56 protein-coding genes (1 of these 56 cut by a window edge) are annotated in these 55990 nt (G+C 63.7%); 20 read left to right on the top strand and 36 right to left on the bottom strand.

Going from position 1 to position 55990, the window contains the following annotated elements; all coding sequences use genetic code 11:
* On the top strand, positions 1-253 hold the final stretch of the coding sequence (locus tag NKH28_RS00280) for a diguanylate cyclase domain-containing protein (protein ID WP_352977484.1). It extends 848 nt beyond the left edge of the window; 253 of the gene's 1101 nt are visible here — the last part of the coding sequence; its start codon lies off the left edge, out of view; it ends in the stop codon at positions 251-253.
* Here NKH28_RS00280 and NKH28_RS00275 read toward each other — a convergent pair.
* Positions 243-1274, bottom strand: a complete 1032-nt coding sequence (locus NKH28_RS00275; protein WP_352539948.1) for a 2-dehydropantoate 2-reductase — start codon at positions 1272-1274, stop codon at positions 243-245. The genes NKH28_RS00280 and NKH28_RS00275 overlap by 11 nt on opposite strands.
* Positions 1275-1404: 130 nt before the next feature.
* Between NKH28_RS00275 and dapE the strand changes: the two genes are divergently transcribed.
* Together dapE and NKH28_RS00265 are read left to right on the top strand one after the other, a co-directional pair.
* Entirely contained in the window at positions 1405-2604 is a 1200-nt protein-coding gene (gene dapE / locus NKH28_RS00270) for a succinyl-diaminopimelate desuccinylase (protein ID WP_352472355.1), read from the top strand.
* A gap of 2 nt (positions 2605-2606) precedes the next feature.
* The gene (locus NKH28_RS00265; protein WP_352455970.1) at positions 2607-3215 is read left to right on the top strand and encodes a transporter; all 609 of its coding nucleotides are present in this window, start codon (positions 2607-2609) and stop codon (positions 3213-3215) included.
* Here NKH28_RS00265 and truA read toward each other — a convergent pair.
* From truA to def, 4 genes are read right to left on the bottom strand one after another with little or no spacing between them, the layout of a single operon-like run.
* Positions 3197-3952, bottom strand: coding sequence for a tRNA pseudouridine(38-40) synthase TruA (gene truA, locus NKH28_RS00260; protein WP_352977482.1), 756 nt, complete (start codon positions 3950-3952; stop codon positions 3197-3199). The two genes, NKH28_RS00265 and truA, sit on opposite strands and share 19 nt — an antisense overlap.
* Before the next feature lie 18 nt (positions 3953-3970).
* Entirely contained in the window at positions 3971-4480 is a 510-nt protein-coding gene (locus NKH28_RS00255) for a GNAT family N-acetyltransferase (protein ID WP_352919951.1), read from the bottom strand.
* Positions 4477-5406 (bottom strand): methionyl-tRNA formyltransferase, encoded by a 930-nt coding sequence (gene fmt / locus NKH28_RS00250; protein ID WP_352814130.1) that lies wholly within the window; start codon positions 5404-5406, stop codon positions 4477-4479. Before fmt ends, NKH28_RS00255 begins: the two co-directional genes overlap by 4 nt.
* 16 nt (positions 5407-5422) lie before the next feature.
* Positions 5423-5953, bottom strand: coding sequence for a peptide deformylase (def, locus tag NKH28_RS00245; RefSeq protein WP_352539945.1), 531 nt, complete (start codon positions 5951-5953; stop codon positions 5423-5425).
* 103 nt (positions 5954-6056) lie between these two features.
* Between def and NKH28_RS00240 the strand changes: the two genes are divergently transcribed.
* On the top strand, positions 6057-7319 hold the full coding sequence (locus tag NKH28_RS00240) for a DNA recombination protein RmuC (protein ID WP_352769475.1): 1263 nt from the start codon (positions 6057-6059) through the stop codon (positions 7317-7319).
* Positions 7320-7358: 39 nt separating this feature from the next.
* On the opposite strand, the gene NKH28_RS00235 is transcribed toward NKH28_RS00240, so the two are convergent.
* From NKH28_RS00235 to NKH28_RS00225, 3 genes are all read right to left on the bottom strand, one after another.
* On the bottom strand, positions 7359-7763 hold the full coding sequence (locus NKH28_RS00235; RefSeq protein ID WP_352769472.1) for a GFA family protein: 405 nt from the start codon (positions 7761-7763) through the stop codon (positions 7359-7361).
* Between the two features lie 67 nt (positions 7764-7830).
* Positions 7831-8793, bottom strand: a complete 963-nt coding sequence (locus NKH28_RS00230) for a cation diffusion facilitator family transporter (protein ID WP_352977479.1) — start codon at positions 8791-8793, stop codon at positions 7831-7833.
* Between the two features lie 122 nt (positions 8794-8915).
* A complete protein-coding gene (locus NKH28_RS00225; protein WP_352501143.1) occupies positions 8916-9725 on the bottom strand; it encodes a transglutaminase-like domain-containing protein in 810 nt (269 codons plus the stop codon).
* A gap of 215 nt (positions 9726-9940) precedes the next feature.
* Between NKH28_RS00225 and NKH28_RS00220 the strand changes: the two genes are divergently transcribed.
* Both NKH28_RS00220 and NKH28_RS00215 read left to right on the top strand, forming a co-directional pair.
* Positions 9941-10066 (top strand): hypothetical protein, encoded by a 126-nt coding sequence (locus tag NKH28_RS00220; RefSeq protein WP_013528464.1) that lies wholly within the window; start codon positions 9941-9943, stop codon positions 10064-10066.
* Between the two features lie 148 nt (positions 10067-10214).
* On the top strand, positions 10215-10520 hold the full coding sequence (locus NKH28_RS00215) for a DMT family transporter (RefSeq protein WP_352977477.1): 306 nt from the start codon (positions 10215-10217) through the stop codon (positions 10518-10520).
* 82 nt (positions 10521-10602) lie between these two features.
* Here NKH28_RS00215 and NKH28_RS00210 read toward each other — a convergent pair whose 3' ends face one another.
* Positions 10603-11031, bottom strand: coding sequence for a DUF6481 family protein (locus NKH28_RS00210; RefSeq protein WP_023718183.1), 429 nt, complete (start codon positions 11029-11031; stop codon positions 10603-10605).
* Between the two features lie 230 nt (positions 11032-11261).
* Between NKH28_RS00210 and NKH28_RS00205 the strand changes: the two genes are divergently transcribed.
* The 3 genes from NKH28_RS00205 to NKH28_RS00195 all read left to right on the top strand — a co-directional run bounded on the left by NKH28_RS00205 (position 11262) and on the right by NKH28_RS00195 (position 14776).
* Positions 11262-12323 (top strand): LLM class flavin-dependent oxidoreductase, encoded by a 1062-nt coding sequence (locus tag NKH28_RS00205; RefSeq protein ID WP_352977475.1) that lies wholly within the window; start codon positions 11262-11264, stop codon positions 12321-12323.
* Between the two features lie 133 nt (positions 12324-12456).
* The gene (locus NKH28_RS00200) at positions 12457-13617 is read left to right on the top strand and encodes an AI-2E family transporter (protein ID WP_352977473.1); all 1161 of its coding nucleotides are present in this window, start codon (positions 12457-12459) and stop codon (positions 13615-13617) included.
* Between the two features lie 157 nt (positions 13618-13774).
* On the top strand, positions 13775-14776 hold the full coding sequence (locus NKH28_RS00195) for an LLM class flavin-dependent oxidoreductase (RefSeq protein ID WP_352977471.1): 1002 nt from the start codon (positions 13775-13777) through the stop codon (positions 14774-14776).
* Between the two features lie 156 nt (positions 14777-14932).
* On the opposite strand, the gene NKH28_RS00190 is transcribed toward NKH28_RS00195, so the two are convergent.
* Together NKH28_RS00190 and NKH28_RS00185 are read right to left on the bottom strand one after the other, a co-directional pair.
* Positions 14933-15556: a L,D-transpeptidase gene (locus NKH28_RS00190; RefSeq protein WP_352977469.1), complete on the bottom strand. Its 624-nt coding sequence runs from the start codon at positions 15554-15556 to the stop codon at positions 14933-14935.
* A 254-nt stretch (positions 15557-15810) separates the two neighbouring features.
* Entirely contained in the window at positions 15811-16830 is a 1020-nt protein-coding gene (locus tag NKH28_RS00185; RefSeq protein WP_352977467.1) for a LacI family DNA-binding transcriptional regulator, read from the bottom strand.
* 217 nt (positions 16831-17047) lie between these two features.
* Between NKH28_RS00185 and NKH28_RS00180 the strand changes: the two genes are divergently transcribed.
* From NKH28_RS00180 to NKH28_RS00170, 3 genes are read left to right on the top strand one after another with little or no spacing between them, the layout of a single operon-like run.
* Complete coding sequence (locus NKH28_RS00180) at positions 17048-18631, top strand: sugar ABC transporter ATP-binding protein (protein ID WP_352977465.1); 1584 nt, start codon at positions 17048-17050, stop codon at positions 18629-18631.
* Positions 18628-19941, top strand: a complete 1314-nt coding sequence (locus NKH28_RS00175) for an ABC transporter permease (RefSeq protein WP_352977462.1) — start codon at positions 18628-18630, stop codon at positions 19939-19941. Before NKH28_RS00180 ends, NKH28_RS00175 begins: the two co-directional genes overlap by 4 nt.
* A complete protein-coding gene (locus NKH28_RS00170; RefSeq protein WP_352615043.1) occupies positions 19938-20903 on the top strand; it encodes a substrate-binding domain-containing protein in 966 nt (321 codons plus the stop codon). The genes NKH28_RS00175 and NKH28_RS00170 overlap by 4 nt, the downstream gene beginning before the upstream one ends.
* Before the next feature lie 68 nt (positions 20904-20971).
* Here NKH28_RS00170 and NKH28_RS00165 read toward each other — a convergent pair whose 3' ends face one another.
* From NKH28_RS00165 to NKH28_RS00140, 6 genes are read right to left on the bottom strand one after another with little or no spacing between them, the layout of a single operon-like run.
* Entirely contained in the window at positions 20972-21433 is a 462-nt protein-coding gene (locus NKH28_RS00165; protein WP_352977760.1) for a MarR family winged helix-turn-helix transcriptional regulator, read from the bottom strand.
* The gene (locus tag NKH28_RS00160) at positions 21430-22014 is read right to left on the bottom strand and encodes an amino acid synthesis family protein (protein WP_352506039.1); all 585 of its coding nucleotides are present in this window, start codon (positions 22012-22014) and stop codon (positions 21430-21432) included. Before NKH28_RS00160 ends, NKH28_RS00165 begins: the two co-directional genes overlap by 4 nt.
* Entirely contained in the window at positions 22007-22882 is an 876-nt protein-coding gene (locus tag NKH28_RS00155; protein ID WP_352977460.1) for a UPF0280 family protein, read from the bottom strand. Before NKH28_RS00155 ends, NKH28_RS00160 begins: the two co-directional genes overlap by 8 nt.
* The gene (locus NKH28_RS00150; protein WP_352769453.1) at positions 22879-24423 is read right to left on the bottom strand and encodes a 6-hydroxynicotinate reductase; all 1545 of its coding nucleotides are present in this window, start codon (positions 24421-24423) and stop codon (positions 22879-22881) included. The genes NKH28_RS00155 and NKH28_RS00150 overlap by 4 nt, the downstream gene beginning before the upstream one ends.
* The gene (locus tag NKH28_RS00145) at positions 24420-27176 is read right to left on the bottom strand and encodes a molybdopterin-dependent oxidoreductase (RefSeq protein ID WP_352977458.1); all 2757 of its coding nucleotides are present in this window, start codon (positions 27174-27176) and stop codon (positions 24420-24422) included. The genes NKH28_RS00150 and NKH28_RS00145 overlap by 4 nt, the downstream gene beginning before the upstream one ends.
* A complete protein-coding gene (locus NKH28_RS00140; RefSeq protein ID WP_352977456.1) occupies positions 27176-28036 on the bottom strand; it encodes an FAD binding domain-containing protein in 861 nt (286 codons plus the stop codon). Before NKH28_RS00140 ends, NKH28_RS00145 begins: the two co-directional genes overlap by 1 nt.
* Before the next feature lie 272 nt (positions 28037-28308).
* Here NKH28_RS00140 and pncA point away from each other — a divergent pair, with 272 nt between their 5' ends.
* Entirely contained in the window at positions 28309-28908 is a 600-nt protein-coding gene (gene pncA / locus NKH28_RS00135; protein ID WP_352697255.1) for a bifunctional nicotinamidase/pyrazinamidase, read from the top strand.
* Between the two features lie 142 nt (positions 28909-29050).
* Positions 29051-30376 carry a sodium:proton antiporter gene (locus NKH28_RS00130; RefSeq protein ID WP_502906576.1) on the top strand — a complete coding sequence of 442 codons (1326 nt, stop codon included), beginning with the start codon at positions 29051-29053 and terminating at the stop codon, positions 30374-30376.
* Here the strand turns inward: NKH28_RS00130 and NKH28_RS00125 are convergent, their stop codons facing one another.
* From NKH28_RS00125 to gcvA (NKH28_RS00090), 8 genes are all read right to left on the bottom strand, one after another.
* Positions 30377-31096, bottom strand: coding sequence for an ABC transporter ATP-binding protein (locus NKH28_RS00125; protein WP_352701831.1), 720 nt, complete (start codon positions 31094-31096; stop codon positions 30377-30379).
* A complete protein-coding gene (locus tag NKH28_RS00120) occupies positions 31089-31817 on the bottom strand; it encodes an ABC transporter ATP-binding protein (protein ID WP_352977451.1) in 729 nt (242 codons plus the stop codon). The genes NKH28_RS00125 and NKH28_RS00120 overlap by 8 nt, the downstream gene beginning before the upstream one ends.
* Positions 31814-32776, bottom strand: a complete 963-nt coding sequence (locus tag NKH28_RS00115) for a branched-chain amino acid ABC transporter permease (protein ID WP_352970211.1) — start codon at positions 32774-32776, stop codon at positions 31814-31816. The genes NKH28_RS00120 and NKH28_RS00115 overlap by 4 nt, the downstream gene beginning before the upstream one ends.
* Positions 32773-33654, bottom strand: coding sequence for a branched-chain amino acid ABC transporter permease (locus NKH28_RS00110; protein ID WP_352455934.1), 882 nt, complete (start codon positions 33652-33654; stop codon positions 32773-32775). Before NKH28_RS00110 ends, NKH28_RS00115 begins: the two co-directional genes overlap by 4 nt.
* A gap of 86 nt (positions 33655-33740) precedes the next feature.
* The gene (locus NKH28_RS00105; protein WP_352472378.1) at positions 33741-35045 is read right to left on the bottom strand and encodes an ABC transporter substrate-binding protein; all 1305 of its coding nucleotides are present in this window, start codon (positions 35043-35045) and stop codon (positions 33741-33743) included.
* A 162-nt stretch (positions 35046-35207) separates the two neighbouring features.
* Positions 35208-36647 (bottom strand): hypothetical protein, encoded by a 1440-nt coding sequence (locus NKH28_RS00100; protein WP_352769572.1) that lies wholly within the window; start codon positions 36645-36647, stop codon positions 35208-35210.
* 163 nt (positions 36648-36810) lie between these two features.
* Positions 36811-38115 (bottom strand): nicotinate phosphoribosyltransferase, encoded by a 1305-nt coding sequence (gene pncB, locus NKH28_RS00095; protein ID WP_352472380.1) that lies wholly within the window; start codon positions 38113-38115, stop codon positions 36811-36813.
* Positions 38116-38307: 192 nt separating this feature from the next.
* Positions 38308-39282 carry a transcriptional regulator GcvA gene (gene gcvA / locus NKH28_RS00090; RefSeq protein ID WP_352977448.1) on the bottom strand — a complete coding sequence of 325 codons (975 nt, stop codon included), beginning with the start codon at positions 39280-39282 and terminating at the stop codon, positions 38308-38310.
* 183 nt (positions 39283-39465) lie between these two features.
* Here gcvA (NKH28_RS00090) and speB point away from each other — a divergent pair, with 183 nt between their 5' ends.
* From speB to NKH28_RS00070, 4 genes are all read left to right on the top strand, one after another.
* Complete coding sequence (speB, locus tag NKH28_RS00085) at positions 39466-40527, top strand: agmatinase (protein WP_352977446.1); 1062 nt, start codon at positions 39466-39468, stop codon at positions 40525-40527.
* 136 nt (positions 40528-40663) lie between these two features.
* Complete coding sequence (locus tag NKH28_RS00080) at positions 40664-41473, top strand: transporter substrate-binding domain-containing protein (RefSeq protein ID WP_352472382.1); 810 nt, start codon at positions 40664-40666, stop codon at positions 41471-41473.
* 6 nt (positions 41474-41479) lie between these two features.
* Entirely contained in the window at positions 41480-42148 is a 669-nt protein-coding gene (locus tag NKH28_RS00075) for an amino acid ABC transporter permease (RefSeq protein ID WP_352819616.1), read from the top strand.
* A complete protein-coding gene (locus NKH28_RS00070) occupies positions 42145-42792 on the top strand; it encodes an amino acid ABC transporter permease (protein WP_352977444.1) in 648 nt (215 codons plus the stop codon). Before NKH28_RS00075 ends, NKH28_RS00070 begins: the two co-directional genes overlap by 4 nt.
* Positions 42793-42808: 16 nt before the next feature.
* On the opposite strand, the gene NKH28_RS00065 is transcribed toward NKH28_RS00070, so the two are convergent.
* Positions 42809-44212 carry an MATE family efflux transporter gene (locus NKH28_RS00065; RefSeq protein WP_352615069.1) on the bottom strand — a complete coding sequence of 468 codons (1404 nt, stop codon included), beginning with the start codon at positions 44210-44212 and terminating at the stop codon, positions 42809-42811.
* Between the two features lie 232 nt (positions 44213-44444).
* Between NKH28_RS00065 and NKH28_RS00060 the strand changes: the two genes are divergently transcribed.
* Entirely contained in the window at positions 44445-45026 is a 582-nt protein-coding gene (locus tag NKH28_RS00060; protein WP_352615148.1) for a histidine phosphatase family protein, read from the top strand.
* A gap of 13 nt (positions 45027-45039) precedes the next feature.
* Here NKH28_RS00060 and NKH28_RS00055 read toward each other — a convergent pair whose 3' ends face one another.
* The 9 genes from NKH28_RS00055 to gcvA (NKH28_RS00015) form a co-directional block, all read right to left on the bottom strand.
* Entirely contained in the window at positions 45040-46626 is a 1587-nt protein-coding gene (locus NKH28_RS00055) for an FGGY-family carbohydrate kinase (RefSeq protein WP_352977442.1), read from the bottom strand.
* On the bottom strand, positions 46623-47306 hold the full coding sequence (locus NKH28_RS00050; protein ID WP_352588650.1) for an HAD family hydrolase: 684 nt from the start codon (positions 47304-47306) through the stop codon (positions 46623-46625). The genes NKH28_RS00055 and NKH28_RS00050 overlap by 4 nt, the downstream gene beginning before the upstream one ends.
* A 15-nt stretch (positions 47307-47321) precedes the next feature.
* Positions 47322-48800 (bottom strand): mannitol dehydrogenase family protein, encoded by a 1479-nt coding sequence (locus NKH28_RS00045; protein ID WP_352977441.1) that lies wholly within the window; start codon positions 48798-48800, stop codon positions 47322-47324.
* Between the two features lie 71 nt (positions 48801-48871).
* Positions 48872-49642, bottom strand: coding sequence for an L-iditol 2-dehydrogenase (locus NKH28_RS00040; protein ID WP_352449477.1), 771 nt, complete (start codon positions 49640-49642; stop codon positions 48872-48874).
* Entirely contained in the window at positions 49639-50643 is a 1005-nt protein-coding gene (locus NKH28_RS00035) for an ABC transporter ATP-binding protein (protein WP_023676991.1), read from the bottom strand. Before NKH28_RS00035 ends, NKH28_RS00040 begins: the two co-directional genes overlap by 4 nt.
* Positions 50644-50694: 51 nt before the next feature.
* Complete coding sequence (locus tag NKH28_RS00030) at positions 50695-51519, bottom strand: carbohydrate ABC transporter permease (RefSeq protein ID WP_023676992.1); 825 nt, start codon at positions 51517-51519, stop codon at positions 50695-50697.
* A gap of 11 nt (positions 51520-51530) precedes the next feature.
* A complete protein-coding gene (locus tag NKH28_RS00025) occupies positions 51531-52403 on the bottom strand; it encodes a carbohydrate ABC transporter permease (protein WP_031195183.1) in 873 nt (290 codons plus the stop codon).
* Between the two features lie 114 nt (positions 52404-52517).
* On the bottom strand, positions 52518-53828 hold the full coding sequence (locus NKH28_RS00020; protein WP_352977439.1) for an ABC transporter substrate-binding protein: 1311 nt from the start codon (positions 53826-53828) through the stop codon (positions 52518-52520).
* 212 nt (positions 53829-54040) lie between these two features.
* Positions 54041-54952, bottom strand: coding sequence for a transcriptional regulator GcvA (gene gcvA / locus NKH28_RS00015; RefSeq protein ID WP_352977437.1), 912 nt, complete (start codon positions 54950-54952; stop codon positions 54041-54043).
* Positions 54953-55062: 110 nt separating this feature from the next.
* Here gcvA (NKH28_RS00015) and NKH28_RS00010 point away from each other — a divergent pair, with 110 nt between their 5' ends.
* The gene (locus NKH28_RS00010) at positions 55063-55248 is read left to right on the top strand and encodes a hypothetical protein (RefSeq protein ID WP_023676996.1); all 186 of its coding nucleotides are present in this window, start codon (positions 55063-55065) and stop codon (positions 55246-55248) included.
* Positions 55249-55323: 75 nt separating this feature from the next.
* Here the strand turns inward: NKH28_RS00010 and NKH28_RS00005 are convergent.
* On the bottom strand, positions 55324-55990 hold a 667-nt coding region (locus NKH28_RS00005), incomplete at its 5' end, for a sugar-binding transcriptional regulator (protein ID WP_352977435.1).

The raw sequence follows: 55990 nt of genomic DNA, 5'->3' as shown, positions 1-55990 counted from the left end.
TGTCATCCTTTTGCCCGCAACCTCGGAGATCGAGGCCACCTACCTGGCAAAGCGGGCCATCGAAAAGGTCTCGGTGCCTTTCGACCTCGGGGTCGGTTCCGCCATCCATGTCGGCTTGAGCGTCGGCAGCGCCTTCGCACCCGCCGACGGCGGCGATCCGGAAATCCTGCTCACCTGTTCCGACCATGCGCTGTACGAAGCCAAGCGCACCGGCAAGGGCCGTTACTGGGCGCCTGTGCGGGCTACGATCTGACGGACGCGACAACGGCTTCCGGCGACAGGCAGGGCGATCCGCCTCTTTCCTGCTCGACCGCGCGCACCAATGCCGTCACGCGCTTCAGCAACGGCGCCGGCGTGCCGGCCTTTTCGGCCAAACGCAAGGCCGCGCCTTGCAGTTCGCCGATCTCCGAGGGCCGGCGGCGCTGAAGGTCATCCCACATCGACGAACGCGCGGCCGGATCGATGGCAAGCATCCGACGCGCCAAGAACTTGAACAGCCAGTCGGGCAGGCGAAGCACTTTCGGCAGCAGCGCGGGACGCAGGCCGGCGATGCGAGCGGGTTCGATGCCTGTCGCCATCATTGCCGCCAATGCTTCGTCGATCTGGCCGGCCAGGATCAGCCGCCAGCGGCGATCGGCAAGCTCTGCCGCCAGCGGCAGGCCGGAAAGCGCCACCAGCGCGTTGTTGAGGTTGAGCAGCAGCTTGCCCCATAGCACCGCTTCGATGTCACCATGTGTGGCGACGGCAAAGCCCTCGACGTCGAGCAGTTCGTCAAGGCCTGTCGCGCCCTGTTCGATCATCACCTTGCCGCCGCTGGCGCGGTGCAGGCGAAGCGGCAATTCGCCCTCCGGTGATTGGACCACGTTGAACGGCACCATGCCCGCGAGCACCCGCCGGGCGGTGAGATGGGCTCGCAACTTATCGGCATTGTCGACGCCGTTCTGCAGACTGAGTACCACCGCATCCGGTCGGGCATGGGCCGCAATAAGCCCGGCCATGTCTTGCGTCGCGCCGCTCTTGACCGTTAGCAGGATGACATCGGCACCGGGGAATGCCGCGGCCGGATCGGCGGTGACCGACAATGCCTCCGGCTTGACGGATCGGTCGCGGCCATCACGGTCGGTGATGCGCAATCCACCTTTTTGCAGCGCCTTCTCGATGCGAGGCCGCGCCAGCAGAACCACCTTTCGCCCGGCAAGTATCAGGCAGCCGCCGGCGTAGCACCCGATACTGCCGGCACCGGCGATTACGATCGTCCTGCCATGCGTGATCATGCGATGGCCCTGTCCTGGTTGAGAGGCCTTGCCGCAACTTATACGGCATGAAAACCATAATGTCGGCGGCATGGCTGGCCCTTATGTCTGGCCGTGACAGGCCTTGCGCTTTCGACTATCGCTTTTGCCCATGACGCTGCCTACCGATCCGACCAGAAATCTGGCTGCTCTCATCCGCTGCGCTTCCGTGACGCCCGCCGAAGGCGGTGCGCTGAGCGCGCTGGAAGAAATGTTGAAGCCGCTCGGCTTTGCCGTCGAGCGCCCGGTGTTTTCCGAATCCGGCACACCTGACATAGAGAACCTTTACGCGCGGCGTTCCGGCAACGGCCCGCATCTGATGTTTGCCGGCCATACCGATGTGGTGCCGGTGGGCGATGAAACAGCTTGGACGCACCCACCCTTTGGCGCCGAGATCGCCAATGGCGAGATGTTCGGCCGCGGCGCCGTCGACATGAAGGGCGGCATTGCTTGTTTCGTCGCGGCGGTAGCGCGACATATCGCGCAGAAGGGCGGCCCGAAGGGGTCGGTCTCGCTGCTGATCACCGGCGACGAGGAAGGGCCGGCGATCAACGGCACGACGAAACTGCTCGAATGGGCGGCTGCCAAGGGCGAGAAATGGCATGCTGCGATCGTCGGCGAGCCGACCAATCCCGATGCGCTCGGCGATATGATCAAGATCGGCCGGCGCGGCTCGCTCTCCGGCACGGTCGTCGTCAACGGCCGCCAGGGCCACGCCGCCTATCCGCAGCTAGCCGACAACCCGGTGCGCGGCCTTGTGACGCTGGTCGACGCCTTGCTTCACCCCGTCTTCGACAACGGAACAAGGGATTTCCAGCCGACCAATCTTGAGGTCACCTCCATCGACGTTGGCAACCCTGCCACCAACGTCATCCCGGCGAAGGCGGCGGCTACCTTCAATATTCGCTTCAACGACACATGGACCGCCGAGACGATCCAGGCCGAGATCCACAACCGCCTCGACCGGGCGGCGAAACGCAAGAAATACCGCGCCGGCAAGAAGACGCCGGTCGACTACGAGATAGTCTGGCGCGACGGACCGAGCCACGTTTTCCTGACACGCGACGACAGGTTGATCGAGACGCTTGGCGGCTCGATCAAGGCGGTGACCGGCAGGAAGCCGGCGCTCTCCACCTCCGGCGGCACCTCCGATGCCCGCTTCATCAAGGATTATTGTCCGGTGGTCGAATTCGGACTGGTCGGCAAGACCATGCACATGGTCGACGAACGCGTGGCGATTGCCGACCTCGAGACGCTGACGCAGATTTATCTGCGCTTCGTTGAAGACTGGTTTGCGCAGGACATATCCTAGTGATGCTTTCAGCGGATGAAACCTACGCTTCGCTTGCCGGTGCCTGGCGGCTGATGCTCGGCAAAGCCGACGGATTTCGCCTGCTCGACCTTTCGGCGGACGGTTTCTGGAACTCCTTTTTTGCCATTGTCGTCGCGGCGCCGGCACTGATCGTCGGCTGGGTCGGTATTGCCAACGAGATCGGCGATCCCAACGCATTCGTCGGCCGTTTCAGCATGTTGATCCGCCTGGCCACCGTCGATATCGGCGCCTGGGTGCTGCCGCTCATAGGCCTCGCCCTGGTGGCGCCGCGGGTCGGCGTCGGCGGCCGTTTCGTCCATTATGTCGTGGCCAGCAATTGGGCCTCGGCGATCATCGCCTGGATGATGCTGCCATCGGCGTTGATCCGGCTTTTCCTGACATCGGCCAACGAAGTCTCCGGACTGGTGTCGCTGCTGTTGTTCGCGCTGTCGATGGTCTTGACCTGGCGGATGACCAACGTTGCGATCGGCAGGGGTGCGGCCACCGGCAGCGCCGTTTTTGCCGGCATGTTCGTGGCGTCGCTGATCGTCCTGTTCGGCCTGCAGGCGCTGCTCGGGATCAGCGTTCCGGATCAGCCAGGCGTCGGATAATCGACGCCGACGAGAAACAGCCCGTCGGGCGGCGCCACCTGACCGCAGGCCGCACGGTCGCGCGCCTCAAGCGCCGCCTTGAGGTCGGCAACAGTCCAGCCGCCTTCGCCGACACGTTTGAGCGAGCCGACCATCGAGCGCACCTGGTTGTGCAGGAATGACCGCGCCGAAGCGCGGACCTCAATGAAATCGCCCGCCCGGCTGACATCCAGCCGGTCGAGCGTGCGGACGGGGCTGGTGGCTTGGCACTGGGTCGAGCGGAAGGTGGTGAAATCATGCCGGCCAAGCAGCACCTTTGCCGCCTCGTGCATGGCGCCGGCATCGAGCTGCTTTGGTACCCACCAGATCTTGCCCTTATCGAGCGCCGCCGGCGCGCGGCGGTTGACGATGCGGTAGAGGTAATGGCGGCCGATCGCCGAGAAACGCGCATCGAAGCCATCCGGCACGACGGCGGCCTTCAGGATGGCGATGCGCGCCTTGGCCGCTTGCAGATGCGCGTTGACGGCGTCGCGCACCTTGTCGCCGGGCCATGCTTTGATCAGATCGACATGCGCCACCTGAGCGGTCGCATGGACGCCGGCATCGGTGCGGCCGGCGGCGCGCAGCGAAACCTGCTCGCCACAGAACTTCTCGATCGCCCGCTCGATCGCCTCCTGCACCGAAGGCTGGTTGGCCTGGCGCTGCCAGCCGGCGAAGAGACTGCCGTCATATTCGATGTCGAGGCGAAAACGCGGCATTCCCGGATCGAGGCGAAATCAGGCGGCGAGGGCTGAGCCGAAGGCCGAGGCGTAGACCAGCCTGCCGGTCTCCGGCGCCTCGTCCCAGGCAAGCGCCTGCAGGGCTTCGCTTTGGTACTCGCTCTCGAACTTCGCTGCACGGGCGCGGCTGTAACCGAAACGTCCATAGTAAGCGGGATCGCCGAGCACCACGGCGAGCGTCTCGCCAGCAGCCTTCAGGCGGATATGCGCCTCGCGGACCAGCGCACCGCCGATGCCGGTGCCGTGGAACGACGGCTCGACCGCCAAAGGAGCCAAAGCCACCGCCGGGAAGCTCTTGCCGCCATTCTGCACGAAAAGCCGTGAAAACAGGATATGGCCGACCACTTGCCCGTCTTCGTCCGCCACCAGTTCGACGACGGCATCACCGCCGGTGACCAGCGCGTCGACCAGTCCGGCCTCCGTCTGCTGGCCGAATGCGTGTTCTTCGACAAGGCGGATCGCCTCGCGGTCCCGCGGCGTCGCCGCGCGTATGGACATCATGCTCATGACAATTTCATTCCTTTTTCGAGCTTGGCGCCGCGCAGAAACTCCTGCGCGGCAATGGGCCTTGCGCCCGCACGTTGAACTTCGACCGGCCTGATCGCGCCTGACCCGCAGGCGACTGTCAGCCGGTCATCGAGAATTCCTCCCGGTTCGCCGGCGCCTTGCGAGAGCGTCGAGCGAAGCAGTTTCAGCCGTTCCACGCGGCCGCCGATTTCGGCCTCGCACCATGCACCGGGAAAGGGCGACAGGCCGCGAATCTGGTTGTGCACGTCGCCGGCAGGTCGCAGCCAGTCTATGCGAGTCTCCGATTTATCGATTTTCTTGGCGTAGGTCACCCCCACCTCCGCCTGTGTGGTAAATGTCAGCGTATTCCGCTCCAGCCGTTCGAGCGCTTGCACTATCAGCGAAGCACCCAAGACCATCAGCCGATCGTGCAGATCGCCGGCCGTCATGTCGGGTCCAATGGGACATTTTTCAACCATTGCCACAGGGCCGGTGTCGAGGCCTTCCTCCATCCGCATCACCATCATGCCCGTTTCGGTATCGCCGGCCATGATGGCGCGCTGGATAGGGGCAGCGCCGCGCCAGCGCGGCAGCAGCGATGCGTGGCCGTTGAGGCAACCGAGCCGCGGCGCCTCGAGAATGGGTTTGGGGAGGAGCAGCCCGTAGGCGACGACCACGGCGACGTCGGCACCTAAGGCGCGGAACGCTTCCTGCTCCGCCTCGCCCTTCAGCGACACCGGCGACCGCACCTCGATGCCAAGCCGCTCCGCCTCGCGCTGCACCGGCGACGGCGTCAGTTCGAGCCCGCGCCGGCCGCCGGCGCGCGGCGGCTGCGTGTAGACGGCTGCCAACTCGTGCCCGGCCCCGGCAATCGCCCGCAGCGTCGGCACGGAGAATTCGGGCGTACCCATGAAGATGACACGCAGGGGCATTCGTCGACGCCTACCCCACCATCTTGCCCGGCGCCTTGTCCCTGGCGAGCTTCTTGAATTTCTTGACCACCATGTCACGCTTCAGCTTGGAGATGTAATCGATGAACAGCACGCCGTTGAGGTGGTCGATTTCATGCTGCAGGCAGGTCGCCATCAGCCCCTCGGCCTCGATCTCCTGCAGCTTGCCGTCGCGGTCGAGAAACTTCACCCGCACCGCCGCCGGACGCTCGACCTCGGCATAGTAATCCGGGATCGACAGGCAGCCTTCCTCGTAGACCGAACGCTGGTCGGAGCTTTCGAGGATTTCGGGATTGATGAAGACGTGCGGTGCCGGCGTCTCGTCCTCTTTGGCCAGGTCGATCACCAGCATGCGCAAGGGTTCGCCGACCTGGATCGCTGCGAGGCCGATGCCGGGCGCGTCATACATGGTGTCCAGCATGTCGCCGGCCAGTTTGCGCAAATCCCCGTCGACACGCTCGACCGGTTTTGAAACCTGACGCAGGACGGGATCGGGAAGGATGATAAGCGGCTTGATCGACATGGCGTCTCACCTAAGACCTCGCAGGAAAAGCGTCAACCGGGGCGCCTTCGGGTCGTTCACGTTTTGATCTGTGCTGGCAGACCGAATCATCTATGCTGTCGACATGAACGATCTGGCCACCATCCTGTCCGAACCTGTCGCCCGCCTAGGCGCCACCACGATCACGCTCGGCCATGCCCTGGGTTTCGGCGCAATGCTGTTCCTTGGACTGTTCGTGGCGCTCGTCGTTGCGCTCTGGCGATCGGCCAAGGCGCGTGCAGTGGCGGCCGCCGAAGCCGCCGACCACGCCCGCGACGCCGAGGTGCGGATGGCCGGCATCTTGGCAAGCCAGGCGGAAATGCAGGGCCGCATGGGCGCCATCGCCGAAGTGTTCGGGGCGCGCCAGGCGGAACTGACACAGTCGATCGGCCAGCGTCTCGATGCCATGACCGGCCGCCTGGGCCAGACCATGACCGAGCAGACGAGATCGACGCATGAGAGCCTCGCCAAGCTGCAGGAACGGCTGGCGGTCATCGATATCGCGCAAGGCAACATCCAGTCGCTGGCCGGCCAGGTCGTGCAATTGCAGGCGATCCTTTCCAACAAGCAGACGCGCGGCGCCTTCGGCCAGTCGCGTATGGAAGCCATCGTCGCCGACGGATTGCCGCACGGCGCCTATGAATTCCAGGCGACCTTGTCGAATGGCAGCCGGCCCGACTGCCTGGTGAAGATGCCGAACGGCGCACCGTCGCTTGCCATCGATGCAAAGTTTCCGCTCGAGGCCTGGAATGCCATCCGGGCCGCCGAAGGCGCCGAACTGCAGAAGACCGCCGCACAGGCTTTCCGCCGCGACATCGAGGTGCATGTCCGCGATATTTCCGAAAAATACCTGATCCAGGGCGAGACGCAGGACACCGCCTTCATGTTCGTGCCTTCGGAATCGGTGTTCGCCGAAATCCACGAGAATTTCGAGGCCGTTGTCCAGAAGGCGCATCGCTCACGGATCGTCATCGTCTCGCCATCGCTTTTGATGCTGTCGATCCAGGTCATCCAGGCGATCCTCAAGGATGCCCGCATGCGCGAGCAGGCACACCTGATCCAGGGCGAGGTTATCCGGCTGATGGAAGACGTCTCCCGGCTAGACGAGCGGGTGCGCAAATTGCAGACGCATTTCGGCCAATCGGCCAAGGACATCGAGGACATCCTGGTCTCGACATCGAAGGTGACCAGGCGCGGACAGAAGATCGAGGCGCTGGAGTTTGGCGTGCAGCCGGCGGAGGACACCCCCGGTTCGAATGGCAGCGGAGCAAAAGCGGAAAGCAGCCCGCGCGTCGCCGATTCGAAAACCGGGCAGTTGAGGCTAAGGGTCGTCGAAGGCGACGATTGAGAGCTGCGCCGGAACCGGAGGCTTCGCCCCGGTCTGGCGCTACTGCTCCTCGATGATGGTTGTGCCTTCGAATTCCGGCAGCCAATGCAGCGCCGAGCGGTGCCAGATCTGCTTTCTCGGCACCAGTTGCTCGCGCTGCCGTGCCGTGCCGACCCTGATACCGTAAACCTTCGGTCCCTCACCCGCCGAAGTGGCGTAGAGATGCGAGCCGCACTCACCGCAAAATGCCTGGGCGCGCTTGGCGCCGCTCGAACCGGTCTTGATGTAGATCTTCGGCGTGCCCTTGGTGATCCTGTAATTGTCCTCGGACGCCGGCACGGTGACGCGAAAGGCCGTTCCGGTTAGCTTCTGACAATCGATGCAGTGACAAATGGTGGTCTTTTCCGGATCGATCTCGGCCTCGTAAGTAATGGCGCCGCAATGACACCCGCCGTCGATTTTCATCTTCGTTCCTCCTGGAGCTTTTGCCCGCAATCATAACCGGGACTGCCCGATGGCGCAGCCATTTTCCTCAGGCTGGTTCCCCTCCGGACGCCGCCAAGGCCTTGCTCCGGCGTTCCCAGGTGCCGGTGGTCTGCGGTTTGACGAAGAGCCGCGTCACCTCCGGCATCTCCGCCTTCAGCCGCGTCTCCAGGCGCTCGACACAGGTCTCTATCTCCGGCGCCGACAAATGATCCTCGAACTCGATGCTCAAAGCGGCGACGATCTCCTGCGGACCCATATGCAGCGTCAGCGCGCCATTCGCCCGCTGCACCGCCGGGTCCTGCTGGACGATGGCCAGCACCTCTGTTTGCACCTCGGGCGAAGCCGGCTCGCCGAGCAGCAGGCTTTTGCTTTCGCGCGCCAGGAAGATCGCGGTCCCGCCCAGGATCAGCGCGATGCCGATCGATGCGGCGCCGTCGAGCTTCGGCATGTCCAGCAGTTCCGCCGCCGATATCCCGGCGAAGGCGACAACGAGGCCGAGAAGTGCCGCGCTGTCTTCGAACAGCACGGTGTAGACACTCGGGTCTTTGCTGAGCTGCACCGCCTCAAGCCAGCCGTGGCTGCCTTTTTGGTGGCGGAACTCCTTCAGCGCCACCAGCCAAGAGGTGCCTTCGAAGAGAAAGGAAAGGCCAAGGACAGCGTAGTTCACCTTGGCGTTGGCAATCGGCTCCGGCGTCATGATGTGCGTCACGCCTTCGTAGAACGATATGCCGGCGCCCAGTGCAAAGACGAGGAGCGCAACGATGAAGCTCCAGAAGTACAGCTCGCGGCCATGGCCGAGCGGATGCGTGCGGTCGGCCGGGCGCGCGGCACGGTGCATGCCGTAAAGCAGCAGGCTGCCATTGCCGGTATCGACGAGCGAGTGGACGCCTTCCGAGAGCATTGCCGAGCTGCCCGTGAACAAGGCAGCGGCGAATTTGGTCAGTGCGATCGCAAGATTTCCGGCGAGCGCCGCATAGATCACTTTTTTCGACCCGCCATGCGCCGCCATGGTGTGCTGCCTTGGGTGATGCACCGAGATTGGCGGAGCGCCCGCCCACGCTCCACAGTCCCCACAACGCCCGAAGTGCCCAGTTGTTCACAAGGTCAGTTGTTCAAAAGGGCGGCGCGGGGCTATTCGACGACCTCGTCCGTCCAGACCTTGAAGCCAGCCAGCGCGCCCGGCCCGAAAATGTGGGTCAGCGGCACATCGGCGGCATCGCGTCCGGAGGCAATCAGGATGCGGCCGATGCGCGGCGCGTTGTTGCGCGGGTCGAACGCGTGCCAGCGGCCGCCGAGATAGACTTCCATCCAGGCGGCGAAATCCATGTCCGACCACGGCTTTGGCAGGCCGATATCACTGATATAGCCGGTGCAGTAGCGGGTCGGAATGTTCAGGGCGCGGCAGAAGGCAACAGCGAGGTGAGCAAAGTCCCGGCATACACCACTCTGCTCGCGATAGGCCTCGGCGGCGGTGCGCGTCGGCCGCGCATTGAAATAGTTGAAGACGATGTGGTTATGGACGAAGTCGCAGACCGCCTGGACGCGCGGAATGCCGAGCGGGGTGCTGCCGAACAGCCGCCACGCTTCATTCGACAGCACGTCGCTCTCGCAATAGCGGCTGGGCAGCAGGAACAGCAGCGTCTCCGACGGCAGATCGCGCACCTCGTGCTGCCACGCCGTCAGCTCGCGCGTCTCGAAGGAGCCGGGGTCGCGGATCACCGCGTCCGTGCCGAACGCAAAGCGCCCGGCCGGCGCAACGAAACGGTTGCACCAATTGCCGAAACTGTCGCGGTAGCTCTCGATCGGCACCGGCGGGTTCGACGTCAGGAAGTCCGGCCGCTCAAGATCGGATGCGCGCGAATAATGGACATTTAGCATCGCGATCAGCGGTGTTTCCTGCGGGAAGTCGAAGCTCATCTGGCAACCGATGTGGATCCGCATTGTCGTCCTGACCGGCCTGCCTGATCATCAGCTGGCGAAACGCGAGGGCTGATGCTGCAGTGCGAAGAAGACCATGGCACGGACCGCTGCGGTTTACGAGGGAATTAGAAACCGGTTGACAGCCCATCGGCCAGGCGACTGCACGGCAGCGGCCTCTTGCAGTCGAACGTTTTCTCTTGTTTCACTTCGCCAGATATCAACTGGAGGAACGAATCATGGCTAAGGGTGCGATGAAGGCAGGCAAGGAGGCCCGCAAGCCGAAGAAGGACGCGAAGAAACCGGCTCCGGCGCCGGCCCTGAAGGCACCGCCGGTGAAGGCGATGAAGCTGAAGGACAAGTAGAGCCGCAGCTACCGGCTTATTTCGACCGGCCGCAAACGCGGCCGGTATGATTGTTCATTAAGCTCACGCGCATCCCCTTGGATGCGGCGAAGGTAATTTTTGCGCTTTTCAAGAAATCGGCCGAAAGCCATCGAAACGGAGCGTTCCGATGTCGTCGGTTTTCCTGTTCCTCGCCGGCCTGTTCGAGATCGGCTGGGCGATCGGCCTCAAATACACCGACGGATTCTCGAAGCCGCTGCCAACCGTCCTGACGGTTGCCTCGATGATCGTCAGCCTGACCTTGCTCGGCCTGGCGCTGAAGGCGTTGCGGGTCGGCACCGCTTACGCGGTGTGGACCGGCATCGGCACGGCGCTGTTGGGGATATGGCTGCTCGGCGAGCCAGCGACGGCGATCAGGCTGGCCTGCATCGCGCTAATCGTCTGCGGCATCATGGGACTGAAGCTCGCGGCTTAGCCGATTCTGACAGACGAACGCGTTCGGGGCCGCTGCAAGGCGGCCCTGATTCTTGAATTCGGCTGATCAGTGCCGGAAGGCGCTATCGCGCGGAGAAGCCGGGCGGCGTCCTGCCGGTGCGCTGCTTGCGCGCGGCATAGCGTGCGTCACGCTTGGCCTTGCGTTCGGCCTCGTCGGCAAGAAAACGGGCGATGCGCTCGTTCTCTTCAGCTTCCCGGATCTTCGCTTCGGCCTGTGCGGCTTCTTCCGCGGCGATGCGTGCCGCTTCGGCAGCTGCCTCGCGCTCGGCCTTTTCGGCCGCTTCGCGCGCCAGCTTTTCCTGCTTCAGCCTAGCCTTTTCGGCCTCGCGTATCGCGCGGGCCTCGAGGATCGCCTTGCGCTCGGCCTGTCGTGCCAGCACCGCTGGATCATCTGCCGCCGGCTTTGCCTTGAAGCGCTCCAGAAGCGCCTTCTTTGCCTCGTTTGCGGCATTGCGCCGCTCGAAAACGTCTTTTTCCCTATAGATAGCCAAGTCCACTTCCCTGAAGTCAATTTGCGAGGCTTACATACGCGCGAAAACCGAGAGTTCAAGCGCCAAAACGGTATGCCAGCCATGAAATTCTGATCTGTTGCAGCCGGGAGACGCCATTTCGATTAAATTCGGCTGAAAGGCACCCGCACTGTTCACCATCCAGGCATCTGGCGGGGCGGCGGACTGATCGCTACGTCTAGCGCCAAGACAAAACGCTGAGATGACACACTATGGAACTCGGTCTCTACACCTTCGCCGACGTCAGCCCGGAACCAGGTCCCGGTGCGATCGGTGCGCATGAGCGGTTGCGCAACCTGATCGAGGAGATCGAGCTCGCCGACCAGGTCGGGCTGGACGTCTTTGGTCTCGGCGAGCACCACCGTCCCGACTATGCTGCCTCGGCTCCGGCGGTGGCGCTGGCGGTGGCGGCCGAACGGACCAAGCGCATAAGGCTGACCAGCGCTGTCACCGTGCTGTCGTCCGACGATCCGGTGCGCGTCTTCCAGCAGTTTGCCACCCTCGATCTTCTGTCCGGCGGCCGTGCCGAGATCATGGCCGGGCGCGGCTCGTTCATCGAGTCCTTTCCGCTGTTCGGCTACAATCTCGAAGATTATGACGAGCTCTTCGCCGAAAAGCTCGACCTGCTGCTCGCCATCCGCGATCATGTCAAGGTGACCTGGTCGGGCAGTCTGCGCGCGCCGATCAACGACCGCGGCGTCTATCCGCGGCCCTTGCAGGACAAATTGCCGATCTGGATCGCCGTCGGTGGAACACCGCAATCCGTCGCCCGCGCGGGCGTGCTCGGGTTGCCGCTGGCACTGGCGATCATCGGTGGCGAGCCGGCGCGGTTCGCACCGCTGTTCGACATCTACAGGGATGCAGCCAGGCGCGCCGGCAACGATCCGGCAAGCCTTGCCACCAGTCTCAACGTGCACGGCTTCATTGCCGACAGCACGGACCAGGCAGCCGACGATTTTTACGGGCCGCAGGCCGAGGTGATGAACCGCATCGGCCGCGAGCGCGGCTGGGGGCCGACATCGCGGGCGCATTTCGACCAATCGCGCGGCCCAAACGGCGCGCTGTTCGTCGGCAATCCAGAACAGGTGGCCGAGAAGATCGTTGCCCAGCACAGGATATTCGGCAACGACCGCTTCCTGCTGCAAATGGCGATCGGCACCATGCCGCACGCCAAGGTGATGAAGGCCATCGAACTCTACGGCACCAAAGTGGCGCCGATCGTGCGCCGGGAAACTGCGAAGGCCGTTCCCGCCGTGGCGGCGCCGGTTGCCTGATTCCCAGTCACCTGATTCACCGGCAAGGCCGCGAGGCGGCCTGGCCGGTGACGCCGGCTAACGGAACCTTGAAGCGACAGAGGCGTTTTCGCCAACGGTCTGCACCAATCGCGGTGTGCCGCCGAGGGTCAGAATGAAAGCCGAACCCGACGCTTCGGGCGCAAGCGCTGCCGAAAGCCCGGATCCGCGCGTCGAGGCGCGGGCGGATGCGCATCTGATGCGTTCGCTGCTCGTCGGCATCTTCATCCTCATGGCGATCTACGCGCTTTACTTCGCCCGCGCCTTCTTCATGCCGGTCATTCTGGCTTTCCTGCTGGCGCTGACGCTGACGCCGATCGTTCGCTTCCTGCGCAAGCATGGCATGCCCGATGTCATTTCAGCGACACTGCTGGTGCTGCTTTCGTTCTGCCTCGTCGCCGTCGCGGGATATCTGCTCAGCGGCCCGGTCATCGATCTCATCAACAACACCTCGACGATCGGCCAGCAGCTTACCGAACGTCTGGCACAACTGCGCCGTCCGTTCGAAAGGATCGTGGAGGTTTCGCGTCAGATAGAGGGACTGACGCAGACATCCCAGGAGCCGGGCGTTCAGAGGGTGGCGATGGCGCCATCCGGTATTCTCTCGCAGGCCGCCGGCAATGTACTGTCGGCCGGCACCAGCGTCACCATCGTCTTCGTCCTGTCGCTGTTCCTGCTCGCCTCCGGCACGATGTTCTATGAAAAGATCGTCCAATCCTTCCCCAGTCTCAGCGAAAAGAAGCGGGCACTGCGTGTCGTCTACGACGTCGAACGTGAAATCTCGCACTATCTGCTTACCGTCACGATCATCAATACATGTCTCGGCGTGGTCATCGGGCTCGGCCTGTGGGCACTCGGCGTGCCAAACGCGCAGGTCTGGGGCGCGGCAGCGGCTCTGCTCAATTTCCTGCCCTATATCGGAGCGTTAATCACCATCACGCTGGTCACGATCATTGCGCTGATAAGCTTCGACACGATTTCCTACGCGCTGCTGGCGCCGGCCTTCGTCGTTCTATGCTACATCGTCGAAGGCCAGTTCGTGACGCCGACGGTGGTCGGCCGCCGTCTCGAAATCAACGCAGTGGCGATCCTCATCGCCATCGCCTTCTGGTCGTGGCTATGGGGTTTTGTCGGCGCGCTGCTGGCGGTGCCGCTGCTGGTCGTCATCAAGGTGTTCTGCGATCATTTCGACGGTCTCAGCCATGTCGGCAATTTCCTGGCGGCGCAGCATACGGCGGCGATCGAGGACGAAGAGATTCCCGAGGTGAAAAAGTAGCGGCTTAAAGGGTCAAAAAGCTTCCCCCCGATGGTGCAGATCACGACCTTGCATCGGTAGCACGTCCGTTGTGCCCTCAGCGCTCCATCAACATTTTGAATTTGCCGCCTCGGCAACGGCTTCCTACATCCCTTCGGCCCACAGGAAACCCGCGCCGATGACCGTTCTTTCCGTTCTCGACCTGTCGCCGATCGTCGAAGGCAGCAACGCTTCACAGTCACTCGCCAATTCGCTCGATCTCGCCCGTCATGCCGAGCGGCTGGATTACCGGCGCTATTGGCTGGCAGAGCACCACAATATGCCGGGCATCGCCAGCGCCGCCACCTCGGTGGTCATTGCCCATGTGGCCGGCGGCACCAATACGATACGCGTCGGCGCCGGCGGCATCATGCTGCCCAATCATTCGCCGCTGGTCATCGCCGAGCAGTTCGGTACGCTTAACGCTCTACATCCTGGCCGCATCGATCTCGGCCTCGGCCGGGCGCCCGGCACCGACATGGCCACGGCACGGGCGCTGCGCCGTAACCTCGACGCTGGCGCCGACAATTTCCCGCAGGACGTCGTCGAGCTGATGGGTTACTTGCAGCCGGCCGAAGACGGCCAACGCATCCGCGCGGTGCCCGGCGAAGGCGAAAAGGTGCCGATCTGGATTCTCGGTTCCAGCCTCTACGGCGCGCAGCTTGCCGCCATGCTCGGCCTGCCCTACGCCTTCGCTTCGCATTTTGCACCGGCCGAGCTCGACCATGCTCTGGAGATCTACCGCTCGCGTTTCCAGCCTTCGGAGCAGCTCGACAAGCCTTATGTGATGCTCGGCCTCAACGTCTTCGCCGCTCCTTCCGATGCCGAGGCGCGGCTGTTGTTCACCTCGCTGCAGCAGGCCTTCGTCAATCTGCGCACCGGCCGGCCCGGCCGATTGCCGCCGCCGGTCGAAGGATATGAGCGCGACCTCGATCCAATGGCCAAGACCATGCTCGGCCAAGCGCTTTCCTGCGCCGTCGTCGGCTCCCCGGAAACGGTCAGGCAAGGCATCGAGGCGTTTGTGCGCCGCACAGGGGCCGACGAGCTGATGGTCACAGCGCAGATTTTCGACCATGCGGCGCGGGTGCGCTCGTTCGAGATCCTGGCCGACGCTCACAAATCGCTATCGGAAGCTGCCTGAGAGTTGGTTCGCCACTTGCCACTGTTGCGGGCAAGGCCGGCCTTAGGCAGGGAACATCGCGAACAGGTGTGCGAAGACATAGCGAACATTTCGCGCGTTTTGCGCGAAGGTTTTCGATCTGTCATGCTCGTCCGTTAGCGGGAAACGCGGCGTCCACTAAATGACGATCACCTTGGTGCCGATTGTGGCGCGGTCATAGAGATCGATGATGTCTTGGTTCATGAGGCGAATGCAGCCCGCCGACACAGCTTTGCCGATGGACCACCATTCAGGGCTACCGTGCAGGCGATATCCAGTGTCACCTTCCTCGTTAAAGAGATAGAGCGCCCGCGCCCCGAGCGGGTTCATGAGTCCGCCCTCCATATGGGCCGGTATGATGCGGCCTCGCTTCTGCTCGCGCACGATCATCGCAGACGGCGCGCTCCAATCCGGCCATTCGCGCTTCCTCGCAACGTGAGCAGTGCCATGCCACTCGAAGCCCGCCTTGCCGACGCCGATTCCGTAGCGCAGCGCCTGACCGTCTCCCAACACGTAGTAGAGGAACTTCGCTCCTGTATCGACAATGATGGTGCCCGGCGCCTCTTCAGTCGCATAAGGCACTGTCTGCCGATGGAACTTTTGGTCAACCTTGTAGATCGGAACCGGCGGAACGCGAAAACCGGCGTCGGTGAGGCCGCCATAGGCCTGGGGAAAGGTCTGTAACGCTCCGCCGGTGGTGCAGCCGGAGAATGCGGCCATCCCAGCAAGTACCAGCCCGATTAGGATCGATTTCACGCGCATGACTCAAGCCGGCGCCCGTGTGAACGATCTGTCGCATCTCGTCATATTCCTAATCCGACATGCTTCGATTGCCAAGATTTTCCTGACTGTCGGCTGGCTGATTGTTGGCCACTTGGCCCGATCGGCGCCGCGTCCTTCAATTGCTCGGTTTTTGAACGACGAACCCCCGTAGTGGCTGCGCAGACCCGGGGTCGGCAGGACAGAAGGAGCGCTGTCCGTCCGGCATTGCAAAGTTTCTGAACAGAGCCCACGCGCTACGCGCTGACGCTCTGCGCAGTCGCACCTAGCGGACGGCATGAATTGCGGATCATCAAGCGTCCCTTGAGCGTCAGCTTGCGCGGCGGCGCATCCCTGTTTCCGGCGAGCCGGTCGAGCAGCAGATTGGCCGCCTGTTCGCCGATCGCCTGCACGGGCTGTGCGACCGTGGTCAATTGCGGCCGGAACACATCCGACCACGGAAAATCGTCGAAGCAAGCGACGGAAATATCCTCCGGACAGGACAGGCCGATATCGCGAATGGCCTTCATGGTGCCGATCACCATCGGGTTGTTGGCCGAAAAGATGGCGCTCGGCCGGTCGTGCAGCGAAAGCAGCTGCATGGTGGCGTTGTAGCCATCGACTTCGTGGAAATTGCCGAAGCGGACGAGCTCGGGTTCGGCCGGCAGGCCGGCGGCCTGGAGGGCGTCGCGGTATCCCGCCATGCGGTCATGCATCGGCGAGATATCGAACGAGCCGGAGATGTAGCCGATGCGCCGATGGCCGAGATCGATCAGATAAGTGATGGCGTCGAACACCGCGCGCTGATTGTCGAGAACGACGGCATCGGTGTCGACACCCTGGCAAACACGGTCGAGCAGCACGACCGGCACATTGGCGTCGTCGACAATCCGTTTGAGGATCGCGCCGTCACCGACACGCGCGACGATCAGTCCGTCGACCATGCGGTCGAGCAGCAGCCTGATCTGGTCGTCCTGCGTGTTCAGGTGCTCGTCGGTGCAGCACAGCATGACGGCGTAGCCGGCCCTGTCGAAAGCCTGCTGGATGACCGAAACCACGTCGGTAAAGAACGGATTGGTGATGTGTGGGACGGTGAGCCCGATGGTGCGTGTGGTGCCCATCTTCAGGCTGCGGGCAATGGCGTTGCGCTTGTAGCCGATGTCGCGGATCGCCTGTTCGATGCGCTGGCTGAGCTCGGGGCTGACGGTCGCGGTGCCATTGATCAGCGCCGATACGGTGGCCACGGAAACACGCGCGGCCTCGGCCACATGAAGCATAGTCGGGGCAGTGAATTTGCGCTGCTTTTTTCGTCCTGACGCTGTCATTTTCGAAACGTTTCACCACTCCACGGTAGCAATACGTACGGAATCTTATGATTTTGCGCAAGAATTGAAATGGAACAATCTCAGGCTCCAGATATTGCCTTGACATGATCGAAACGTTTAGATTAGCGTTTGAGGTGTTCGGTGACGACGGAGGGAGGCCGTCCTTGTCATGCAGCACGGCAATTCCATCCCTGCGCAAGGCGCTACGGCGGACGGCTCGGCTATCGTGCTGAGGGCCGAGCACATCTCCAAATCCTTCGGCGGCATCGCAGCACTCGTCGATGTCGGCTTCGAGCTGCGGCGCGGCGAAGTCCATGCGTTGATGGGCGAGAACGGCGCCGGCAAGTCGACGCTGATGAAGATCCTGTCCGGCGTCTACACGGATTATATCGGAACGGTCAGTATCGATGGCCACCCGGTGCGCTTTACCGGCGTCCGCGAGGCCGAGCGCGCCGGCATCGCCATCATCCACCAGGAGCTGAACCTCGTCCCCGAACTCAGCGTCGCCGACAACATTTTTCTCGGCCGCGAGAAGCTGATCGCCGGGCTGATCGTCGACCGCAAGGCGAGCAGCCGCGCTGCCGGCGCGCTCTTGCAAAGGCTCGGCATCGAGCTCGACCCGGATGCGCGGGTCGGTGCCTTGCGCGTCGGCGAACAGCAGCTGGTCGAGATCGCCAAGGCGCTGTCGATGTCGGCGCGCATTCTGATCATGGACGAGCCGACCTCGGCGCTTTCGCCGGCCGAATGCCAGCGGCTGTTCCGCATCATCCGCCAGCTCGCCGACAGCGGCGTGGCGATCGTCTACATTTCGCACCGCATCGACGAGGTCATGCATCTGGCCAGCCGCGTCACCGTGTTTCGCGATGGACGCCACGTCCTGACGCGGGCGATGGACAAGCTCGACGAAGACGCCATAATTTCGGCGATGGTCGGGCGAAACCTGCTTGCTTCCTCCCAGGAGCACCGCATCCCCGGTGGCAACACGGTCCTGTCCGTAAGCGAGCTGTCGCTGTCGAAGCCCAATCGCAATGGTTGGCGCACCGTGCTCGATGGCGTCAGCTTCGATCTTGCCGCAGGAGAAATCCTCGGTATCGGCGGGCTGCTGGGCTCGGGCCGTACCGAAATCCTGGAAACCATCTTCGGGTCCAGCGGCGGACGTGCCGGCGGTGAGATCAGGCTCGATGGCGAGGCAGTAGAAATCCGTTCGCCGCGCGATGCGCGCCGGCTCGGCATCGCCCTGGTCACGGAAGACCGCAAGACGCAGGGCCTGCATCTCGAGGCCTCAATCACCGACAATGTCGCGCTGCCGCTGGTCGGCGCGCTGGCGCGGTTCGGCGTGCGCTCGCTGGCCGGTGAGCAAGGGCTGGCACGGGACGCCGTCAAGGCGCTCGGCATTCGCTGCGAGACTGTCGAGCAGCCGGCCGGCACGCTGTCCGGCGGCAACCAGCAGAAGGTCGTCATCGGCAAATGGCTGGCGACGAGGCCGCGGGTGCTGCTGCTCGACGAGCCGACACGCGGCATCGATGTCGGTGCCAAGCGGGAAATCTACGATCTCATCTTCAAGCTGGCGCGAGACGGGCTGGCGATCGCCGTCATCAGCTCGGAATTGCCGGAGCTGCTGCATCTTTCCGACCGTATCCTGGTCATGGCCGACGGCCGCCAGACGGGAATCCTGTCCCGCGCGCAAGCCAGCGAGGAGGCCATCATGCGGCTTGCGGCGCCGCGACGGACGATGACGAGGCCTGCCGCATGAGCATTTTGCATATCCTGTCCCGGACGAAGCTCTATTGGGGCCTGATCGCCATCTTCCTGATCGGCGTGCTCGGCTCGCCGATCAGCTCCAAGGGCAACAACATCTTCCTGTCCTACGGCAACCTGCTCGATGTGCTGCGCCAGGTGTCGACCACCGGGCTGATTGCCACCGGCATGACTGCGGTGATCATCACCGGCGGTATCGACCTTTCCGTCGGCTCGCTGATGGCTATCTGCACGGTCGTCTGTGCCATGCTGCTGACGGTCCCCGGCGTGACGCCGGCGGTGGTGCTGGGGGTGCCGACAGTTGCCCTGGCAGCCCTTTGCCTCGGCATTCTCGTCACTCGTTTCATCCTGCTGAACATCGAAAAATCCCGCGCCGGCGCGCAGGCCATGCACGACATCAGGTTGGACAGCGTTCGCGGGCTGGTGACGCCCGGCATTGTCGGGGTGATCCTGTGCAGTCTGGTGCTGTGGTTCCTGCTGCCGCAGGTGGGCTCAAAATTCGGCGTGCTCGGCGTGTTGCTGGTGGCGCCTTGCGTCGGCCTGCTGTTCGGTGCGCTCAACGGCTTCATCATCGTCGCCGGGCGGCTGCAGCCCTTCATCGTCACGCTGGCGATGATGGTCACGGCGCTCGGCATCGCCCGGTTGACCGCCGGCCAGAACAATGCGGTGCTGCCGGTCTATACCGGCTCGAACGCCACGGCCGATTTCGAAATGCTGCGCTCGCTGGTGTTCGGCGTGATCCCGATGCCGGGTCTGTTCTTCCTCGGCGCTATCCTGATCTACGGCGCCGTGCTGCGCTTCACGCCGTTTGGCCGCTATGTCTATGCGATCGGCGGCAATGAGGAGGCGGCGCGGCTGTCGGGCATCGCCGCCGGCCGCGTCAAGATTGCCACCTATGCCGTGTCAGGGCTGCTGGCCGGCATCGCGGCGGTGCTCTATGTCGCGCAATACCGGCAAGGCAAGCCTGATGCCGGCGCCGGGCTGGAGCTCGACGCGATCGCCGCCGTGGTCATCGGCGGCACCAGCCTGATGGGCGGACGCGGCAGCCTCACCGGGACGTTCTGCGGCGTGCTGATCTTCGGGCTGCTCTCCAACATCCTGCAGCTGCACAACATCAATTCGAACCTTCAGCTGGTGCTGAAGGGGATGATCATCATCGGTACCGTGCTCGTACAGGAGCGCAATGCCGGTGATCTTCTCTTCTATTTGCGACTGCCCGGCGGGCAAGCGCACAAGGAAACGGCCGCGGCAAAGCGGCCGTCGCAAGAGACCGCGTCTCTGAATATTGGAGGAAACAAGAAATGAAACGACGTGAATTGTTGAAGCTCGCCGGGCTGACAGCGGCACTCCTGACCACGACCGCCATGCTTGCCGGCGGCGCCCATGCGCAGGACAAGAAGTGGAAGATCGGCTTCTCGCAGGTGACGACCATCGAACCCTGGCGCGCCCAGTTCAACAAGGACATCCTGGCCGAAGCGGCCAAGCATCCGGAAGTCGAGCTGATCATCACCGACGGCGAGGACAAGACCGAGAAGCAGGTCGCCGATGTCGAAAACCTTATCCGTCAGGAGGTCGATGCGCTCTTGGTATCACCGAAAGAATCCGCTGGCCTGACCGGTGTCGTGCAGCAGGCGATCGATGCCAAGATCCCGGTCTTCGTGCTCGACCGCAACGTCGAAACCAACGACTACACGCAGTTCGTCGGCGGCGACAACAAGCTGATCGGCCGAGCTGCCGGTGAATATGCCGTCGAGCTGCTTGGCGGCAAGGGCAAGGCCGTCGGCAACGTCGTCGAGATCTGGGGCGGCATGGGCACCCAGCCGGCACACGACCGCCATGACGGCTTCCATGAATTCACCGACAAGGAGCCGGGCATAAAATACCTGCTCGACCAGCAGTCGGGCGACTGGAAGCAGGACCAGGCCTACAACATCATGGCGACGGCGTTGCGCAACAACGAGAAAATCGATCTTGTCTACGGCCACAATGATCCGATGGCCTATGGCGCCTATCTTGCCGCCAAGGACGTCGGACGTGAGAAGGACATCAAGTTCATCGGCATCGACGGCCTGCCCAATGAAGGCGTGCAGCTGGTCGCCAATGGCGAGCTGACGGCGACGTTCACTTATGTGACGCCGGGCGCCGAAGGGCTGCGGCAGGCGATCAAGTTCCTGAACGGGGAGAAAGTGGAAAAGACCATCACCCTGCCGACGGAGAAGATCACCAAGGAAAATGCCGCCCAGATCCTGAAGGACAACGGCCTCTGAGACGAGGCTTTCCTGCCGGGCGTTCAGCGCCCGGCAGGAACAACAACCAAGCGCCGGCAGGCAGCAGATTAAGCCAGCCTGGCCAGCAGCTTCATGAAAATGGCCGCTTCCTTGGCAGAAAGCGGCGCCAGCGTTTCCTGCGTAATCTCACGGGCAAGCGGGATCAGCCGCTCGATCGCGTCGCGCCCCTCGGCGGTCAGATTGACCAGCAGGCGCCGTTTGTCGACTTCGTGTTTGCTAAGTTCGACAAAGCCACGCGCTCTCAGCCGGTCGATGACGCCCTTCACGGTCGCCGCATCCATGGCGATCAGGCTGCCAAGCTGGTTCTGCGAGGTCTCGCCGACGTCGCGCAATTTGGCCAAAGCGGCAAATTGCGGCGGCGTCAGATCGGCGATGTGTGCGGCGAAGATCGAGACATGGCGCTGATGCGCCTTGCGCAGGATGAAGCCGACCTGCTCCTGCAAGCGATAGTCGTTTTCGTCAGGCTCCTCGGCCTCGACCAGCTTGAGCCGATTGTCCTCGGCGCTCACCGCAGCCCATCCCATGCCTTAATTTCCTTGGCCGCCAGCCCACCCATGCGGTCGTGCACGCGCGGGCCGCAGGTCATGGCGAGGCAAAACAGGATCTCGTCGGGACGGGGGCCATCGCTGATGCCGATTTCCATGGCATCGAAATGGCTGCGCACATAGGCGGCGTTGATGTGGCCGAGCGGCACATCGAGCCGCGCGCCGAAGCCGCCGACCTTCTTTGCCGAGGGCACGATCGCCTTGGCGTCGCCGAGCCGTTCGCGCATGGCATAGCCGCCCGGCACATGCCACAGCGCGCCATGCTCCAGCTCGCCCGCCATGCCGACGATGGCGCCCTTGCCGTAACCGTCGATCTGTTTGACGTCGCCGCCCAATGCGGCAACAAGCCTGTCGGAGAGCAGCAGCCCGAGCGGCTTCAAATCCTCCATGGCGCTCTGCAGTTCCTCGACGTAATGGCCGGCGAACGGGTTCTTGACCACAGCCATGGCCGCCGCGCGGCGCCGCGGCACCTTCGCCACCGGCCCGCCTTCGTGAAAAATCTCTTCGGTCAGCACGGCGATCTTGCGGATCGGAAACTCAGGCATGAGCAATTTCCCTCTCTAAAACTTTATTGGCGAGCGCCATCGGACCTGCGATGCGCGCCTGACCGCCGAGGAAAAGTGCCGCGGCGGCAATCAGGCCGCGCCGCCGAAACTCCTCGGCAACGGCAAATCCGCCTTCCAGCGCGATAGCGATTTCAGCGGCGGAAAGCAGCCCCACGCCCTGCGTCACCAAACGGTCGCCGAGGTCGCTGTCAGGTGCGAGATCGCGCGCCCGTACGCGCCTAACGGCCGGATGACCGGGCAGGTCGACGGCGTTGGCGATCAAGGTCGCGGCGGCATCGGCTTCAGCACCCGTTGGCGCCAGCACCGTGACCGCGTCGGCGATGCCCAGCGAAAAGGAGCGGCCGCGCCAGCCGCTTGTCGCGACACCGCGGATCCCGTCTTCGGGGCGGATCGTGAGACGATCTGCCAACCCATGACCTGTCCCGGCAATGGCAAGCATCATCGACTGCCCGTGGCCGAGATAGATCGCGCTGTCGCCGCCATTATTGACATAGGCGCGCTCGAGCCGGCGGCCGGCAAGCAGCGCGCCAAGCACTTCGTCGGCTACCGAGCCGGCGACGGCCGCCATCGGCGTGATGAATTGTTTCGCTAGCGGAACGACCGCCACTTCCATGCGGCGCGCCGTCGGGCCAGCGAAAGCACGTGGCCGCGAGGCGGCCGGGCGCCGCAGTTCGGGCAACTCTTCGACCAGTTCAACCAGGATTGTCTGGAAGCGCGCCACTGCCTGGCGATATGCGGCGCTGCATTCACTCGCCTCGCCGAATGCCTCGACGATCAGATCGATCGGCCCATGATTGAGGTGAAGCCTCCGGCCGTCCTCGAGCCAATGCGCCTGCGGGCCGTTCATCGCCCGGCCCCGTTTGCGGTCGCGCGACGCAACTGCGCCAGCGGCGGCCAGGGATTGTCACGGGGTGCGGCCGTGCCGCGGCGCGGATTGAGATATTCGCCGCCCTTGGCCAGGATGTCGTCGACGCTGCGGATTTCGCCTTCGTAGCCGCCAAGCCTGACATAATCGTCGCGGCGCATGGTGAACTCGATCGGCGCCACCAGCGCCGGCGTCGGCACATAGCCGAAGGCGCCTTCCGGGACGCGGGTGACGTCGACCATCAGCGTGATGCCGCCGCCCGGCCAGACATAGACCGGCGCGCCGCCGACCGTCACGTAGGTCGTCAAGCCCTGCACCGAGCGGGTCAGATTGACCGGGTTCTCGGTGACGCCGGCGCGCAGCGAGCCGCCGGCGCCGCCGACGAAAAGCACGGTGCAGAGCGCCGGCTCGCAATTGTCCTCGATCAGTTCGACCGACTTCCGCAGCCGCTCCGGGAACGGTTTCTGGACCGGCTTCAATTCGTCGTCGAGCTCGTAATAGGCGAATTGCTCACCGGTGGTCGAGACCATCAGCAGCGACATGCCGGGGCGCGCACCCTTTTTGGCGTTCCATTCACCAAGGATCGACAGCGGGTCGGAAATGCTGGTGCCGCCCCAGCCGAGGCCGGGCTCCGACACCTTGAAATAACGGCCCGGCGTCGAACGGCGGCCGATGATCTTGATGCCGGTATCCTGCCAGCCAAGCACCTTGCCGGCCTGATGCTCGGAGACGACGCCGGTGATGTGGTCATCGACCACCACCACCTCGTCGACAAGGCCGCGCCATTGGGTCGCGAACATGCCTATGGTAGCCGAACCGCAGCCGACGCGCATGCGCTGCTCGAGCTTGCCGTCGATGACCGGCGGCTTGCCGGCTTCGACGATGACGGTGGCGCCGCCGTCGATGACGAGTTCAACCGGTTTGCGGTTGCACAGGGCGAGCATGGCGTCGCAGGTGGCGCGCCCTTCAGCCTTCGAGCCGCCGGTCAGATGATGTACGCCGCCCAGCGACAGCATCTGCGAGCCGTATTCGCCGGTCGTGACATGGCCGATCGCCTCGCCTTGGGCACGGACCGTAGCCGTTTCGGGGCCGATATGACGGTCGGTGTCGATCTTCACCTTGACGCCGCAATACGAGAAGATGCCCTCGGTGACGACGGTGACCAGATCGACGCCCTCGACCTCCTGGCTGACGATGAAGGGCGCCGGCTTGTAATCGGGATAGGTGGTGCCGGCGCCGATGGCGGTGACGAAGCGGCGGCCGGTGTTGACCAGTTCGCCGTCCCATGCCTCGCCTTCTTCGGCAAAGGGTACGATTGCGGCGCCGGTCTCGGCCGCGTGGTCGAGGATGGTCAGTGGATCCATCCGCACGATCCTGCCGCCAACATTGCCGTAGCGGTCGCAGGCGCCGGTGCGGCCATCGGCGATGTAGCACATGACTGGACAGGCATCGCAGCGGATCTTCTCGGCCACCAGCTTCTCGCCGGGATCGTGGGTCTCGAAGCGTTCGGCAAGCTCGCTCATCGGCGCGCCTCCTTGTCGAGGATGGCGGCGCGGATGCGGGTCGGCGTCGCCGGAATTTTGGTGACCAGCACACCGGTGGCGTGGCGGATGGCGTTGAGGATCGCCGGCGCCGTCGGGATCAGCACATGCTCGCCCAAACCCTTGGCGCCGAAGGGTCCTTCCGGATCCGGAACTTCTATCAGGATGGTCTCGATCGGTGGCACGTCGCCGATCGTCGGGATCAGATAGTCGTGCAGGTTTTCGGTGCGCCCGGGGATGAATTCCTCCATCAGCGCCATGCCGATGCCCTGGGCGATGCCACCCTCGATCTGGCCCTCTGCCAGTAAAGGGTTGATGGCCTTGCCGACATCGTGAGCGGCGGTGATTTTCATAAGCTTCACGGTGCCGAGCCTGAGGTCGACCTCCAGTTCGGCGATCTGCGCGCCATAGCCATAGACGGCATAAGGCTTGCCCTGGCCCTTGGCATCGAGCGGCAGCGTCGGCGGGTCGTAGCTTTCCTCGGCGCGAAAGACAAAGCCTTCGGGGTCTGCCTTCAGCGAGGAAAGATCGACGCGGCGGGTCGCTTCGCCTTCCCTGATGCTCAGGCTTGTGCCGTCCAGCGCAATCGCCGCCTTTTCCGAGACATTGGCGAAACGCAAGATCTCCTCGCGCAAGGCGCGGCCGGCCTTTTCGGCGGCCTTGCCGGTGACGAAGGTCTGGCGCGAGGCCGAGGTCTTGCCGGCGTCGGAGGTGATCGCCGTGTCGGCGCCTTTCAGCATGAATTTTTCGAGCGGAAGACCCAACGCATCGGCGCAGATCTGCGCGATGACAGTGTTCGAGCCTTGCCCGATATCGACCGCACCCTGATGCAGGACGACTTCGCCCGATGCCGAGATGCCGACCTTGATGGTCGACGGATTGGGCAGCGAGGTGTTGCCGCAGCCGTACCAGCAAGAGGCGACGCCGACGCCGCGTTTTCTTTCGCTGCTGCTACGGGCGTTGAACGCGTCGGCGTCAGTTAGGGCACGCTGCCAATGTGAACGGAGGGCCTCGAGGCAGTCGGCGATGCCGACGCCCGACTCGAGCCGCTGCCCGGTGACTGTTTCGGATCCGTTCCGAAGGCAGTTCTTCAGGCGAAAGTCGAGCCGATCCATGCCGAGCTTGTCGGCCAGGTCGTCATAGAGGGTCTCCTGCATGATCGTCGCCTGCGGCACGCCGAAACCGCGAAAGGCGCCGGCAATCGGGCCATTGGTGTGGATGGCGCGGCCTTCGGCACGATAGTTCGGCGTCGCATAGGGGCCGGAGGCGTGCACCGGCACGCGGTTGGCGACCGTCGGCCCCCAGCTGGCATAGGCGCCGGTGTTGAAATCGCCGGCGAAGACCATGCCGGTGACGCGGCCGTCGGCATCGGCGCCGATGCTCGCTCTCATCAGAGCCGGATGGCGTTTGGTGGTCGAGATCATCGATTCGGTGCGGCTGTAGGCGAGCGCCGCCGGCCGGCCGGTTTTCATGGCGACGAGGCCGATGAGCGGTTGCAGCGAGACGTCGAGTTTGGAGCCGAAGCCGCCGCCGGTGGCGGTCGGCACGATGCGCACCTTTTCCGGGGCAAGGCCGAGCACTTTTGCCGTGTCGTCGCGGTCCATATAGGGCGCCTGCGTGCAGGCGACGACCACCAGCGTGTCGCCGTCCATGAAGGCATAGCCGGCTTCCGGTTCGATATAGGCGTGCTCGACATAGGAGGTGTCGATGGCGCCGGAAACGACGATAGCCGCACCGGCAAGCGCGGCTTCCGGGTCGCCACGCTCGACGAAGCCGGAGGTGAGCAGGTTCGAGGGCCGGTTTTCATGGACCAGTTGCGCACCGCCGGCCTGCGCTTCGCCAGTTTCCAGAAAATGCGGCAACTCGGTCCAACTGACAGGAAAATCGGCAAGGTCGAGATCGAGGATAGCCTCTCGTTCGCCGGCAACCAGCGCCACCGCCTCACCGCGAAAGCGCGAAACCCCTTCGGCCAGCGCCGGCTGGTCGGCGAAGGGCGCGATGACGCCGAAACAATTCTTTCCCGGAATGTCGGCGGCGGTGAAGACGCCGGCAATGCCAGGACGGGATTTCACCCAGCTGCCGAGATCGCCAAAAGTGAAAGCGGCATGATAATGCGGCGAGCGGACCACCAGCACCGACAATGCGTCGGCCGGGAAAGAATCACCGCCGAATTTTTCGTCGCCGGTGACTTTCGGCAGGCCATCGAGGCGGATCGGGGAGGAGCCGACGGCATGGCCAGAGGATGGCATGTGCTGATCGAGGCCGTCGGCGTGGCGCCAAGCATCCATCACCGCGGCGACGATCTTGCGGTAGCCGGTACAGCGGCAGAGCACGCCGCCCAGCGCATCATGCGTTTCGGCCTCGCTCGGGCAAGGCGTCCTGTCCAGGAGTGCCGTTGCGGCGACCAGCAGGCCGGGCGTGCAGGCGCCGCATTGCGCTGCGCCATGCCTGAGAAACGAGGCCTGCAGCCCCGACAGCCGGCCATTGGCGAGGCCTTCGACGGTCGTCACCACGGTGCCTGAGGCGGAAGCCGCGGGCATCAGGCAGGCGCAGACCGGCTCGCCGTCGACCAGCACCGTGCAGGCGCCGCAATCGCCGGCATCACAGCCGATCTTGGTGCCGGTCAGCCGCAACTCGTCACGCAGCACCGCGGACAGCCGCCGCACCGGCGGCACACAAACGCTGACGGCGGCGCCGTTGACTTCGAAGGCGATGTCGGCGCGCTCCATGCCCATCAGGCCGCCGCCCTTTCGTCGGGAACAGCGCCCATCGCACCAAGCACGGCGCGGGCGACGATCTCGCGCGCAGCGTCCAGCCGATATTCGGCGCTGCCGCGCACGTCGCCGATCGGCGACAGCTCGTCCATCGGTGCGGATTGGATCGCAGTGGCCAGCGCGTGGCCGACGGGCCGGCCGCGTAGCGCCGCCTCGACACCCGCCAGGCGCCTGGCGACAACCGAGCAGGAACCGACGGCGACGGCCGCGTTCCTGACCATACCATCTTCGACGGCCAGGCGTGCGGCGGCCATGGCGATGGAGATGACGAGATAACGCCGCGCGCCGAGTTTCACGAAGGCGGAGCTGCCGGCGGTCGCGGGTTTGGGAATGCGGATTGCCGTGACCATTTCGCCGGGCTGCAGTGCGGTGCGACGGTTGCCGAGGATGAATTCTGCAAGGGGCAGATGCCGGGTCGCCACAGCGGAACGCAGTTCGACTTCGGCATCGAGCACCAGCAGTGCCGGCACGCCGTCGGCGGCCGGCGAGGCGTTGCAGAGATTGCCGGCAATCGAGGCAACGTTCTGGATCTGCACCGAGCCGACTTCCCGCGCCGCCTGCTTCAGCGCGTCGAAAGCCGCCGGCAGAGGATGGCGGACGAGATCGGTCCAGGTGGTGCGCGCGCCGACGAGCCAATGTTTTTCGGCTTCGGCAATGCCGCGCAATGCCACCAGGCCATTGATATCGAGGACATTGTCGCGGAAAGGCTTGCTGCCCTGTGCCGGATAGAAGTCGGTGCCGCCGGCGAGGATGCGCCATTGCCCTTCGCCCAGCAAAGCGAGGGCGTCGTCGACCGTGGTGGGTTTTGCGTAACGGATCACGCTTTGCCTTCCCAGAATGGGCTTCCCGAGAGGGGATCCTGCCGAAAGATTTTCCCGAGCATTCAAGGCAGGAAATTCATTCGTATGCAAATGATATCAAGCCGGCAGGAATTGTCAAAGCCAGAGTTTGCACGGCTGTTGGCACCGGTGCACCCGGAACGCATTCGTTATGCCATGAGAGGTTGACGCAGCCGGCCATCTGGTCAAGTTTCTGCGTCCGGTCGCGTTTTCATTGGAGCCTAAGCTCAAGACCAAGAAAATAAGGAGGCTCCATGGCCGACGAAGCGCTTGTCGTTATCGACCTGCAGAACGATTTCTGCCCGGGTGGCGCCCTTGAAGTGGCCGGTGGCGACGAAATCGTGCCGTTGGTCAATGACCTAATCCGGCGGACCGAGCACGTCCTGCTGACGCAGGACTGGCACCCTGCCGGCCATTCGAGCTTTGCCTCCAGCCACCCCGGCAAGCAACCGTTCGAAACGATCGACGTGCCTTATGGCCACCAGACGCTGTGGCCGGATCACTGCATCCAGGGCAGTCTGGGATCGGATTTCCATTCGGGCCTCGCCTGGAGCAAGGCCGAGCTGGTGATCCGCAAGGGGTTCCGTCCTGCGATCGACAGCTATTCCGCATTCTTCGAGAACGACCGGACGACGCCGACCGGCCTTGCCGGCTATCTCCGGGATCGGAACATCGAGACGCTGACCCTGGTCGGCCTGGCGACGGATTTCTGCGTCGCCTTTTCGGCGCTCGACGCGGTCAAGCTCGGTTTTGAGACGTCCGTGCGGCTCGACGCCTGCCGCGGCATCGATCTCAACGGCTCCGTGGAGAGGATGCTGGGCCGGATGCGCGATGCCGGCGTGACACTGATTTGAACGTCATCCAGCCGAACCTGACAGACTTTTGAGGGGCTTCATGCGGTTTGCGGCGTTGACGGCAAGTGCTGCACTTATTGCAGCAATCTCTTCTCCAAGAGCGGTTCTCGCGGCCGAAGCGCACGAATTGCCTGGCGCCGCCATGTCGCTTTGGTGGGTGCTGCCGTTTGCCGGGCTATTGCTTTGCATCGCGACCGGCCCGCTGCTGTTCCATCATGCCTGGGAGCACCATTACGGCAAGATCGCTGCCTTCTGGGCAGCGTTGGTGATCGGGCCGCTGGCCATCGCCTTCGGCATCCCGTCCACCACGCAGGCGGTGCTGCATGCGCTGCTCACCGAATACATGTCGTTCATCATCCTGCTGTTTGCGCTGTTCACCATTTCGGGCGGTATCTTCGTTGCCGGCAACATACACGGCACGCCGCTGGTCAATGCCGGGCTGTTGCTGGGAGGGGCGCTGCTTGCCTCGATCATTGGCACAACCGGCGCCTCGATGATCCTGATCCGGCCGCTCATCCGCGCCAACGACAACCGGCGCTTCAACGCCCATGTCGTCATCTTTTTCATCTTCCTGGTGTCCAACATCGGCGGGTCGCTAACGCCGCTGGGCGATCCGCCGCTGTTCGTCGGCTTTCTGCGCGGCGTCGATTTCTTCTGGACGACAGTTCACCTGCTGCCCGAGACGCTGTTCGTCGCCGGCGTGGTGCTGGCTGTTTTCCTGGCGATCGACATCATCATGCATCGCCGGGAGGAAGGCGCGCCGAAGATCAAGGATCCGACGCCCGACAGCAAGGTGCGCATTCGCGGCCTGGCCAACATCCCGCTGCTGGCCGGCGTAATCGCCGCGATCCTGATTTCCGCTGCCTGGAAGCCGGGAGTGAGTTTCTCATTTCAAGGCGTCAGCCTCGAGCTGCAGAATCTGGTGCGCGACGCCGCCATCCTGATACTGGCCTTCACTTCGCTTGTCGTCTCGCCGAAGGAGTTTCGCGGCGCAAACGCCTTCAACTGGGGGCCGATTGCCGAGGTGGCGAAGCTGTTCGCCAGCATCTTCATCTGCATCGTGCCGGTCGTCGCCATCTTGCGGGCCGGGCTCGATGGCGCGCTGGCGCCGTTGGTGCTGCTGGTCAGTTCGCCGACCGGCGCGCCGGACAACCTTGCCTATTTCTGGCTGACCGGAGCGCTGTCGTCCTTCCTCGACAATGCGCCGACCTATCTGGTGTTCTTCGAGCTGGCTGGCGGCGATGCGCAGCATCTGATGACCGAGCTCGCCTCGACGCTGGCGGCGATCTCGGCAGGCGCGGTGTTCATGGGCGCCAACACCTATGTCGGCAATGCGCCGAATTTCATGGTCTATGCCATTGCAAGGCATCGCGGCATCAAGATGCCGAGCTTCTTTGGCTATATGGCATGGTCGGGCGCGGTGCTGATCCCGACATTCCTGCTTGCCGGCTTGCTGTTCTTTGCCTGATCATCCGACGCCGACATAGCGACGAACCGCCGAGGGATCGGCACGCAATTCCTCGACATCGACCGTCTCGCGGTTGCGGCCGTTTTCGATGAAGCAAACGCGGTCTGCGACCGACAGCACAGCATCGACGCGCTGCTCGACAAGAATTGTCGATACGCCAAGCGCACGCAGTTTCGACACGGTTTCGCGGATCTTGGCGATCATCGACGGCATCAGCCCTTCGGTCGGCTCGTCGAGCAGGAGCACCTGCGGTTCCAGACACAGGGCGCGGGCCATGGCCAGCATCTGCTGCTCGCCGCCGGATAGCGTGCCCGAACGCTGCCTGAGGCGCTGGCGCAACAGTGGGAAGAGATCGAGCACGTTTTCGCGCGTCGCCTTGCCCTTGTTGCGGGCTATCAGGCCGATCTCGATGTTTTCCGCCACCGTCATCTCGGCGAACAGCCGCCGGCCCTGCGGCACGTAAGCGACGCCGGCCTTGGGCACCTCGTGCGCCGGCAAGCCGGTCAATTCCCGGCCTTCGAGCCTGATCGAGCCGGCGGCTGCCGGCACCAGGCCCATGATCGCCTTCAGCGTCGTCGTCTTGCCGGCGCCGTTGCGGCCGAACAGGCAAAGCACCTCGCCCTCGTTCAGAACCAGATCCAGCCCATAGAGCACCTGGACCTCGCCATAGAAGCAATCGAGCCCGGAAACGGTCAGTGCCTTGGACTGGACCTCAGTCATGGGTCGTTCCCAGATAGGCGTCCTGCACCGCGGCATTGGCGCGGATCTGCTCGGGCGTACCTTCGGCCAGAATCCTGCCGGCGTTGAAGACGGTGATGCGGTCGGCGAGTTGCATGACCACCGGCATGTTGTGCTCGATCAAAAGCACGGTGGCGCTATCGGCGATCTCGCGCACCAGCTCGATGAAATTGTCGATCTCGCTGTCGGCCAGCCCTTGCGTCGGTTCGTCGAGGATCAGCAGGCGTGGCTTCAGCGCCAGTCCCATCGCCACTTCCAGCAGCCGCTGGTGACCGTAGGACAATTGCCCGGCCGGCATTTGCGCGCGATCGGCAAGGCCGGTGCGCTCGAGAGCCGCCATGACGCCGGTGTGAACCGCGCCCTTCGAACGGCCATCGGTCAGCGTGCGCTGCACCGGCAGGGCAACATTGTCGTAGGCGCTGAGATTGGCAAAGACGCTGGTGATCTGGAAAGTATAGGCGATGCCGAGGCGAACCCGGGCGTAGGCAGGCAGGCTGGTGATGTCCGCGCCGTCGAAGACGATCGTGCCCGACGAGGGCTGGATGCGGCCGCTGACCAGGCTGACGAAGGTGGTCTTGCCGGCACCGTTGGGGCCGATAATGGCGCGAATCTCGCCCGGTATCAGCGCGAAGTCGACGCCGTCGACGGCACGCAAGCCGCCGAAACTGCGCGACAGGCCTTTGGTGGTGAGCAGCGGCATCATGGCAACCACCCGAGCCAGCGCTGGCGGATGCTGCCGAGAATGCCTCTCGGGAAGAACAGCACCAGCAGGATGAGCGCTATGCCGACGACCAGCAGATAGGCCGAGGTGTAGCCGCTGGCGACGTCGATGACATAATACATGAACAGCGTGCCGATCAGCGGACCGAGCGTGGTGGCGGCACCGCCCAGCAGCACCCAGAGCAGCGGCAGGATGGAGTATTGCACCGAGGCGAAGCTCGAGCCGACATAGCCGAACAGCAGCGCATAGGCCGCGCCGGAAGCCGCGCAGATGCTGCCGGAGATGACGACGGCGGCGAGCTTGCTGGAGAACGTGTCGTAGCCAAGCATCTTGGTCCGCTCCTCGTTCTCGCGGATGGCGACCAGCACGCGACCGTAGCCGGAGCGGACTATCGCCAGGCTTATGAGCAGCACGATCGAGAACAGTGCCAGCGCGCTCATATAGCGCACGGTCGGGTTGGTGAGGTCGAGTGACGTGCTGCCCAGGACAAGGACACGCATCGGCTGCGGCACGACCATGCCCTGGTCGCCACCGGTCCAGGCAGCGAAATAAAGAATGACGAGATAAAATACCTGAGCGAACATCATGGTGACGATCATGAAGGCGACGCCGGAGGTGCGCAGCGCCAGCAGCCCGATCACCAGCGCGAGAAGCGCGCCGCAGGCAAGCCCGGCTGCGAAGGCGGCCGGCACGCTCCAGCCGAGATGGATGACGGCAAGGCCGGCGCCATAGAGCCCGGCTGAAAAGAACATGGCATGGCCGAGGCTGAGCAGCCCGACATAGCCGAACAGCAGATTGTAGCCCATGGCGAAGACCGCCAGCACCATGATGCGGGCGAGCAGGCCGTGATGGTATTCCGGCAGGACGAAGCTAAGCCCGAAAAGCAGGGCGATGACGCCGAGGTGCAGCGCATATGGCTTTGCCGGCGAAGCATCCTTCATCGTGATGTCGTCCCGAACAGGCCCTGCGGCCGGAACACCAGCACCATGGCGACGAGCAAGGTGGCGATGATCTTGGCCAGCGTCGGTGAGAAGAACACCGAGATGATGCCGTCGGAAAGGCCGATCAGCACCGCGGCGACGACCGTGCCGCGCAGCGAGCCGAGGCCGCCGATGATGACGACGATAAACGACAGCAACAGCGGGTCCTGTCCCATCAGATAGTGGGCCTGGCTGATCGGCACGATCAGCACCGCGGCGACAGCAGCCAGCATGGCGCCGAGCGCGAAAACACCGGCATAGACTCTGGTCACCGGGATGCCGAAGGCCTGCGCCGTCTCGCTGTCATATTGCGTGGCGCGCATGACGAGGCCGATTTTCGTGCGCGTCAGCACCAGCCAGGTCGCGACCAGCAGCAGCGCCGACGCGGCGATGATCGACAGCTTGTAGCCGGAATAGCCGAACCACGGCAGGAGGATGCGGTAGCTGAACGGCGGCTCCACCGGCCGCGCCTCCGGGCCGTAGAAGGTCAGCGCCAGTTGCTGGATGATGTAGAGCATGCCGATGGTGGCGACGATGGTGGCTTCCGGATTGTAGTTGAGCCGGCGCAGCACCAGCCGTTCGGCGAGCAGCGCGATCAGGCCGACGATCAGCGGCGCCAGCACCAGGGCGGCCAGGAAGCCGAGCGCCGGATGGCCGGATATCGCCGTTGAGATCGCCCAGGCAAGCACCGCGCCCAGCATGAAGAACTCGCCATGCGCGACATTGACGACGCGCATGACGCCGAACACCAGCGACAGCCCAAGCGCCGTCAGCGCCAGCACGGCGGAGGTGACGAGGCCTTCGAGGGCGGCGAGGAGCAGGTGAGGTCCGAAGTGCATCGCCTAAGCACCGGCGGATGCGCGAAGCACCCCCCTCTGGCCAGAGGGGGGTATCTTGGCTCTCACGCTTGCTGCAGCAGCCAAGCTCACAGCGTCTGCGTCGTGTAATCCCCCTCAGGCTCGTAGAGGCCGTCCTCGATCTTGGTCTTGTGGACGACATTCAGCCGGCCGCCTTCAACCTTGGAGATGTTCTGGATGCCAAAGCACTGGTGGATCTTGCCGTTGAAGGTTTTCGGCCCTTGCGGGTGCTCCGGCCCCTCGGCGAACTCGGTCAACGCCTCGGTCGCCTCGACCAGCTTGGCGCGGTCTTCCGGGCCCTTGTAGCCGGCATCCTCCATCGCCTTCTTGACGACGTAGAGCGTTTCCCAGCAGCCGAACATGTGCGCGGCGGTGGAGACGTCCTTGGGGTCGCCGACGGCGGCACCATTGTCGTCGATGCCGACGGCGGCGCGGTAGGCTTTCTGCGCAGGGGAGTCATCGGGCTGCGCATAACGCGGCGAGCCTTCCCAGAAATGGCTGCCGTCGAGGAATTCGAGGCCGGGGCTGTTGATGTCGGTGGCTTCGAGCGAATCGATGAAGCCGAACAATTGCGGCCGATTGGAGCCGTAGAACTCGCCGAGCTCCTTGACGAAGGTGAGCACCGCCGGGCCGACCATGACGTGGTAGATCACCTCGGTCTCTGCGGGGATCTGCGGGAAATATTTGGTGAAGGAGGATTCCGTCGGCGGAATCGCGATCTGCGCAATGACCTCGGCGCCTTGCGCCTTCAGGGCCGGCGGCAGGTAGTCGCGATGGTCGTAGCCGAAAGCGAAATCGGGGAAGATCTGCGTCACCTTCTTGCCGGCATTGGCGGCAATCCACGGCGCCATCGACTGGATCTGGCTCTTCACATCGGTGATGCCGGGCTGGAAGACGTAGCGGTTCAACTTGGTCGAGGCGACGTGGTGGCCTTCGCTGACAACGAAATAGGGCATCTTGGCCTCGCCGGCGGCCGGCGCCGAGCCGATGACGACATGCGAAAACAGCGTGCCGTAGACGATATCGGTCTTGTGCTGAGAGGCGAACTTGCCGACGACTTCGGCTCCCCGGCCGGGATCGGTGCCGTCATCCTCAATGATCACCTCGACGGGTCGGCCGTTGATGCCGCCGGCATCGTTGATCGCCTTGACGGCAGCCGCTGTGGTCTTCTCGTACCAGCGGCCATAGGCGGCGCCGATGCCGGTGCGGTGCGACTGGAAGCCGATCTTGATCGGCGCCGAGTTCTGCGCCTGGCTGTAACGCACGAAACCCGGCGCGACGGCAAGACCGGCGCCGGCGGCAAGGCCCTTCAGCGCCGTGCGGCGGGTGAGAGCGGATCTGGAGAGATCGAAAAACCCATTCTTGTCAGTCACGGCAGTTCCCCTTGTTTTTGAGCTTTGACCAATGGCTGTAGCAGGCAGGCCACTCTTGTTAAGAGGGGCGAAAATTGCATGTGTACAAACTAAATCACCAAAGCTCTGACGTGGCAAGCGAGCTTTCCCCAAGGTTCGATTGACGGCCATCGCACACCTCGTTCATCCGGCGCTCGGCGTCGCAAGCAGCCATAGGCCGAGGACGGTGTAGGCGATCATCAGCACGGTGAGCGGGAACTGGCTGAGCGCGGCGCGAGCCGGAATGGCGTGCAGCCGCCAGGCCAAGCCATGGGCGACAAGCACAGCAAGCATGTGGCCGCCAATGATGACGCCGGCCTGGAGGTTCCACAGCCACCACGCCGAGCCGGCGCCGGCGACAACGCCGGCTTCAATTGACATGTCTGCGGTACCGAACAGGTTCCAGCCAAACGCAAACGGGTCGGAGAGAGCGGCAATTGCATATTGGCCGTCGACCAGCAGCGCCGTCAGATAATGCGCGAAGTGGTAGGCGAGCGCGATCGGTACGATCGACCAGGCCAAAAGCCCGGCGGCGTGACCGAGCGAATGGTTGCTGCCGGCAAGGTGCTGGCCAAGAAAGACGGCTAGCGCGAACACGGCCGCAAGCACGGCAAAGCTCAGCACAAGACCGAAACTGCCGATGCCGATCAAAGCGGTGCGTCCAGGAAACTCCAGCGGATTGATGCCGAACCAGCCTAGCCAGAAGAAGGTTTTCGACAGGCCGTCGAAGGACACAGACGACAGCGCAAGCAGCAGGAAAGCGACGCCGCTGAGCGGTAGCGGCGCGCCACCGAGCAGCTTGGCACCCGGCCAGCAGAGTTTGAGCCGGCCGTCTTCGTTGCGCTCGATGATGGCGAAGTGCGCTACCATGGAAAAGAACACCGTCAGGAACTCACCGCGCAGGCTCCAGTCGCGGTATCCGACGACCTGCATAGCGGCAAAGGTCAGCAGCCAATAGGCGCCGGCGGCCCAGGCCAGCCGCGCCGGATCGTCTGGCGCAGGGTCGATCAGCTCGAACCAGGCGAAGGCGAAGAACAGCAGGAAAGCCGGCCAATAGCCGAGCCGTTGGGGGAGCAGATTCGGCTGCGTTCTGCCGGACAGGCGCGAGGCGACGCGGCATGGCCCGTACCAGGGGTTGAGCCACGACCAGAGATCGCCGGCGAGCCCCTGCAACAGAGCCAGGCCAACCCAGAGCAGCGTCCACACGGTCAGCGGCAGCGGATTGGAAAGCGGATCGCGGCTGCCGAACAGGCCGGCGGCAATCAGAATTGCAAAGCCGACAAAGGATACCAGGCTGACGGCAGTCCGCGCGCCGTCGCCGAAGGTAAAAAGCGGCAGGCGTTTGCGCCAGAAGCGGTCGAGGGAGTCCGGCGGCAGTAGAGCCAGGACAAGGAAGCTGGCGGCAACCGCGAGCGCGCCACCGACGACGTAGTAGCCGGTGGGAAGCAGCAGGACATGGCCGCGGTCGGAGGCGTGGGCGAAGGCGGGCGTGGATGGGAATGCCAAGGAAGCGACGAGGCCGGGAAAGGGCCTGATTGCCGAAATGCAGCGCTCTACAGCGCCCCCCTCTGTCCTGCCGGACATCTCAAGCGGGGAGATCGGCGGTTCCGCCGTCGGCTCTCCTTCTGCAACTTCAGCAATTGGCGAAAGCAGCAATGAGGGCGCAATCTCCCCCCTCGCGGGGGAGATGTCCGGCAGGACAGAGGGGGGCGCGAAGGAACTCATACTGCGCAAGAGTTCCCCTACCTCACACCTTCACCAACTGCTCCACGCGGTCCTTCTGGCCGAAGATGCGCAAATAGCGCTCGATCTCTTTCTCGTCGCCTGTCGACTTGGCCGGATTGTCGGAAAGCTTGACCGCCGGCCTGCCGTTGGCTTCGGTGACCTTGCAGACCAGCGAGATGGCGTCTAGCCGGTTGGTCTCGGTCGGCGCGCAGCCCTCGAAATCGTTGGTCAGGTTGGTGCCCCAGCCGAAGGACATGCGCACCTTGCCGCGGAAGTGGCGGTAGGTTTCCTCGATGGTCTCGACCTCCAGCCCATCCGAGAAGATGAGCAGCTTCTGCTTGGGGTCCTTGCCCTTTTCGCGCCACCAGGAAATGATTTTCTCGCCGCCTTCGATCGGCGGCGCGCTGTCGGGGCGGAAGCCGGTCCAGTCGGCGACCCAGTCCGGTGCATCGCGCAGGAACGCCGCGGTGCCGAAGGTGTCCGGCAGTACGATCAGCAGGTTGCCGCCGTAGTAGCGCTGCCAGTCCTGCAGCACGTTGTAGGGCGACCGTTTCAATTCCTTTTCCGAATTGGTGAGCGCGGCGAACACCATCGGCAGTTCATGCGCGTTGGTGCCGAGCGCCTCGAGATCGTTGTCCATGGCGAGCAGCACGTTGGAGGTGCCAGTGAAGGCCTCGCCGATGCCCTCCTTCAACGCTTCGACGCACCAGCGCTGCCACAGGAAAGAATGACGGCGGCGGGTGCCGAAATCCGAGATGCGGATGCCGGGCAGCGCCTTCAGCCGCTCGGTCTTGGCCCACATCTTGGCCTTGGCGCGGGCATAGAGCACGTCGAGCGCGAACGGCCCGAACGCCCGCATGGCCGCGCGAGATCGAAGTTCATTGATAATTGCCAGCGCCGGGATCTCCCACAGCGTCGTGTACATCCACGGACCGCTGAAGGCGAGTTCGTATTGGCCGTCGCGCTTGGAAAGCTCGTATTCGGGCAGCCGGAAATTTTCCAGCCAGGCGAGGAATTCCGGTTCGAATATCTGCTTGCGGCCATAGAAGGTGTTGCCGCCGAGCCAGATCATCTCTTTCTTAGAGAAGCGCAAGGTGCGGGCATGGTCGAGCTGCTCGCGCAGCTCCGTCTCATCGATCTCCTCGGCAAGGCGGACCGAGGTGGTGCGGTTGATCAGCGAGAAGGTGGCGTCGACCTTGGGATACATGCCCCAGATCATCTGCAGCATCAGAAGCTTGTAGAAATCGGTGTCGAGCAAGCTGCGGACGATCGGGTCGAGCTTCCAGGTGTGATTGTAGACGCGCCGCGCTATATCGGTCTTTGCCATCGCTTAATGCGCCTTCGTTGCTCGCTCTAGCTTTTGTCTAGCGCAATTCCGGACGGAAAACCGCTGCGCACTTTTCCTGGAATTGCTCCAAATGCCTCTTAGCATCGAATTTTTGAACGCGCCTCCCGCTTTGCGGGCTGGCCCGACAAAAAGAAGCCCCTGCTGCAAGCGGCGCCTACGGCAGTTTCGGCCTCAGGATGCGGTCTTGGCGCCGACCACCTTGAGCGCTGGACGCTTGCGGCGAATGCCGATGCGGCCTGCCACCGGTGCGTCAGCGCGGCGGTCGGCCTGTTCTTTCTCGGCAAACAGCCAGTCGATGAACAATTGCACGATCGGCGCCGACCGCATCTCATTGCGGCAGACGACGTAGAAATCGTCGACGGCCGGCACGGAAAGGCTGAACGGGGCGACAAGCAGGCCCCTGGCGAGCAGTCCGCTTGCCGTCACCGTATCGCCGAGCGCCACGCCATGGCCGTGAACCGCGGCCTCGGTCGCCATCCGCGCATCGCCGAGATGATGGCGACGGCCGCGCTCGAGGTCCAGCGCGTCGGCGGCGGCCAGCCAGGTATGCCATTCGCGGCCGTCGTCGCCATGCAGGAAGACGTGATCGGCGAGGTCGCGGACGGTGCGGATCGGGCGGTTGTTGATCAGCGTCGGGCTGACCACCGGGAACAGTTCGAGGCCCGACCATTTGCGCATCCAGCAGTCGGTCCAGCTGCCGCCACCATAGTGCACGCAGACATCGATATGCGGTGCGCGGACATCCTTGGCATCATTGGATGGGATCAGCGTCAGCCTGATATCCGGATATTGTGAGGTGAAGCTGCCCAGCCGCGGGATCATCCACAGCAACAGTAGCGCCGGCACGCAGGATACAGAGAGAACGCCGGTGCTGGCCGGCCTCGTCATGCGCTGCGTGGCAGCGGCAATGCCGTCGAAGGCGGTCGACACCGCCGGCAGCAACTCGGCGCCGTGCGGCGTCAGCTTCACCCGCTGACCGGCACGCTCGAACAGCTTGACACCCAACGATTGCTCGAGCGCCTTGATCTGATGGCTGATGGCGCCGTGGGTGACGTTGAGCTCAGCCGCCGCCTTGCTCAGCGAGGCGTGGCGCGCCGTTGCCTCGAAGGCGCGCAGCGGGTTGAGCGGTGGCAAACGCTTGGCCATTTGGACCCTAGGCTCTGTGAGATTTTCTCACAGATAACACCCTAACAATATCAATTGATTTTTCAATGCAGCTACGGGACACTTTGCCCAGGCATTGCATCAAGACGTGAAATCTGCAGGCAGCCGGCGGCTGCGGCTATCGAGGCCGCCGCCCGCGCGCCGCACCAGCCATGGAGGACCGACATGGGTTACGACCGCGGCAAGCTCGAAGCGTTGCGCCGCAAATACGGCGAGAGCCATGGCGGCGAAATGTTCGACCCGAAATTCCAGCGTGTCGCCGACAAGATCTTCTCCAAGACCGGCACGCGACTGGCGCCCTATTCCGGCATCCCGACCTTCCTCGCGGCGCCCTATCGTGAAATCGCCGCCGACAATCCGGATTTCGGCGATCTGCAGGTGGCGATGATCGGTGTGCCGATGGATCTGGGCGTCACCAACCGGCCGGGCGCCCGTTTCGGGCCAAGGGCACTGCGCGCCATCGAGCGCATCGGCCCCTACAATCATGTGCTGGAATGCGCACCGACGCATGAGCTGAAGGTCGCCGACATCGGCGACATCCCGTTCCAGAGCCGCTACCGGCTGGAGACCAGCCATGACGACATCGAACGCCGCACCAACCAGATCGTCGACGCCGGCGTCCTGCCCTTGTCTGTCGGCGGCGACCATTCGATCAGCCACCCGATCCTGAAGGCTGTCGGCAAGAGGGCGCCGGTGGGCATGATCCATATCGACGCCCATTGCGATACCAGCGGCCTGTTCGACATGACCAAGTTCCACCATGGCGGGCCGTTCCGCAACGCGGTGCTGGACGGCGTGCTCGACCCGAGCCGCACCATCCAGATCGGCATTCGCGGCTCGGCCGAATATCTGTGGGAGTTCACCTATGAGTCCGGCATGACCGTCGTGCATGCCGAAGAGGTGACCGGCCTCGGCATTCCCGCCATTATCGAGAAGGCGCGCAGGATAGTCGGCGACGGCCCGACCTATGTCTCCTTCGACATCGACAGCATCGATCCGGCCTTCGCGCCGGGCACCGGCACACCGGAAGTCGGCGGGCTGACGACGCGCGAAGTGCTCGAGCTGCTGCGCGGCCTGAAGGGACTCAACATCGTCGGCGGCGACGTGGTCGAGGTGGCACCGCAGTACGACGCGACCACCAACACGGCGCACGCCGGCGCGCAGGTGCTGTTCGAGATCCTCAGCCTGATGGTCTTCAGCCCGGCAATCACCGGCAAGGCGGGCTGACACGCTCGACCATGATCCCGAAAGTGGGAACCGGTTTTCGGAGAAGATCATGGTCCACCAGAGAATCCAAAGGCGACCGCCGCGCTGGAGCCGGCGGTTGCACTCAAACAAACAAGCTTCCAGCAGGGGAATGACAATGACACTTCACATGAAACTCAAATCGTCCATCGCCGCCGTGCTGATGCTCGGCGCGACCGGTTTTGCTTTCACCACGCAGGCCGTCAATGCCGACGCGATCGACGACATCGCCAAGGCCGGCGCCATCAATGTCGGCATCTTTTCCGACTTCCCGCCCTTCTCCTCGGCCAGCGCCGACATGAGCATCAAGGGCTACGACATCGACGTGGCGCAATCCATCGCCGACCAGCTCAAGGTCAAGCTCAATCTGGTCAGCGTGACCGGCCAGAACCGCATTCCGTACCTGACCGACAAGCGCGTCGACCTGCTGATGAGCGTCGGCTACTCCAAGGAGCGAGAGCAGGTAATCGATTTCGCCGCCGCCTACGCACCCTACTACATCGCCGTCATCGGCCCGGCAGCACTCTCGGTCAAAGGCAAGGAAGACCTTGCCGACAAGTCGATCGCCGTCAATCGCGGCACGCTGGAGGACACCTCGCTGACCGAGGCGGCACCCGCCTCGGCCGACATCCGCCGTTTCGACAACTATAATTCCGTCATCCAGGCGTTCATCTCGGGCCAGACCCAACTGATGGTGGTCGGCAACGATGTCGGCGCCCAGGTGCTCGCCCGGCAGGAGGAACTGAAGCCGGAGCAGAAATTCCAGCTTCTCACCTCGCCCTCGCATATCGGCCTCAACAAGAAGGAAGACCGCCTCAAGCAAGCGGTCAACGATGCGGTCGCCAAGATGCTGGCCGACGGCAAACTGGACGAAAGCTCGAAGGCCTGGCTGAAGACACCGCTCGATCCCGCCAATCTCAAGGATTGACGGCCAGTGACCTATAGCCTCGACTTCGGCTGGCTTGCCGGGGCAACAGGGGCGATCGCGCGCGGCGCGGCCACGACGATCCTGCTGATCACTGTCACCACGCTGGCGGGAACGTTGCTCAGCATCCTCGGCGCGGCAGGGCGGCGGAACGGTCCGCTGCTGCTCAAGCGGGCGATCGGCGTCTATGTCGAGATGATCCGCAACACGCCGTTCCTGGTGCAGCTGTTCTTCATCTTCTTCGGGCTGCCCAGCATCGGCGTCAGGCTCGATCCGGTGCTGGCAGCCATGTTGGCGATGACGCTCAACATGGCCGCCTACACGATCGAGATCGTTGGCGCCGGGCTCGACGCGGTGCCGCCCGGGCAGACGGAAGCGGCACTGGCGCTTGGGCTCAGGCCGCGCCAGGTCTTCATCAAGATCGTGCTGCCGCAGGCGCTCAAGGTGATCTATCCGGCGCTGACCAGCCAGATCGTCATCATGATGCTGGAATCCGCCGTGGTATCGCAGATCGCCGTTCGCGAGCTGACCTATGAAGCCGACATGCTGCAGGCGCGCACGTTCCGGGCTTTCGAGACCTATTTCGTAGTGACGATGGTCTACCTCGCCCTGTCGATTGGGCTGCGCCGGCTGCTGGTCGGCGGCGGCCGCCGGCTTCTCGGAGCCGGCGTGTCATGATCGAATTCACCTTCTGGGACATTCTGCGCAACCTGCTGCTGGCGGCGCGCTGGACGGTGCTCTTGTCGCTGGCCGCGTTTGTCGGCGGGGCCGTGGTCGGCATGATCGTGCTGTTCTTCCGGATCGCCAAGAATAAATGGGCGCGCCGGTTTGCCTCCGGCTACATCGCGCTTTTCCAGGGCACGCCGCTGCTGATGCAGCTCTTCCTGATGTTCTTCGGCTTGCCGATGCTGGGCCTGCGCATCGAGCCGTGGACCGCGGCGGTGCTTGGCCTGACCTTCTTCGCCAGCGCCTATCTCGCCGAGATCTGGCGCGGCGGCGTCGATGCGCTGCCGCGCGGCCAGTGGGACGCCGGCGCCAGCCTCGGCCTGCACTATCTGCAGGAACTCCGGCTGATCATCTTACCTCAGGCGTTTTCGATCACCCGCGCACCGACCGTCGGCTTTCTGGTGCAGCTGATCAAGTCGACCGCGCTGACGTCGATCATCGGTTTCGAGGAGCTGGTGAGGACATCCAACGCGATCAACAATGCGACCTTCGAACCATTCAAAGTCTATGGGCTGGTAGCGCTGATCTTCTTCGGCATGTGCTTTCCGCTGACGCAATACGCACGTTCGCTCGAGCAGCGGGCGGCGGCCCGCTGAGCGGGCGACCAGCAATTCAACGCCCGAATACCAGCGGCGGCGCGATCCTGTCACGCCGCAGCCAGCGCACCAGCAGGAGTGCCGCAACCACCGCCAGTCCCGACGACAGGCCGATCCAGATGCCGACGCCGTTGAAGCCGAAACGAAAGGCCAGCAGCACGCCGAGCGGCAGCCCGATGCCCCAATAGCCGATCGCGGCATAGATCATCGGCACCTTGGTGTCGTGCAGGCCGCGCAGCATGCCGCTGGCGACCGCCTGCGCACCGTCAAAAACCTGGAACAGCGCAGCAAAGGCGAGGAACGAGACGGCAAGCGCCACCACCTCGGCATTAGCCGGATTGCCCAGATCGATGAAGGCGCCGATCAAGAGATGCGGCCACAGGATCATCACCAGCCCCATCAGCGCCATGAAGGAGACACCGACGACATAGGCGGTCCAGCCAGCCCGGCTGACACCTTCCGGATTGCCGGCGCCGTGGGCAAGTCCGACGCGCACCGTCACCGCCTGGTTGAGGCCGAGCGGCACCATAAAGGTGACCGAGGCGATCTGGATGGCGATCGCATGGGCGGCAAGCGAAGCCGCATCGATCAGGCCCATGAGAAAGGCGGCCGCGTTGAAGATCGTCACCTCGAACGCCAGCAGGCCGGCGATCGGCAGGCCGAGCCGCAGCAGGCCCTTGAAGCGCGGCCAGTCGGCGCGCCAGAAGCGTCCGAACAGACGATAGCGCCGGAACTTCTTCTCAAGCATCACCACCATCGCCATGCCGGCGAACATCAGCGTGCTGGACAGAGTGGTGGCAAGGCCGGAGCCGGCGATGCCCATCGAAGGGATGCCGAGATTGCCGAACATGAACAGCCAGTTGAAGAAGGCATTGCAGGCGACGGCAACGAAAACGATGATCAGTGCCCAGCCCGGCCGCTCCAGCGCCGAAATGAACGAGCGCAGGACGATGTAGCCGAAAAAGGGCAGCACCGCCCATTCGAGCCAGCGCAGATAGATGCCGGCCTGGTGCGCCAACGCCGGTTCCTGACCCATGGCCAGCAACACGCTCTCGCCGTGCCAGAGAAGGGCCCATATCGGAATGCAAATGAGGATCGCCAGCCACAGACCCTGGCGCACGGTGCGGCGCAGGTCGCGCACCGAGTGCCGACGGCGGCCGAGCTCGGTCGCCATCATCGGCGAGGTCGCCAGCATCAGGCCGAGCCCGAAGATGAGCGGCATGAAGTAGAGGTTGGCACCAAGCGCACCACTGGCCAGCGTGTCCGGCCCCAGCCGTCCCATCATCATGACGTCGGTAGCGGTCATCGCGGTCTGGCCGAGATTGGTCAGCACCATCGGCCAGGCGAGCGCCAGCATCGCCCTGATTTCCCGACGCCAAAGGTTTTCCGGCGCGCGAGCGTCGGCTTCGATCGCAGACATTCTAGTTTTCCGCCTATCCGATTGCGGCACGTCGGCAAGAGCCGGAAGCCGCGTCTCAGCGCGGAAACGGCCATGATCGGCCGGATTCCGCATTACGGCGAGTTTGTCTATGAAATAGGCACCGGTGGCAAGAGGCTGACTTGCGGAAGGGTTAAGCCAGTCAGCTCCATGCAGGCTGTTGGAGAGGCTATGGAAGCCGCTATGGTCGCGGCAGATCCATTTGAAAGGCAGCCTGATGAGCACGTTTCCCGAAATCTATCTGGTTCGGCATGGCGAGACGGAATGGAGTGCGTCCGGAAAACATACCGGCCGAACCGACATACCGCTGACGCCGGTCGGCGAGGAGGCGGCAAGGCGGATCGCTGAGCGGCTCAAGGGCCTGTCCTTCTCGGCGGTGTGGTCGAGCCCGTCGCAGCGCGCCTTCAACACCTGTGCGCTGGCCGGCTTCGGCTCGTCAGGCGTGAAGAAGGACGATCTGGCGGAGTGGGATTATGGTGCCTATGAGGGATTGACCACCAAGCAAATCCTCGCCGAGCGCCCCGGCTGGCGTCTTTTTCGCGACGGCTGCCCGAGCGGCGAGTCCGCCACGGATGTCGGCTCGAGGGCGGACCGGATCGTCAGCCGGTTGCGCGAGGTCGGCAGCAATGTCCTGGTCTTCTCAAGCTCGCATTTCCTTAGAGTGCTGGCCGCACGCTGGCTCGGCCTGCCGCCGCAAGCCGGCGCGTTTTTCGTGCTGGATACCGCCAGCATAAGCGTGCTCGGTTATGAGCACGACCTTGACGAGCCGGTCATCCGGCGCTGGAACCAGAGATAGCAACCGATCCGATTTATCGGATCGCGTCCAGCGCCTGCCTTTGCCTGTGCATTTCGAGAAACACGCGGTAGTCGCGATCGAACCGGCCGGCGGCAGCCGGATTGGGCTCTCGCGTCCTGCCGCCCTGTTGCATGGCGACGCAGGCAGCGTTCAAATCGGGAAAAAGCCTGGCCGCGGTGGCGGCAATCATGCCGGTGCCGAGCAGCACCGCCTCGTCCGCCAGCGGCTCGACCACCGTGCAGCCGGTGGCATCGGCATAGAGCTCCATCAACAGCGGGTTCTTGGTGTGGCCGCCGGTGACGTGCAGCGTGTCGATCAGATAGCCGTTCTCGTTCAGCGCTTCCAGCACATGACGGACGCCAAGCGCGACGCTGACGGCGGTGCGCCAGTAGAGCTTGCACAGACTGTCGAAAGAGGCATCCAGCGTCAGCCCGCTGATGACGCCGACGGCATGCGGGTCGGCGAGCGGGGAGCGGTTGCCGTGAAAATCGGGCAGTACGTGCAGCCTTGCGGCGAGGTTGTCGCCCTCGGCGGCGCGCAGCCCGGCGACGCGGTGGGCAATCCTGGCATGCATGGCGGCATCCGGCTCGCCGCCGGCGCCATGCCAGCGGATGATGTGGTCGAGCAGCGCGCCGGTGGCCGACTGGCCACCTTCCGACAGCCACAGGCCGGGCAGGGCTGCGCCATAATATGGGCCCCAGACACCGGCGAAAGGCCGCGGATCGGGCGACATCGCCATGACGCAACTCGACGTACCGGCAATCAGGGCCAGATGGCGGCCGATGTTCGTTGCGTCACCGGCGAAACCGCCGAGCACGCCAAGCGCGCCGGCATAGGCATCGATGACGCCGGCGCCGACCCGGCATTTTTCGGTGAGGCCAAGCTCCGTCGCGGCTTGCGCGCCGAGCGGGCCGATATCGGCACCGACCGGGCTTGCCTTTTCCGGCAGGTTGCCGTGCTCAAAGACATCGCCGAGCCCGACGGCTTCGAAGAAGTCGCGCCGCCAGCCGGTCGCTTCATGGGCTAGATAGGTCCATTTGGCGGTCAGCGTGCATTGTGAACGGGAGAGCGAGCCGCTTGCCTTCCAGGTGAGGAAGTCGGTGAGGTCGAATAGATAGCCGGCTTCGTTCCATGTTCCGGGCAGGTTGCGCTTCAGCCACATCAGCTTCGGCGTCTCCATTTCCGGCGACATGACGCCGCCGATATAGTCGAGCACAGCGTGGCCGCTTTCAGTGCATTCATCGGCCTCGGCAATTGCGCGATGGTCGAGCCAGACAATGGTGTCCCAGCGCCTTTCACCAGTGACGGACACGCTGAGCTGGCCGCCATGCCGGTCTCGCACCACCAGCGAGCAGGTGGCATCAAAGGAGATGCCGACGATATCCTCGGCCCGCACGCCCGCCTTTTCGCGGGCAGCGCGGACGGCCATGCACACCGCCGACCATATATCCTGCGAATCGTGCTCGGCATGGTCGGCCTTCGGCTGTTGCATGGCGATCGGGTGCTCGGCGCGGCCGAGCAAGGCGCCACCGGTGTCGAGAATGCCGGCACGAGCGCTTCCGGTGCCGACATCGACCGCGCAAACGAAACTGTTGGTCAAGGTGTTCTTGCTCTCGCTCCCAGGCCTGCAATCAGATCGGGCAATTGCAGCATGTCAGCGAATATAAAGTCCGGCTCACTCGACGCAAGCCGCGCTTTCAATGCCGGGTTGCCGGTGTGCGAGCCGCCGGTGAAGGCAAGGACGCGCATGCCGGCCGCCCGCGCCGCTTCGATGCCGGCCGGGCTGTCCTCGACGACGAGGCAGTTTCGCGGGGCCGCTCTCATTTTATCTGCTGCATGGAGAAAGAGATCGGGCGCCGGTTTGCCCCGCGCCACCATGGCGGCGCTGAACAAATGCGGCTCCAGCAGCCCAAGCAACCCGGTGACGGCGAGCGCATAGCGGATGCGTTCCAGGGTGCCGGAGGAGGCGACGCAGCACGGTACGCCGAGCCTCGGCAGGACCTGTGCGATACCTGGCATCGGTTTCAGCTCCTCGCGGAATCTGCGCATCAGTTCGGAGCGCATCTCGGTCAGATGCTGGTCGGTGAGATCGAGCCCGAAGTCGCTTGCGAGGATTTCGCGGACGCTCTTCATGCTCTTGCCGAGGAAGTGCTCGTAGGCAATGTCCTCGCTGACGTTGCCACCGGCAAGCGCGATCATCTCCAGCAATGCCGAGACGGACAGCATCTCACTGTCCACCAGCACGCCGTCACAGTCGAAAATGACCAGTTCAGGCGTCATCGCGCTGGATCGGCTTCAGAGGTCGCCGGCGAGATAGCGCGTCAGTGTCGCGCGCGCGCCGTCCGCCCACAGCAGTCTCAGCGCTTGGCCGAAGGCTTCAGCGAACGGCGGCGAGCGGCCGACATCGCCATAGATGTCCTCCATGGCAAGCCAGGCGGCAGGCATGTCCCTGGCCGCCTTGGCCGTCGCCTGCAACCGGCCCCAGTTCGGGTCGTTGGGCTCGGTGACGGCACCGGAATCCGTCGTGCCGAAGCAGTAGCGACACCAGAGCGCCGATTCCAGCGCAAGGCCGGTGACACTTTTGCCAGCCTTCAGCCGGTCGGTGATGGTCGGGATGATGAATTTCGGCTGGCGGTTGGAGCCGTCGAGGCAAAGCCGGCGTATGGTGTCGCCGATCTTCGGATTGGAGAAGCGGTGCTCGATGAGCTGGTAGTAATCTTCGAGGTCGGTGTCCGGAACCGGCGGCACGGTCGGGATGATTTCGTCATGCTCGAGCTTGTCGAGGAAGCCGCGTACCAGCGGCTCCTGCATCGCCTCATGGACGAAATGGATGTCCATCAGCCCGGCCGGATAGGCGATGGTCGCATGGCCGCCATTGAGGATGCGGATCTTCATCAGCTCATAGGGCGCGACGTCGCTGACGAACTGCACGCCGACTTTTTCCAGCGGCGGGCGGCCGTCGGTGAAACGGTCCTCCAGCACCCATTGCTTGAACGGTTCGCAAAACACCGGCCAATTGTCGTCGAGGCCGAACTCGCTGGAGAGAATGCCGCGCTCGCGGTCGGTGGTGGCCGGCGTGATGCGGTCGACCATGCCATTGGGAAAGGTAACGTTCTCGCTCACCCAGTTTGCCAAACCTTCGTCGATCAGCCGCGCAAGGCCGATGACGCCATCTGAGGTGACGTGGCCGTTATGGGGGATGTTGTCGCAGGACATGATTGTGAAGGGCACGATACCGTCGGCGCGGCGGCGCAGCAGCCCGGCGAGGACGAGGCCGAAGACGGTCTTCGGCGTCGCCCCCGGCTCAGCGTCGGCAACGATGTCGGGATGTGTCGGATTGAAGACGCCGGATGCCGGATCGATGAAATAGCCGCCCTCGGTAATGGTCAGGGAGACGATCTTGATCGCCGGATCGGCAAGCCGCTCGACGATTGCGGCCGCATCGCCCGGCACCAGGAAGTCGATCATGACGCCGGTGACGCGCGCGCTCATATGGCCGCTGTCCTGCTCGACCACGGTGGTCAGCCAGTCCTGCTCCTGCAACTTGCCGCGGCCGACCTTCTCGCCCTCGAAGACGCCGGCGCCAACAATGGCCCAGTCGTGGCCGACACCCGAATTGAACAGGTCGTCGAGATAGACGGCCTGGTGCGAGCGATGGAAATTGCCGACGCCGAAATGCACGATGCCGGCCTTGAGCGCGGCGCGATTATATTTCGGGCCGGCGACCTTGGGCGGCAGCTTGGCGAGGATGGAAGAAGAGAGTTTCACGGTCATCTGCTTTTACCCTTTAGCGGGACGGCTCTTCCCCCCGCGGAGGAGACGGGGGGAAGAGCGCCTTCGCCCCCTCAACTCATCCACTGGCCGCCATCGACATTATAGGTCTGGGCGACGATGTACTCGGCCTCATCGCTGGCCAGGAACACCGCCATGCCGGTGAGGTCTTGCGCCGTGCCCATGCGGCCATAAGGCACGGCTTCGCCGACCAGCCTCTTCTTCTCGCCTCTCGGCCGGTTCTCGAACTTGGCGAACAAGGCATCGACATGGTCCCAATGCTCGCCGTCGACGACGCCCGGTGCTATCGCGTTGACATTGATGCGGTGTTTGATCAGGTCGAGCCCTGCCGACTGGGTGAGCGAGATGACCGCGGCCTTGGTGGCGCAGTAGACGGCAACCACCGCCTCGCCGCGGCGCCCGGCCTGGCTTGCCATATTGATGATCTTGCCGCCCTTGCCGCGGGCAATCATCGAACGGGCGGCGGCCTGCAACGTAAACAGCGTGCCGGCGACGTTGACCGAAAACAATTTGTCGTAGCTTGTCTTGGTGATCTCGACGATCGGCGCCAAGTCGAACAAAGCAGCGTTGTTGATCAAGATATCGAGGCCGCCGGCCCTGGCTTCGACCGCCTTGACGGCCTCATCGATAGACGCGAGATCGGTGACGTCGAGCTTTACCGCGTAGGCATTGCGGCCGATTTCCGAAGCCGTCTTCTCGGCGGCTTCGAGATTGATGTCGCCAATCGCGACCGTCGCCCCTTCGCGCATGTAGGCTTCGGCAAACGCCCTGCCGATGCCACGCGCCGATCCGGTAATCAGCGCCGATTTACCCCGGAGCCTCATTGCAGCATCGCCTTCCCGTCGGCGCCGAAACGATGCAGCTTGGCCTTTTCCGGCGTCAGGTAGATTGTGTCGCCGTGATGGGCGGCCAACTCGCCGTCGGCACGCACCGTCAGCTGCCCGACACCATCCGCCTGGACGTGCAAAAACGTGTCGGAGCCGAGATGCTCGGCAACCCCGACCGTCGCCTTCCAGTCGCCTGACGTCTTCGAAATGTTCATATGCTCCGGGCGGATGCCGACTGTCTTGGCGCCATATTTGGCGGCCGGCGCGCCTTCGATCAGGTTCATCTTCGGCGAACCTATGAAGCCGGCGACGAACAGGTTCTTCGGCGTCTTATAGAGCTCCATCGGCGAGCCGACCTGCTCGATATTGCCGGCATTGAGCACGACGATCTTGTCGGCCATGGTCATCGCCTCGATCTGGTCGTGGGTGACGTAGACCATGGTGGTCTTGAGCTGGTGATGCAGCTCGCTGATCTCCAGCCGCATGGTACCGCGCAGCGCCGCGTCGAGATTGGACAAAGGCTCGTCGAACAGGAAGGCCGATGGCTGGCGCACGATGGCGCGGCCGATGGCGACGCGCTGCCGCTGGCCGCCGGAGAGCTGGCCGGGGCGGCGGTCGAGGTAGTTGGTGAGGTTCAGGATCCGCGCGGCGTCCTTCACCTTCTTGTCGATGGTCGCCTGGTCCTCGCCCGCCATCTTCAGCGGGAAGGCGATGTTCTTGGCCACCGTCATGTGCGGGTAGAGCGCATAGGACTGGAACACCATAGCCAGCTTGCGCTTAGCCGGCGCCTCGCCGGTGACGTCGCGACCATCGATGATGATGGTGCCGCCGCTGGTGTCCTCGAGGCCGGCGATCAGACGCAACAGGGTGGATTTGCCGCAGCCCGACGGGCCGACGAAGACGACGAACTCTCCGTCCTCGATGACCAGATCGAGGCCGGGGATGATGGACGTCGCCCCGAAGGATTTGGAGACGTTCTTGAGCGTGATGTTTCCCATGGTTTCCTCCCCCGAAGGGCTATCTTTTCGTTTTGCGTCAGGCAATGCCCGCTACTTTACCGCGCCGAATGTCAGGCCTCTAACCAACTGCTTCTGGCTGAACCAGCCCATGATCAGGATCGGCGCGATCGCCAGCGTCGAGGCGGCCGAAAGCTTGGCCCAGAACAGCCCCTGCGGGCTGGAGAAGGAACTGATGAAAGCGGTGAGCGGCGCGGCCTCGGTGGTGGTCAGCCGGATCGTCCAGAACGCCTCGTTCCAGGCGAGAATGATGTTGAGCAGCATGGTCGAGGCGATGCCGGGGACCGCCATCGGCGTCAGCACGTAAATTATCTCGTTCCACAGCGATGCGCCGTCCATGCGCGCCGCTTCCAGGATCTCGCCCGGGATCTCGCGAAAATAGGTGTAGAGCATCCAGACCACGATCGGCAGGTTGATCAGCATCAGCATGACCATCAGGCCGATGCGGCTGTCGAGCAGACCGGTATCGCGGAAGATCAGATAGATCGGAAACAGAACGGCGACGGCCGGCATCATCTTGGTGGAAAGCATCCACATCAGGATGTCCTTGGTGCGTTTGCCCGGCGAAAACGCCATCGACCATGCCGCCGGTATGGCGACGAGCAGAGCCAGGATGGTCGAGCCGACCGACAGGAACACCGAGTTCAGGAAGAATTTGAAATAGCCGTTCTGCGCCTGGACCTCGGAATAGCTCTCCGTGGTTCCCGACGGGAACAGGTTGAAGCCCTGGATAGCCTCCTGCTCCGACTTGAACGAGGTGATGATCGTATAGAGGATCGGGAAGAAGATCAGCAGCGCGACGATCCAGGCGGCCGCGGTAGCAATCGTCTTGTGCTGGGTGGTGACTGCACGTGCCATCTTATCCTCCCTTATTTATCCAGGTTCTTGCCGACAGCGCGCATGGCGAAGAAGGCAACGATGTTGGCGAGAATGACGGCAATGATACCGCCGGCGGACGCCTGGCCGATTTTGAACTCCAGCAATGCCTTCTGATAGACGAGGAAGGGCAGGTTGGTGGAGGCGTAACCCGGGCCGCCGTTGGTGGTGACGAGGATCTCGGCATAGACCGACAGCAGGAAGATCGTCTGGATCAGGATGACGACGGTTATGGCGCGCGACATGTGAGGCAGCGTCAAATAGATGAAGCGGCTGATGAAGCCGGCGCCGTCCATTTCGGCGGCTTCCTTCTGCTCGCCGTCGAGCGACTGAAGCGCGGTCAACAGGATCAGCGTAGCAAACGGCAGCCATTGCCAGGCAACGATGATGATGATCGCCAGGAGCGGGTGCTGCCCGAACCAATCGATCGGCTGCCCGCCGAAGAAGCGCGCAATATCGGCGAAAACCCCGTACTGCGGATGCATGATCATGTTCTTCCAGACCAGTGCTGCCACCGGTGGCATGACAAAGAACGGCGAGATGACAAGGATGCGGACGATGCCCTGTCCCCACATCGGCTGATCGAGCAGAAGGGCGAGCAGAATACCGCCAATCACCGTGATCAAAAGCACGCTGACGACGATGGTGAGCGTGTTGAGGATCGACTGCAGGAATGCCGGGTTGGAATAGAACAGCGCGTAGTTCGAAAACCCGACGAAGCCGTCGCGCATCGGATTGAGCGGGTTGTATTGCTGGAAGGAAAACCACAGCGTGAATGCCAGCGGCACAATCATCCAGACCAGCAGCAGCACCACGGATGGCGCCATCATGAAACGGGCAAGCGAACGGGTCTGCTGAGTAGCCATGACGGTCACCCTTCGAGGTCGGCCAAGTTTTTCAGCGGTGTGAAAGCTGGCCGCCCGAACTGGGATTCGGGCGGCCGTTGCCGGTCGCCATTGGCAACCGGCACCGGGAGGAGCTTACTTGATGTAACCGCCTTCGGTCATCGTCGCGGTGGCGGCGTCCTGCGCCTGCTTCAAGGCATCGTCGACGCTCGACTGGCCGGCAAGTGCCGCCGAGAAGAGCTGGCCGACGGTGGTGCCGAGACCCTGGAACTCAGGAATGGCGACGAACTGGACGCCGACATAAGGCACCGGCTTGACGGTCGGGTGCGTCGGATCGGCGGAGTTGATCGAGTCCAGCGTCATCTTGGCGAAAGGTGCTGCCTTCTGGTATTCGGGATTGGCATAGAGCGACGAGCGCGTTCCCGGCGGAACGTTGGCCCAGCCTTCCTTCGAGGCGACGAGCTCGGCATAGTGCTTGCTGGTTGCCCAGGATACGAACTTTTGAGCGGCGTCGGCCTTCTGCGTGCCGGCGGGGATGGCTAGCGACCATGCCCACAGCCAATTGCCGCGCTTGCCGAGGCCATTGTCCGGCGCCAGCGCATAGCCGACCTTGTCGGCGACGGTGGAGTTCTTCGGGTCGGAAACGAAGGAGGCAGCGACGGTAGCGTCGATCCACATGCCGCATTTGCCCTGCTGGAACAACGCAAGGTTTTCGTTGAAGCCGTTGGACGACGCGCCCTCGGGGCCGTCGGCCTTCATCAGGTCGACATAGAACTGCAGCGTGTTCTTCCATTCGGGCTGGTCGAATTGCGGCTTCCAGTTCTCGTCGAACCAGCGCGCGCCGAATGAGTTCGACATGGCGGTCAGGAAGGCTATGTTCTCGCCCCAGCCGGCCTTGCCGCGCAGGCAGACGCCGTTCACGCCGTTGGCGCGGTCGGTCATCTTGTCGGCGGCCTGCTTGATGAAGTCCCAGGTCGGTGCATCGGGCATCTTGAGCCCGGCCTTGTCCATCAGGTCCTTGCGGTACATGACGAAGGAGCTTTCGCCGTAGAACGGGGCTGCGTAGAGCTTGCCGTCGACCGACAGGCCGCCGGCTATGGCCGGGATGATGTCCTTGACGTCGTAATCGTCGCCGAGCTTGTCGAGCGGCAAGAGCCAGTTCTGCTTGGCCCAGATCGGCACTTCATAGGTGCCGATGGTCATCACGTCGTACTGGCCACCCTTGGTGGCGATGTCGGTGGTGACGCGCTCGCGCAGAACGTTTTCTTCGAGCGTAACCCACTGCAGCTGGACGTCGGGATTCTTGGCGGTGAAGTCGTCGGTCAGCTTCTGCATGCGGACCATGTCGCCATTGTTGACCGTGGCGATGGTGATGGATTCGGCATGCGCGGCGAAAGCGAGCGCGCTGGCCGAGAACAGGCCTAGGGTGAACGTGCGAAGTTTCATCAAAATTCCTCCCATAAACCAAGATGAGCATTTGCCTTGGCTGTGAGCAATTACTCACTTGCGATGAATTATGTCAAGACGGATTCGTTGCTGCAGCGCAGCACGCCGGGTCTTGTGCAGCGGCAAGCCTGGGACGTTTGCGGCATGTCTGACGAAGGATTCGGCCGGGCTGATTGGGCCCGGCGCTTTGCTCGGGCTTGCTGGGACTCAGCCTACTGGCAAGCGATCTCGCTCAGGATCCAATCGCGGAAGGCGCGGATTTTCGGCACGTTGCGTCGTGCCGTCGGATAGACCAGCCAATAGGCGTGGCCGTCGTCGCCGACCAGATCAAAGGGCTGGATCAGGCGGCCGTCGGCAAGTTCGGTCTTGAACAGCGCCTTGGTAACGATCGCCACGCCGTGGCCGGCAATCGCGGCATTGGCCTCGTAGGCCTGCGCGCCCATGCTGGTGCCGGGACGCTTGGCCAGCTCCTCGACCGGCAGGCCGGCGGCGGCAAACCAGTCCCGCCACCAGATGTCACCCGGGTCGAGGATCGGCAGCCGCAGCAGGTCGGCCGGCTCCTTGACGCCGCCGATGCTTGCCGCGAGCTTTGGACTAAGGACCGGCGTGAAATCGGCCCTGAAAAGCATATGGGTCTCGACGCCCGGCCAGTTGCCGCCGCCGGAGCGGATGGCGATGTCGATATCCTCTCTGGTAAAGTCGACAACCCTGTTCGAAGTATCGACGCGCACCGCCAGCGACGGATGCGCGACCTGGAATGAACCGAGATGCTGCGCCAGCCAGTTGGAGGCAAATGTCAGCAGCGTCGAAACGCAAAGCAAGCCGTCGGCGCCGGTGCGCGCGGCGGCATAGGCGCCGCTCAACAGCGCGAACGCCTCGCTGACCGCGGGCGCCAGGCGCTGGCCGGGTTCGGTCAGCACGATCTGTTTTGGCTGGCGCAAGAATAGGGGCGCGCCGATGCGCTCCTCCAGAAGCTTGATTTGATAGCTTGCCGCCGCCTGCGTCATGCCAAGCTCCTGGGCGGCCTTGGTGAACGAGAGATGCCGCGCCACCGCCTCGAACACCCGGATCGCCTGAAGCGGAGGAAGCTGCGAAACCAGCTGTCGTGAATTGAGCTCCGGCATAAGCCCTCCTTATGGGCAGTGATCGACGTTTGATTGGCGGCACCGGCCGGTCCTACCGATATTCCGTATTGAAGATCAATTACGCCTAGAGATAGCGAAGGCTGACGATCATGACCACAATACAGGAAAAGCTGCTTCTTGCTCCAGCCCATGGCTGGTTTTCACAGTTGGCGCGGGGATTGGCAAGGCACGCGGCGCGGAAACGGGCCTATCTCGACGTCCGGGAGCTGCCGCCGCATCTGCAGCGCGACATGGGCTTTCTCGACGGCAACGATCCTTGCGGCCGGCACCAGTAGTGCCGCTCGTTTTATCGGGGCTTCAGGGGCGTTTCGATTTCCCATGATCGTTTCCGACCGCCAGCGGCTCGGAGATCATGCGCCCGCCAGCAAGGCGGCGGCGGTCCGCTCATCGGTGATGAGGCCATTGACCAGCCGCCGGTTGACGGCGGCGAAGATGCCCGGCAGCTTGCGGTCGCCCATGGCAAGCGCGATCACCAGCGACTTTTCGCGCGACGGCAGCGGTGCCGACGACACCCGATCATTGGTGATGCCCTCGATCATGCGGCCGTCACGATCGAATACCCAGCCGACGATCTCGGCGACGCCGCCGGCCTTCTGCAGCGCCTTTAATTCACCCTCCGAAATGAAGCCGTCCTCGTAAAGCGGCGCCTTCGGGCCGAGATCGCCGATGCCGACAAAGGTGACGTCGGCCTCGGCCGCAAGCGCCAGCGTCGGCTGGATCATCGGCTGGCTGAGCAGCATCTCGCGCTCCTCGGGCGAGGAAGCGATGACCGGCAAAGGCATCGGAAACGAACGCGCCTTGACCCTGTCAGCCATGGTGAAGATGACGTTGTAAAAGGCCGCCGAGCCGTCCGGCGAGATGTTGCCGGTCAGCGATACCACCTTGTGCTGCGGGCATTCCATCGGCGGCAGTTGCTCGATCGCGGCCTTCAGCGTGCGGCCGGTGCCGATCGCCAATACGCTAGGCCCCCGCCCCCCCCGCCCCCGGTCGAAATCGGCCCCCCCCCCCCCCGCGCCC

It is taken from the genome of Mesorhizobium sp. M1227 (genome assembly GCF_040318315.1).
Classification (GTDB): domain Bacteria; phylum Pseudomonadota; class Alphaproteobacteria; order Rhizobiales; family Rhizobiaceae; genus Mesorhizobium.
The sequence above is the reverse complement of the archived record's forward strand: the minus strand, read 5'-3'. Positions and strand labels throughout refer to the sequence as shown.

Excerpts from the sequence above, each read along its gene's own strand:
- NKH28_RS00275 (WP_352539948.1), bottom strand. The coding sequence starts at position 1,274 with ATGATCACGCATGGCAGGACGATCGTAATCGCCGGTGCCGGCAGTATC.
- dapE (WP_352472355.1), top strand. The coding sequence starts at position 1,405 with ATGACGCTGCCTACCGATCCGACCAGAAATCTGGCTGCTCTCATCCGC.
- NKH28_RS00265 (WP_352455970.1), top strand. The coding sequence starts at position 2,607 with ATGCTTTCAGCGGATGAAACCTACGCTTCGCTTGCCGGTGCCTGGCGG.
- truA (WP_352977482.1), bottom strand. The coding sequence starts at position 3,952 with ATGCCGCGTTTTCGCCTCGACATCGAATATGACGGCAGTCTCTTCGCC.
- NKH28_RS00255 (WP_352919951.1), bottom strand. The coding sequence starts at position 4,480 with ATGAGCATGATGTCCATACGCGCGGCGACGCCGCGGGACCGCGAGGCG.
- def (WP_352539945.1), bottom strand. The coding sequence starts at position 5,953 with ATGTCGATCAAGCCGCTTATCATCCTTCCCGATCCCGTCCTGCGTCAG.
- NKH28_RS00240 (WP_352769475.1), top strand. The coding sequence starts at position 6,057 with ATGAACGATCTGGCCACCATCCTGTCCGAACCTGTCGCCCGCCTAGGC.
- NKH28_RS00235 (WP_352769472.1), bottom strand. The coding sequence starts at position 7,763 with ATGAAAATCGACGGCGGGTGTCATTGCGGCGCCATTACTTACGAGGCC.
- NKH28_RS00230 (WP_352977479.1), bottom strand. The coding sequence starts at position 8,793 with ATGGCGGCGCATGGCGGGTCGAAAAAAGTGATCTATGCGGCGCTCGCC.
- NKH28_RS00225 (WP_352501143.1), bottom strand. The coding sequence starts at position 9,725 with ATGCGGATCCACATCGGTTGCCAGATGAGCTTCGACTTCCCGCAGGAA.
- NKH28_RS00220 (WP_013528464.1), top strand. The coding sequence starts at position 9,941 with ATGGCTAAGGGTGCGATGAAGGCAGGCAAGGAGGCCCGCAAGCCGAAG.
- NKH28_RS00215 (WP_352977477.1), top strand. The coding sequence starts at position 10,215 with ATGTCGTCGGTTTTCCTGTTCCTCGCCGGCCTGTTCGAGATCGGCTGG.
- NKH28_RS00205 (WP_352977475.1), top strand. The coding sequence starts at position 11,262 with ATGGAACTCGGTCTCTACACCTTCGCCGACGTCAGCCCGGAACCAGGT.
- NKH28_RS00200 (WP_352977473.1), top strand. The coding sequence starts at position 12,457 with ATGAAAGCCGAACCCGACGCTTCGGGCGCAAGCGCTGCCGAAAGCCCG.
- NKH28_RS00195 (WP_352977471.1), top strand. The coding sequence starts at position 13,775 with ATGACCGTTCTTTCCGTTCTCGACCTGTCGCCGATCGTCGAAGGCAGC.
- NKH28_RS00190 (WP_352977469.1), bottom strand. The coding sequence starts at position 15,556 with ATGCGCGTGAAATCGATCCTAATCGGGCTGGTACTTGCTGGGATGGCC.
- NKH28_RS00185 (WP_352977467.1), bottom strand. The coding sequence starts at position 16,830 with ATGCTTCATGTGGCCGAGGCCGCGCGTGTTTCCGTGGCCACCGTATCG.
- NKH28_RS00180 (WP_352977465.1), top strand. The coding sequence starts at position 17,048 with ATGCAGCACGGCAATTCCATCCCTGCGCAAGGCGCTACGGCGGACGGC.
- NKH28_RS00175 (WP_352977462.1), top strand. The coding sequence starts at position 18,628 with ATGAGCATTTTGCATATCCTGTCCCGGACGAAGCTCTATTGGGGCCTG.
- NKH28_RS00170 (WP_352615043.1), top strand. The coding sequence starts at position 19,938 with ATGAAACGACGTGAATTGTTGAAGCTCGCCGGGCTGACAGCGGCACTC.
- NKH28_RS00160 (WP_352506039.1), bottom strand. The coding sequence starts at position 22,014 with ATGCCTGAGTTTCCGATCCGCAAGATCGCCGTGCTGACCGAAGAGATT.
- NKH28_RS00155 (WP_352977460.1), bottom strand. The coding sequence starts at position 22,882 with ATGAACGGCCCGCAGGCGCATTGGCTCGAGGACGGCCGGAGGCTTCAC.
- NKH28_RS00150 (WP_352769453.1), bottom strand. The coding sequence starts at position 24,423 with ATGAGCGAGCTTGCCGAACGCTTCGAGACCCACGATCCCGGCGAGAAG.
- NKH28_RS00145 (WP_352977458.1), bottom strand. The coding sequence starts at position 27,176 with ATGGGCATGGAGCGCGCCGACATCGCCTTCGAAGTCAACGGCGCCGCC.
- pncA (WP_352697255.1), top strand. The coding sequence starts at position 28,309 with ATGGCCGACGAAGCGCTTGTCGTTATCGACCTGCAGAACGATTTCTGC.
- NKH28_RS00130 (WP_502906576.1), top strand. The coding sequence starts at position 29,051 with ATGTCGCTTTGGTGGGTGCTGCCGTTTGCCGGGCTATTGCTTTGCATC.
- NKH28_RS00125 (WP_352701831.1), bottom strand. The coding sequence starts at position 31,096 with ATGACTGAGGTCCAGTCCAAGGCACTGACCGTTTCCGGGCTCGATTGC.
- NKH28_RS00120 (WP_352977451.1), bottom strand. The coding sequence starts at position 31,817 with ATGATGCCGCTGCTCACCACCAAAGGCCTGTCGCGCAGTTTCGGCGGC.
- NKH28_RS00115 (WP_352970211.1), bottom strand. The coding sequence starts at position 32,776 with ATGAAGGATGCTTCGCCGGCAAAGCCATATGCGCTGCACCTCGGCGTC.
- NKH28_RS00110 (WP_352455934.1), bottom strand. The coding sequence starts at position 33,654 with ATGCACTTCGGACCTCACCTGCTCCTCGCCGCCCTCGAAGGCCTCGTC.
- NKH28_RS00100 (WP_352769572.1), bottom strand. The coding sequence starts at position 36,647 with ATGTCCGGCAGGACAGAGGGGGGCGCTGTAGAGCGCTGCATTTCGGCA.
- pncB (WP_352472380.1), bottom strand. The coding sequence starts at position 38,115 with ATGGCAAAGACCGATATAGCGCGGCGCGTCTACAATCACACCTGGAAG.
- gcvA (WP_352977448.1), bottom strand. The coding sequence starts at position 39,282 with ATGGCCAAGCGTTTGCCACCGCTCAACCCGCTGCGCGCCTTCGAGGCA.
- speB (WP_352977446.1), top strand. The coding sequence starts at position 39,466 with ATGGGTTACGACCGCGGCAAGCTCGAAGCGTTGCGCCGCAAATACGGC.
- NKH28_RS00080 (WP_352472382.1), top strand. The coding sequence starts at position 40,664 with ATGACACTTCACATGAAACTCAAATCGTCCATCGCCGCCGTGCTGATG.
- NKH28_RS00070 (WP_352977444.1), top strand. The coding sequence starts at position 42,145 with ATGATCGAATTCACCTTCTGGGACATTCTGCGCAACCTGCTGCTGGCG.
- NKH28_RS00065 (WP_352615069.1), bottom strand. The coding sequence starts at position 44,212 with ATGTCTGCGATCGAAGCCGACGCTCGCGCGCCGGAAAACCTTTGGCGT.
- NKH28_RS00050 (WP_352588650.1), bottom strand. The coding sequence starts at position 47,306 with ATGACGCCTGAACTGGTCATTTTCGACTGTGACGGCGTGCTGGTGGAC.
- NKH28_RS00045 (WP_352977441.1), bottom strand. The coding sequence starts at position 48,800 with ATGACCGTGAAACTCTCTTCTTCCATCCTCGCCAAGCTGCCGCCCAAG.
- NKH28_RS00040 (WP_352449477.1), bottom strand. The coding sequence starts at position 49,642 with ATGAGGCTCCGGGGTAAATCGGCGCTGATTACCGGATCGGCGCGTGGC.
- NKH28_RS00035 (WP_023676991.1), bottom strand. The coding sequence starts at position 50,643 with ATGGGAAACATCACGCTCAAGAACGTCTCCAAATCCTTCGGGGCGACG.
- NKH28_RS00030 (WP_023676992.1), bottom strand. The coding sequence starts at position 51,519 with ATGGCACGTGCAGTCACCACCCAGCACAAGACGATTGCTACCGCGGCC.
- NKH28_RS00025 (WP_031195183.1), bottom strand. The coding sequence starts at position 52,403 with ATGGCTACTCAGCAGACCCGTTCGCTTGCCCGTTTCATGATGGCGCCA.
- NKH28_RS00020 (WP_352977439.1), bottom strand. The coding sequence starts at position 53,828 with ATGAAACTTCGCACGTTCACCCTAGGCCTGTTCTCGGCCAGCGCGCTC.
- gcvA (WP_352977437.1), bottom strand. The coding sequence starts at position 54,952 with ATGCCGGAGCTCAATTCACGACAGCTGGTTTCGCAGCTTCCTCCGCTT.
- NKH28_RS00010 (WP_023676996.1), top strand. The coding sequence starts at position 55,063 with ATGACCACAATACAGGAAAAGCTGCTTCTTGCTCCAGCCCATGGCTGG.